Below are 54,897 nucleotides of genomic sequence, written 5' to 3' on the forward strand. Positions count from 1 at the left end.
TCCAGCAGCGCGAGGTTCCCGGTGAACACCGGGACCTCACCCGGGTTGACCGGCTTGTTGTCCGTCACTTGTTGCCCCCCGGCTGCCCGCGCAGGGCCTCCAGGTTGACGGCCCGCGCCGCGTCCTGGGCCTGCTTGGCCGCGGTCAGGTCACCCTCGATGTACTCGTTGGTGGCGGTCACCGCACCGCGGATGCACGCCTCGATCCGCTCCGACATCGACTTGAGCTCGGCCTTCCGGCCCTCCAGGTACTGGCTCAGCGCCGCCGCCACCGGACCCATCGCCTTCTGCGACAGCGGCGGTGCGCCGACCGGAACCGGCCCCTGGAGGCGCGTCTCGGCCTGCGAACCGGGCACGGCGGTGCCCGCGTTCTGGGCGGCCTGGGACAGGTTCGTCATCAGGGTGTTCAGAGCCTTCTCCAGATCACCCGCGTGCCCGCCGACAGTCTTCAACTGACCCTGCACACCCTGCGGCTTGATGTCCCAAGACGCCATCAACGACCCCCGTTGGTTCTACCGAAAGACCTTCCCCGGCTCCTGCCGGGGCCTTGCTCAGCCGATGTTGGCGACGGCCGCCTTCGCGCGCGCCAGCGTCTGCTGCGCGGTGCCGTCGTTCTGCTCCAGCGTGGTCTTGAGCAGCTGGATGATGTTGCGCACCTCCTGGGAGGCGTTCTTCCAGCGGAGTTCCTTGGCGTGGTAGTCGTCGGCCACGCCGTCGGCGGTGAAGTCCGCCATCGCGGCCTTGACCTGCGCGTCACGCGCCGCGATCACCTGCTCCAGCTGGCCGATGACCAGCTGGATGTTGCGCTGCGCCTCGGTCGAGGCGCCCGAGTCGTACGAACGGCGGTCCGTGCCACCGGCCATCACACATCACTCCCCGTTGTGGATCCGAAGGTTCCGAGGCCTCCGGAGGGTTCCGAAGGTCCGGAGGGTTCCGAGGGCTTCCGAGGGCTTTCGAAGGCTCTCGACGAAGGCCCTGCGCCCGACCGTCAGCGGCTGCCGGAGAACCGGGCCGCGTCGAAGTTCGCCGACGCCATCTGCTTCTTCGCGTTCTGGCCCTGCTCCTGGTCGCCGGAGCCGAAGGCCTGCTCCATGCCCGACTGGCCGCCCAGGATGGCCGACAGCGAGGCGTTCAGCGCCTGCGTGATCTCGTCCGACCGCGACTTGAACGAGTCGAAGGCGACCTTGCCCTGGCCGTTGAACTTGCCCTCCAGCGGCTGGGCGGCCTGCACCAGCTGCTTGATCAGGGTGCCCAGGTCACCGCTCGACGTCCGGGACCCGGACATCAGCTTCGTCAGCGCCTGCGTCCCCATGTCGAACTTCATACCGCTCCCCCGTCCGCTCGACCGCATGAATGTCTATCCAACTTGCTACCAACGTTCTATCAAGTCATACCGACAGCGCAAGCCGGTAGAGGGTTACCGTGACGAACGTATGACAAGGTGAATGATTCTTCACGCGCCCTTCAAATGCCTCATCAGCCGCTCGAAGTCGGTCCAGCCCGAGAGGTCCGACGGGTCCCCGGGCAGCGGGTAGTAGTAGGCGGAGCGGGTCTTCGGGCCGAGCGGCACCGGCTGCTGCGCCAGCGGCGTGCGGCGGGCGCGGTCGTCCGGCATCGCCCGGACCTCCTCCGCGCCGAGCACGAAGGCCAGCGGGACCCCCGGCCCCTCGAAGCGCGGCGGAACGGCCAGGTCCCGCCGGGCCCTGCGCAGTTGGAGGAGCATCGACTGGAGCCGGTGCCGGGTCACCAGGGCCTCGGCGAGCCCCGGCAGCGCGTCCAGCGGCGGCTCCTCGTCGGCGCCGTAGCCGAACGCCAGGGTCACGTCCTCCTCGACGCCCGCCTTGGTCCGGGTGACCTTCAGGGTGGCGATGCCCGGCCGCTCCGGGCTGCCGACGACCACGAACCAGGTCGGCTCGGGCGCCCGGGCGTGCGCGAGGTCGGTCAACCGCCCGAGCGACCACGGCAGGTTGGCGGGTTCGGCGGTGCCCCAGCCGGCCGGGGGCTCCCCGGTGAGCTCCCGCCAGACCGTCTCCAGGGCGCCGCCGAGGACCAGCCGGTCGTCCGCGGGGTGGACCGTCCGGAAGGTGACCGCCAGCTGCCGTTCGGCGGAGGCCGTGACCTCCTGGTACGCGGCCGCCACCGGGGTGCGCGGGTCGTCGGCCGTCGCGCCCGCCGGGACCACGGTCGCGAACATGCCCTCCTGCCAGCGCAGTACGGCTCCTGAGAGCCCGTCGTAGTAGCCGTCCCGCTCGTCCTGGACGACCCAGCGGGACGGCCAGCCGGGCAGGCTCGCGAGCACCGCGGGGGAGAGCGTCGTCCCGGCCGGGGTGACGATCTGCAGCCCCCGGCTGCTGGCGGCGGCGGCCCGGAAGGCGTCGGAGAGCCAGGCGGTCATCGCGACCACCGGGCGGTCCATGATGACGACGGCGACCTTGTCGGTCAGCACGTCGACGGCGGGCTGGGCCGCGGCGGGCGCCGGGGCCGCGCTCAGGCCCGCGGTCTCCACCACGGCCGTCGACCGGGCGTCCTGCGGCGGCCAGGCGCTGCCCCCGGACAGCGAGGCGAGCCGGGCCGCGAAGGTGCCGGCGAGCCGCTCCGCGTCCGGGACGCCGGTGGTGGCACGGGCCTCGGTCCACCAGAACGGGACCCGCGGCGGGTCCGCGCCGAGCAGCCGCTCGGCCTCGCCCCGGACCTGCACCAGCAGCGGCGCCTCGACGGAGAGCAGCGGCCGGCCCTGCTCGTCGCAGAGCTGGATGACCGCGTCCTCGCCCGTCGTGTCCACCAGTTTGTCGGGGCCGCCGGAGAGCAGGCCGGCGAGCACGCTCCACGGGTCGGGCATCCGCGGGGTGAGGGTGATGACGTCCTTGGTCATGGGGTCGTGAGGTCCTTCGGGGTGGACGGCGGCGGTGCGGGGACGGGATCGGGGACCGGGCGGCGGTGGCGCTAGTCGGGGGTGCGGACGGTCTGGATCAGGCGGTTCTCCTGGCCCCGCCGGACCAGCACCCCGCGGCCCGCGGGCTGCTGGGAGGCGTACACCCCGGGGAACAGCTGGCCCTCGCCGCGGTCGCCCGCCATCACCACGGCCGTCGCCCCCGACTCGCGCAGGGCCTGCACCAGCGGCTCGTACATGCCGCGCGAGGCGCCGGCGACCCGGCGGGTCAGCACGAAGTGCAGCCCGATGTCGGCGGCCGAGGGCAGGTAGGGCAGGAACGGTTCGAGCGGGCTCTGGCCGGCCGTGGTGAGCACGTCGTAGTCGTCGACGAGCACCACGATCCGCGGGCCGCCGCCCCAGCCGCCGGACTCCAGGGCGTCCAGCGGCGCGTTCTCGTCGGGCAGCCGCCGCTCCAGCTCGGTGGAGACGCCGGCGGCCAGGCCCGCGCACATCCGGGCGTTGTAGGCGTAGCCGCCGCTGTACTCCTCCGGGATCACGCCGCGCAGGCTGCGCCGCGGGTCCATGACGGCGAAGACCAGCTCGTCCTCGCCGTACCGCTCGATCAGGCCGCGGGCGAGGGTCTTCAGCAGGTTGCTCTTCCCGCACTCGCTGTCGCCCATCACCAGCAGGTGCTGGTCGTGCCGGAAGAGGTCGAGCACGACGGGCTCCAGCGCCGCCTGGTCGAGGCCGATCGGCACCCGCTTCGGCTCGGCGACCGGCCCGGGGAGCAGGTGCGGTTCGAGGACGTGCGGCAGCACCCGTACCGGCTGGGCCACTTCGCCGCTCCAGGTGGCGCGGACGGTGCGGGCCGTCTGCTCCAGCACGGTGCCCAGCTCCGCGGTGTCGGCGATCCCGTCGGTCCGGGGCAGGGCGGCCTGGGCGAAGAGCCGGCCGTCGGTCAGGACGCGGCCGGGCTCGTCGGCGGAGAGGGTCGCGGCGAGCTTGCGGTCGATGCTGGTCTCGGTGGGGTCGTTGAGCCGCAGTTCCACGCGGGTGCCGAAGTTCGACTGGGTGGCGATGCGCACGTCGTTCCAGCGGAGCATGCCGGCCACGACGTGGATGCCGTAGCCGCCGCCGCGCTTGAGGACGTCGACGACGGCGTCGTCCAGGTCCTCGAAGTCGTCGCGCAGCGCGCCGAAGCCGTCGATGACGAGGACGATCTCGGCGGAGGCCAGCTGGGGCAGCCGGCCGGCCGCGTGCAGGGTGCGCAGCTGCTCGACGGAGTCGATGGTGTGGTCCCGGAAGACGTTCTCCCGGGTGGTGAGCATGGTCCGCACCTCCTCGACGGTGCGGGCCGCCCGTTCGCGGTCGGCGCGGCCGGCGATGCCGCCGACGTGCGGCAGCCCGGAGAGGGCCTGGAGGCCGCCGCCGACCAGGTCGAGGCCGTAGACGCCGACCTCCTGCGGGGTGTGGGTCAGGGCGAGGGACAGGACCAGGGTGCGCAGCAGCGTGGTCTTGCCGGACTGCGGGCCGCCGATGACGGCGGCGTGGCCGCCCGCCACGGTGAGGTCGAGGAACCACTCGCCCTGCCACTGCTTCGCCGGGTCGTCGAGCAGGCCGAGCGGCACCTGGAGCCGGCCGCGCCGCCGGGTGAGCTGCATGCCGCGCGGGCCGACGTCCAGCGGGCCGGCGACGGCGTCGAGCGGGACGGCGGGGGGCAGCGGCGGCAGCCAGATCTGCCGGGCCTGGGCGGCGGCGTGCTCCAGCTGTCCGACGATGACGCCGAGTTCGGTCGGGCCGGTCTCGCGGCGGCGGCCGGTCGGCTCCTGCGGGCCGTGCTCGGCGGCCTTGGAGAGGCTGTTGAAGGCCGGGTACTCCAGGGCGAGCGGTCCGCTCCCCTCCTCCTCGGCGCGCTTCACCGGGCCCCGGTAGCCGCCGGAGACGTAGCTGGCCTTGAAGCGCTCGTAGTGGCTGGTGTCGACCTTGAGGTAGCCGAAGCCGGGCAGCGGCGGGAGGTGGAAGGCGTCCGTGGTGTCCAGGACGGTGCGGGACTCGTCGGCGGAGAAGGTCCGCAGGCCCAGCCGGTAGGACAGGTAGGTGTCCAGGCCCTTCAGGTTGCCGCCCTCGATGCGCTGGCTGGACAGCAGCAGGTGCACGCCGATGGAGCGGCCGATCCGGCCGATCGACAGGAAGAGGTCGATGAAGTCGGGCTTGGCGGTGAGGAGTTCGCCGAACTCGTCGATGACGATGAACAGGTGCGGCAGCGGGTCGAGGTCGGGCCGACGCTCGGCGCGCAGCGCGGCGTAGGCGCCGATGTCGGCGACGTTCCCCGCGTCCTTGAGGACCTGCTGGCGGCGCTTGACCTCGCCCGCGAGCGAGGCGTGGACGCGCTCGACCAGGCCGGCCTGGTTCTCCAGGTTGGTGATGACGCCGGCGACGTGCGGCAGCTGCGCGAACGGGGCGAAGGTCGCACCGCCCTTGTAGTCGACCAGGACCAGGGCGAGGTCCTCCGGCGGGTGCGTGGCGACCAGGGCGAGCACCAGGGTGCGGAGCAGCTCGGACTTGCCGGAGCCGGTGGCGCCGACGCAGAGGCCGTGCGGGCCCATGCCGAGCTCGGAGGACTCCTTCAGGTCGAGCAGGACGGGTTCGCGGGAGTCGCTGATGCCGATGGGGACGCGGAGGAAGGCGCGTTCGCCGCGCGGCGCCCACAGCCGGTCGAGGTCGAGGCGGGCGACGTCGTCGATGCCGAGCAGGTCGGCGAAGTCGACGGGGCCGGACAGCGGGGCGTCGACGAGCGACTCCGCGGAGAGCCGCAGCGGGGCGAGCATCCGGGCGAGGCCCTCGGCGAAGGGGACGCCGACCTCGTCCACGGTGCCGTGGGCGCTGATCGGCTGCTCCTCGCGCAGGTCCTCGATGTACACCCGGTCGCCGTCGACGGTGATCCGCAGGCCGATCTGCCCGGGTTCCTGGATCCGCTGTTCGAGCAGGTGCAGGACGGTGACGCCCATCTCGCGCAGTCCGACCGCCTCGTCGGGGAGCGGCAGGTCGACGGCGTCCTCGCCGTGCCCGTCGGCGACGACGAGCAGCCGGGAGGTCATGGCCAGCGCGTCCCGGCCGGACAGGCCGCGGCGCACCTCGGCCGCGTAGGAGGCGCGGCGGCGCAGTTCGGGGCCGAGCTGGTGGGCGAGCTGGGCCACGGAGGGGGCGATGCGGCGGGCGGCGACGGGGCCGTCGAGCTGTTCGGTGTCGAGCAGGTGGGGCATCCACTTGGCCCACTCCCAGTCGGCGAGCCGGTCGCCGGGCACGGCGAGCGCGACGGTCACGTCGTCGGGCGCGTGCAGGGCGGCGGTCTGGACGAGCAGGGCGCGGGCGACCCGCAGGCAGTCCTCGCGGGGGCCGACGACGCTGATGTCGCCGACGCGGTCGAGCGGGACGGTGAGCGGGAGTTCGGTGCCGGTGCGGAAGCGGGTGGTGAGCGCGGAGGCCTCGTTGAGCATGAAGCGGTCCGGCGGGGTGAGGACGGACGAGCTCTGCTGGCCGATCCGCAGGTCGCGGACGGGCATCTCGCCGGTGCCGACGCGGACCCGCAGGAAGTCGCCGTCGACGCGGCGGCGCTCCCACAGCCGGGCCGGGTCGCGGACGATGTCGTACAGGGCGGGCGGCGGCGGGTTGAGGACGCCGGCGTGCTCGCCGAGGGTGCGCTCCTCGGCGGAGAGCTCCTCGCGGAGGTCCTCCAGGTAGGAGAGGTAGGCCTCGCGCTGGGTGCGGCGGGTGCGCTGGGCCTTGCCGCGCTGGGAGAAGACCAGGCCGAGGGAGCCGATCACGGTGACGACGAGGACCAGGGCGCCGAGGGCGGCGAACTGGCTGTTGCGGACCATCGTCATCATCACGACCGAGGACATCACGCCGGCCACCGGCAGCAGTGACATCGCGATGTTGCCGGCCTTCCCCTCGGGGAGGTTGGGCGGTGCCTCGATGGTGCGGGCCTCGGGGGCGGCCGGCGGCCGGACCGTCCTGGCCGGGCGGTGGATCAGTCGGGTACTCATCGTCAGTGGCGCTTCTGGGAGAGCTGGAAGACGTCGGCGGCGAGCCGGGTGGCGGTCGTCCTGGTCGCCCGGGTGAGCAGGTCGGTGCGGATGGCGCCGCCGGCCGCGAGGTGGCGGTCGTACGGCAGGACGTGGACGGGTGTCCCGGTGGAGCGGAGGGTGCGCACCGCGGCGTCGAGGTCCAGGCCCGGGTGCGGGGTCTGCTCGGTGAGCACGACGACGGTGCCGGCGATGACGTGCGGCGGCAGGCCGCGCATCCACTGGAGGACCTCGTGAGTGCTGGCGACGCCGTCGAGGGTCGCGGGGGTGGTCAGCACGCGGGCCTGGGAGGCGGAGAGCGCGACCCGGGCGACCTCGGCGGGCAGCGTCTGGCAGTCGACGACGGTGATGCCGAAGTAGCGGCGCAGGGCGACCATCACCCGCTGGTAGCCGCGGGCGTCCAGCATCGCGCCGATCTGGCCCTGGCTGCCGGGCAGCAGCCAGGAGTTGTTGCGGAGCTGGACGAGGTAGCCGGTGACGTCGAGCAGCGACATCTGCGGCTTGACGATGTCGGCGACGTCGCTGGTGGTCCACCGGACGGTCTCGGCGCCGAGCTTGACGGGCAGCGAGCCGAGCGCCGGGTCGGCCTCGACGAAGAGGACCGGGTCCTTGCGGTAGTGGGCGTACGTGGTGCCGAGCAGGGCCGCGACGGTGGACTTGCCGGCGCCGCCGCGGATGGAGGTGACGGCGATCTGCCGGCCGGTGGTGACCGGCTGCTGGAGGATCTCGGCGGTGCGGGTGGCCTCGGCGACCTCGCGGGCGGCGGACTTGGAGACGTTCTTCCAGACGGCGCGGACGGCGCGGGTCGCGAAGGGCTCCCCGCTGCGGGGCTTGCGGGCGAGGGCGGCCAGGTTCCGGTCGACGGTGGGGCGGGCGTCGGGGGAGCGGGGTGCCACGGCCGGCGGTGGCGGGCCGTGGTCGGCGGGCTGCCCGGCGGCCTGCGGCGGGACCTGCCCGTGGGCCTGCCCGGCCCCGTCCGCCGGGGCGGTGAGCGACTGGGCGAAGGCCTGCGCGGCGGCGGCCTGGGCCTGGTCCAGGGCCTGCGCCTGGGTCGGGTCGGGCGTCGGGGCCCTCAGATCGCGCAGGACGTCGCCCTGCCAGTTGTCGCCGTTCGGCATGTCTGCCCCTGCCCCTTCCACTCCACGTACCGCCCCGCCCGGAGCTCCTGTGCGTTGACTCGGAAACCGACCCGGAGGCCGGTTCAGAACTTGTCGAGCAGCTGCCCGTACACCCCGAACACCCCGACGGCCAGCGGGAAGAGCCCGACCATGCCGACGGACTCGACGAGGTCGGCCAGGCGCCGCAGCCGGACCTGGGTGTGCTCGGGCGGCTGGACCGCGAGGACCAGCAGCGGCAGCAGCGCGGCGGCGCACAGCACCGCCAGCGCCCCGGCGCCCCCGTCGTGCCGCATCCACAGCAGCACCAGGCGCACCACGAGGACCCCGGCGGCGGTGAGCAGCGCCACCACCTCGGCGACCAGCGGGAAGGCCCGGGCCCGGGACAGCAGCACCACGGCGACCAGCGCCGGCAGCGCCACGGTCCACCCGTCGGGGTCGTCGGCCAGGGTGAGGAGCCAGCCCGCGCCGGCGGCCGAGACCGCGGTCGCGATGGTCGCGAGCGCGAGCCCGCGGTGGGTGGCGGCGAGTGCGTTGCCCACCTCGTGGCGGCTGACGGACGCTCCGCCGGAGCGGCGGTCGTCGAGGGCGGTGAGGCCCGAGCCCATCAGCGCGAGGCGCGGTAGGAGTCCGAGCAGCACCACGGAGAACACCGCCATCACGGCGCCGATCCGGGCCGGGTCGGTCTGGACGGCGGCGACGGCCTCCCACACGGCGGTGACGACGGCGACGGCGACGGCGCCGATCAGGCCGCCGCGGCCGAGCGGGGAGAGGACGCCGAGCAGGGCGACCGTCACGGTCAGCGCGCCCGCGACGGCGGCCAGCCGTGCGCTCGGGGGCCAGCCGAAGGCGTCGGCGGCCGCCCATGCGCCGAGGACGCCGAGTCCGCCCGAGGCGAGCAGGAGCGCGGTGGCCAGGACCCGGTTGCCCTTCCCGACCCGGGAGACGAGGGCTCCGACGGCGGCCAGGGCGGCCGCGAGGCCCAGCAGCACCCCGGCGAGCGCGTCGAGGGCGAACTCGCGCCGGGCGAGCAGGGCGGCGGTGACGGCGAAGGCGACGGTCGCGACGCCCGCGCTGCCCCTCCGGGCGGCCGGGCGCCAGCGCCAGGCCTGGAGGTTGAGGTCGTCGGCGACCAGGTCGATCACGTCGTGGACGACCGGGGCGGGCGGCGCGGAGTGGGTCCGCACCAGGCGGAGGACGGCGCCGTCGGCCACGCCCGCCGACTCCAGGGTGCTGTCGTGCGGCAGCGCGGAGCCGTCCGGCGTCATCAGCTGACGCGCCATGGGCCGGGACGCGGTCCGGTCGTCGAGCAGCTGCAGGATGTCCGGGAGCAGCATCCCGATCGGGGTGTCGGCGGGCAGGACCACGTCGGCCTGGCGCCGCTCCCCGATCAGGGTCACCCTGCTCTGCCGTGCCGGGGAAGTCGTTGCTGTGCTCACCACTTGTCGGAACCTATCATCGCGCCGTTCTCGACCTCTCGGTCCAGTCTCTCGGTCCAGTGCTGCTGCGTCCGGGGCGCCCGGGGGCGCCCGGGGCTCCTACGGTCCGCTCGGTCGGGGTGACTGCGCGGGGTCCGCCGGCGGAGCCGGGAGCGGTGATCCGGACGGCCCCGTGTAGGGCTGCACCTGGCGCTGCTGCTGCTTCTCCTGCTCCGCCTTCTGCTTCGCCAGCGTCGTCTGGAGGAAGGACCAGCCGACGCATCCCGCGCACAGGACGGCCGCGATGGCGATCCCGGCGAACACCTTCCCGAGCCGTTCGTCCGCCGCGCGGCGCACCCGATCCGCGCCGAACAGCAGTGAGTCCCGCATCCTGCGGCGTCGTACCGCCACGGACTCCAGGAGCTGACTGTCGTAGTCCCGTGCCATTTGCCGCCTGCCGTCTCCCCCGTGTGCTGCCTGTGCAACATAAAGCATGCACCCGTCACTGGACACCCCCGGCGGCGTGCGGACACCGTGCGTACTCCGGCGCCGGGCGACCGTGCGCGGCGGGGCGGAAGCACGAACCGCAGACCCCCCGCACACACGACCTCCACCGGGGTTCGGGGTCCGTCACATCCGGAGTCCGCGGTCACGGTGGCGGCGCGTCCGGGGAGGCGCGGCTCCGTCGGGGCGGCCCCCTCGTTCCAGCGGTGCCGCCGCCGCGTTCCCGAGCGTGGTGTCGATCGATTCCCGCACCCGGGTGAGCTCCTGCCCGGAATATCCCTCGTATTCTCCTCGGGGCTGATCGGGCACTTCCCGACGGGCGGCGGTCGGGACTTCCGCCTCCACTTCGACTCGGACGGCACCGGCCCCAACCAGTACATCAAGCGCCTGACCGGAGCCGATTTCGACGACCGATTGAAGAACGACAACGCGTCGCAGTGTTTCGACTTCCTCCAGTACCGCCCCTCCTGGGGATTCCGGAGCACCGGCGCCGCGGAGGCGGACGGGCCGACCGCGGGCCGGGGCGGGCGAGCCGGGCGCGCGGAGCCCGAACAACGGCTCCGCGCGCCCGGATTTCCCGTGCGGCCGCACAACTCGGCGGCGGCATCGGTGACTCCTCGCGCGGGTTCCCGAATGCGGCACCCCTGAAGGAGAGTTGCAGGGGGAATCACTCCGATTGTGTGATCCATGCCACGGAAACGTGCTTCCGGTGCAACCTCGTCGCCACTCCGGTCGTCTCCGAAGTGGGCGTGTCGTGCGAGACCTGCGGCAGCTGCTCCCCAGGCCGGGCCTGGGCAGGCTGTTCGGCAAGTGAGGAGTGCACGGGTGGAAGGTCGGCAGGGAGAGGGCGGGCTCCACGCGGCTCAGCCGCGTCCGGGGAGCGGGACGGGCGGGGAGCCGACCGGCGGCCGACCGGGCGCCGGCGGCGCCGCGGTGCCCCCGCCCCGCGAGGGCGGCAGGTCCGAGGCACGTCGCGCGGCGCAGTCGCGGGGCGGCCGGGGCACACGCGCCAAGCCCTCCGGCCGACGCGCCGCAGGCCGCGGGCGGAAGCCCGAACGCAACGTCAAGAAGATCGCGGCCTGGTCGGCGGCCGGCGCGCTGGTGCTGATGGCCGGCACCGGCGGCGCGATCTACTGGAAGCTCAACGGCAACATCAAGTCCTTCGGCAAGGACGGTGTCGCCGCCGAGCGCCCGGCCGAGGCGCCGGCGGACGCCAACGGGAACAAGCCGGTCAACATCCTGCTGATCGGCTCCGACAGCCGCGGCAAGAACAACTCCGACCTGGGCGGCGGCAAGGACGGCGGTGCCCGCTCCGACACCACGATCCTGCTGCACGTCTACGCCGATCACAAGCACGCGGTGGGCATCTCCATACCGCGCAACGCCGTCGTCGCGCTGCCCAAGTGCAAGCTGCCGAACGGCCAGTGGTCCAAGGAGCGGACCACACTCTTCAACGAGGCCTTCTCGACCGGTGGAACGGACGACGGCAACCCGGCCTGCACCCAGAACGCCGTCGAGAAGCTCACCGGCATCTTCATCAACCACACCATCATGGTGGACTTCCAGGGGTTCGCCGCGATGACCAAGGCGGTCGACGGCGTCGATGTCTGCCTGCCGGAGGACGTCTACGAGAAGGACCTCGACCAGGACCTGCCCAAGAAGGGCGAGGTGATCCTGAAGAAGGGGTCGCAGAAGGTCCAGGGCCAGCAGGCACTCGACTACGTGCGGCTTCGCCACGGCCTGGGCGACGGCTCCGACATCGGCCGGATGAAGCGCCAGCAGGCCTTCCTCAGCTCGCTCTCCTCGAAGATCAAGAAGCAGGGTCTCAACCCCACCAACCTGCTGCCGCTCGCCGACGCCGCCACCAAGTCGCTGACCGTCGACGAGGGGCTCGACTCGGTCGACAAGCTGATGTCCTTCGGTCTCTCGCTCAAGAACATCGACATGCACGACCTCAAGTTCGTCACCGTGCCCTGGCGCTTCCGCAAGCAGGACGTGGACCTCGACATCGTGAAGGAGGACGCCGACAAGCTCTGGGCGACGCTCAAGGCCGACCGCACCCTCGACGGCCAGAACGCCGTCGGCGAGCAGCCCCCGGAGGCCGCCGCCGCGCCGACCACCCCCGCCGCGCCGACCACCCCCGCCGCGCCCGCGACCACCGCCTCCGACACCGCCAACCAGAGCATCAAGGTGGGCGTCTACAACGGCACCACCTCCCGCGGTCTGGACGGCAAGGCGGCCGAGCAGCTGAAGGCGGCCAAGTTCGCCGCCACCAAGATGGGCACGGCGGCCACCACCAAGTACGCGACCACGATGATCGAGTACGGCGCCGGGCAGAAGGCGAACGCGGAGAAGGTCGCCGCACTCTTCCCGGGCGCGACCGTCGAGGCCGGGAAGACCGCGGGGATCACGGTGATCCTGGGCAAGGACTTCGCCGCGGCCGACGGCGGCGCGACGGGCACCACTCCGCCCGGCGCGGGCGCGGGTGCCTCGGCCGTGCCGTCCGCCCCCGCCGTGCCGGACCCGCTGCCCACCAGCGTCACCAACGAGACCCGGTCGGCGGACGACGACATCTGCGACAAGACCATCTACGGTTCCGGCGGCTGACCGGAGGGCCGGGTGACGGGTGCCGGGTGGCAGGAGCCGGGCGACGGGGGCCGGGTGACCGCCCCGGCACGCCCGGTGTGCGGTCGCCCGCCGGGGCGGCGTCCGGTGGCGGGATCGCGGGGGCACGGCGATCGTGGGCCTGTACGGCCCTTCGGCCGCGCGGCCGGACCACGGCCGCGGCGTCCCGGGCGGCCGCGGCGGAGGACCATCGCTTGGGAGGCCCAGGAATGCCCGTAGTCACCGCACCGTACAAGCCCGGCACCCCGTGTTGGGTGGACCTGATGGCGAGCGACCAGCAGGCCGCGCTCGACTTCTACCGCGACCTGTTCGGCTGGCAGGGCGAGGTCGGTCCGCCCGAGTTCGGCGGCTACTCCGTGTGCTCGCTGAACGGCAGGCCGGTCGCCGGGATCATGGCCCGGTCGGCCCCCGAGGGCCAGCCGCTGCCGCCGGTGGGCTGGACCACCTACCTGGCCTCGGACGACGCGGACGCGACCGGCCGGGCGATCACCGGGGCGGGCGGCACGATCCTGTACCCGGTGATGGAGGTCGGCGACACCGGACGGATGCTGGTCGCCGCCGATCCGACCGGCGCGGTCTTCGGGGTCTGGCAGAAGCTGGAGTTCATCGGCGCGGGCGTCGTCAACGAGCCCGGCGCGCTGGTCTGGAACGAGCTCAACACGACCGACACCGAGACGGCCGGCCGCTTCTACCAGCAGGCGCTGGGGCTGCGCCCGGGGACCATCCAGGGCATGGAGGGGTTCTACTCGCTGAACGTCGGCGACCACACGGTGGGCGGCATGCAGCCGGTCGCCGGGTACCTGGCGCCCGGCACGCCCCCGCACTGGATGGCGTACTTCTCGGTGGACGACACCGACTCGACGGTGGACGCCCTGGTCAAGGCCGGCGGGTCGGTGATCCAGCCGCCGTTCGACATGCAGGCCGGGCGGATGGCGGTGGTCCAGGACCCGCAGGGCGCCGTCTTCGCGCTGACCGCCACGCCCGACTCGCCCTGACCGACCCGCCCCGACCGACCCGCACGGGACGGAAGCCGCCCGTTCCCGCGACGCGCCGCCGGAATGGGCGGTGCGGCGCGCGTCGGCGGGTAAGACTGCACCCATGCTGGGGCTACCGGACGACATCCGCGCTTTCCTCTTCGACCTCGACGGGGTGCTCACCCAGACCGCCACGGTGCACGCCGCGGCCTGGAAGGACACCTTCGACACCTTCCTGCGCGCCGAATCGGCCCGCACCGGAGGGCCGTTCGTCCCCTTCGACGCCGTCGCCGACTACGACGCCCACGTGGACGGCCGCCCGAGACTCGACGGCACCCGGGCCTTCCTGCACAGCCGCGGCGTCGACCTGCCCGAGGGCACCGACGCCGACCCGCCGGGCGGCCGCACCGTGCACGGCGTCGCCCGCGCCAAGAACGACACCGTGCTGCGGATGATCCGCGAGCAGGGCGTGCGCCCGTACGAGGGCTCGGTCGCGTACGTGCGCCGGCTGCGCGCGCTCGGGCTGCCCACGGCGGTCGTCTCGTCGAGCGCCAACTGCCGGGACGTGCTGCGCGCCGCCGGCATCGAGGCGTTCTTCGACGTCGTCGTGGACGGCGTCGTCGCCGGACGCGAGGGCCTGCCGGGCAAGCCCGCGCCGGACACCTACCTGGCCGCCGCCCGGGCGCTGGGCGTGGAGCCCGCGCACGCCGCGGTCTTCGAGGACGCGCTGGCCGGGGTGGCCTCCGGCCGGGCCGGCGGCTTCGGCGCGGTGGTCGGGGTGGACCGCACCGGCCAGGCCGAGGAACTGCGCCGCGACGGGGCCACCGTGGTGGTCCGGGACCTCGCCGAACTGATCCCGGGGGAGACGGCATGACCGGCCAGGAACCGTCCTTCGTCGTCGACCCGTGGCAGATCGCCGAACAGGGCCTCGACCTGACCTCGATGGCCCGCGCCGAGTCCGTCTTCGCGCTCTCCAACGGCCACATCGGCCTGCGCGCCAACCTGGACGAGGGCGAGCCGCACGGCCTGCCCGGCACCTACCTGAACGGTGTCTTCGAACTCCGTCCGCTGCCCTACGGGGAGGGCGGGTACGGCTACCCGGAGTCCAGCCAGAGCGTCATCAACGTGACCAACGGAAAGATCATCCGCCTGCTGGTGGACGACGAGCCGTTCGACCTCCGGTACGGCGAACTCCTCAGCCACCGGCGCTGGCTGGACTTCCGGGAGGGGCTGCTGCGGCGCTCCGCCGAGTGGACCTCCCCGGCCGGGCGGACGATCAGGGTCGGCTCCACCCGGCTGGTCTCGCTCACCCAGCGGGCGATCGCCGCCGTCGAGTACACCGTCGAGGCGGTGGACGGCCCGGTGCGGATCGTCCTGCAGTCCGAGCTGGTCGCCAACGAGCAGCTGCCCGGCGGCCCCGAGGGGGACCCGCGGGCCGCCGCCGTGCTGGAGGCGCCGCTGCTCGCCGAGGTGAGCCACGCGGGCGGCACCAAGGCCGTCCTGGTGCACCGCACCCGGTACAGCGGCATCCGGGTCGCGGCCGGGATGGACCACGTCATCGAGGGCCCGGACCGGCTGGACACCGTGGCCGAGTCCGAGGCCGACCACTGCCGGATCAGCGTCACCACCGTGCTGCGGCCCGGGGAGCGGCTGCGGCTGGTGAAGTTCATGTCCTACGGCTGGTCGGCGACCCGCTCGCTGCCCGCCGTCCGCGACCAGGTGGAGGCCGCCCTGACCGCCGCCCGGTACACCGGCTGGGACGGTCTGGTGGCCGAACAGGCCGAGTTCCTGAAGGAGTTCTGGGATACCAGCGACATCGAGATCGAGGGCGACGTCGAACTCCAGCAGGCCGTCCGGTTCGCCGTCTTCCACGTCCTCCAGGCCGGTGCCCGGAGCGAGGAGCGCGCCATCCCCGCCAAGGGGCTGACCGGCCCGGGCTACGACGGGCACAGCTTCTGGGACACCGAGACCTTCGTCCTGCCGGTGCTCACCTACTGCCTGCCGTCCGCCGTCAACCAGGCGCTGCGCTGGCGGCACACCACGCTGCCGATGGCCCGCGAGCGGGCGGTCCAACTCGGCCTGGCCGGAGCGGTGTTCCCGTGGCGGACGATCCGCGGCGAGGAGTGCTCGGGCTACTGGCCGGCCGGCACCGCCGCGTTCCACATCGGCGCGGACATCGCGGCCGCCGTCGCCCGCTACGTCCGGGCCACCAGGGACGTCGGGTTCGAGCGCGAGTACGGGCTGGAACTGCTGGTCGAGACGGCCCGGATGTGGCGCTCGCTGGGCCACCACGACGCGGTCGGCAAGTTCCGCATCGAGGGCGTCACCGGGCCGGACGAGTACAGCGCCGTCGCCGACAACAACGTGTTCACCAACCTGATGGCGCAGACCAACCTGCGCGCCGCCGCCGAGGCCGCCGCCCGGCACCCGCGCGAGGCCGCGGAGCTCGGCGTCGACACCGAGGAGACCGCCGCCTGGCGGGACGCCGCCGCCGCGATGTTCGTCCCCTACGACGAGACCCTCGGCGTCCACCCGCAGGCCGACGGCTTCACCGACCACCAGCTCTGGGACTTCGAGAACACCCCGCAGCAGAACTACCCGCTGCTGCTGCACTACCCGTACTTCGACCTCTACCGGAAGCAGGTCGTCAAACAGGCCGACCTGGTGCTCGCCATGCAGGTCCGCGGCGACGCCTTCACCGACGAGCAGAAGGCCCGCAACTTCGCCTACTACGAGCGGCTGACCGTCCGCGACTCCTCGCTCTCCGCCTGCACCCAGGCGGTGATCGCCGCCGAGGTCGGCCAGCTCGACCTCGCGTACGACTACACCGCCGAAGCCGCCCTGATGGACCTGCACGACCTCGGCGGCAACACCCGGGACGGACTGCACATGGCCTCGCTGGCCGGGGCCTGCGTCGCCCTGGTGGCCGGCTTCGGCGGCCTGCGCGACCACGCCGAGACGCTGTCGTTCCGCCCCCGGCTGCCCACCGGGCTGATGCGGCTCAGCTTCTCGCTGCTGGTCCGCGGCCGGCTGCTGGGCGTCCGGATCGGCCACGACGAGACCACGTACACGCTGCGCCGCGGCGAGGTGATCCACCTGCGGCACGACGGCGTGCCGGTGCAGGTGAAGGCCGACGAGCCGGTCTCGCTGCCGACCACCACCCCGCCCGCCCAGGAGCGGTGCAGCCAGCCGCCCGGCCGCGAACCGGCCCGGCGCCAGCCGCAGGCGGGCGTGGCGGGCGGGCGGGTCGGCCCGGGGCCGGAGCACCTGGCGGCGGAGTAGCGGGGCGGCGGGGGCGGTTCACCCGTCCGGGCCCGCTCCGGCTGCGGAGCGGGCCCGGAAGCCGGAGGGTGCTGGTGTCGTGTGGCAGCCGCCGGCCGGTGAAGGAGAACCCCGTGGTGAGTGTGGCCGAGCAGATGGTGGAGGTGCTCCGGCAGGCCGGGGTGGAGCGGGTCTACGGGGTGGTCGGGGACAGCCTCAACCCGGTGGTGGACGCCATCCGCCGGGCCGAGGGCATCGGCTGGGTGCACGTCCGCAACGAGGAGGCCGGCGCCTTCGCGGCCGCCGCGGAGGCCGAGCTGAGCGGCCGCCTCGCGGTCTGCGCGGGCTCCTGCGGCCCCGGCAACACCCACCTCATCCAGGGCCTCTACGACGCCCAGCGCAGCGGGCTGCCGGTGCTCGCGCTGGCCTCGCACATCCCGTCCGGCCAGATCGGCACCGGCTTCTTCCAGGAGACCCACCCCGAGCGGGTGTTCACCGACTGCAGCAGCTGGTGCGAGACCGTCTCCACCCCCGCCCAGCTGCCCCGGCTGCTGCGGATCGCGGTCCAGCACGCGCTCGGCGCGCGCGGCGTCTCGGTGCTGGCCTTCCCCGGCGACGTGGCCGCGCTCCCCGCCGCCGGACCGACCGGCACCAGCAGCTTCCTGACCGAGCAGGCCGTCGCCGCCCCGCCCTGGTCCCAGGTGCAGGCGCTCGCCCAGGCGCTCAACGCCGCCCGCCGGGTCGCCCTGTTCTGCGGCGCGGGCGTACGCGGGGCGCACGCCGAGGTGATGGCGGTCGCGGACGCCCTGCACGCGCCGGTCGGCCACTCCCTGCGCGGCAAGGAGTGGATCCAGTACGACAACCCGTACGACGTCGGTATGAGCGGACTGCTCGGCTACGGTGCCTGTCACGAGGCGCTGCACTCCGCCGACCTCGTCGTCCTGCTCGGCACCGACTTCCCCTACGACTCCTTCCTGCCGCAGGCCAGGACCGTCCAGGTGGACCACGACGCCACCCGGCTCGGCCGCCGCACCCCGCTGGAGCTCGCCGTGCACGGCGACGTCCCGGCCACGCTGCGCGCCGTGCTGCCGCTGCTGGAGCAGAAGACCGACCGGGCCTTCCTGGACGACATGCTGGACAAGCACTGCCGCGCCCTGGAGGACGTGGTCGGCGCCTACACCCGGGACATCGGCAGGCACCTGCCGATCCACCCCGAGTACGTGGCCTCCGTCCTGGACGAGGTGGCCGCCGACGACGCGGTGTTCACCGTCGACACCGGCATGAACAACGTCTGGGCCGCCCGCTACCTGCAGCCCAACGGGCGCCGCCGGGTGATCGGCTCCTTCCTGCACGGCTCGATGGCCAACGCGCTGCCGCACGCGATCGGCGCCCAACTGGCCTGTCCGGGGCGGCAGGTGGTGGCGATGGCCGGCGACGGCGGGATCGGGATGCTGCTGGGCGAACTGCTCACGGTGGCCAAGCACCGGCTGCCGGTGAAGACGGTGGTGTTCAACAACGGCGCACTCGGCATGATCAAGCTGGAGATGCTGGTCTCCGGCTACCCCGAGGCGGAGATCGACAACGGCGACGTCGACTACGCCGGCATCGCCCGGGCGATGGGCATCCCGGCCAAGCGGGTCACCGAACCGGCCCGGGTCCGCGAGGTGCTGGCGGAGGCGCTGGAACGGCCCGGCCCGGCGCTGGTGGACGTGGTCACCGACCCGAACGCGCTCTCCATCCCGCCGCACATCACCGCCGCCCAGCTGAAGGGCTTCGCGCTGGCGGCCGGGCGGACGGTGCTCGCCGGCGGGGTGGGGCGGATGATCGACCTGGCGCGGTCCAACCTGCGGAACATCCCCCGGCCGTAGGGGCTGCGGGGGCCGGGTGGGGGCCCGGGCGGGGGCCGGTGGCCGGGTCGCCCGGGGCACGTCGGGGCACGCCGGAGGGATTTGCCTCTGGGGCAAAATTCTTGCCTGTGCGGCACGTGAGGTGTCCACTGGACACATGAGCACCAGCCCAGCCGGTCCGCCCGCCACCCCCGGCGACCAGCCCGAAGGCCAGTCCGACGACCACGAGGTCCTGGAGGTGGCCGGCCTCGCCGTGAGGCTGCGCGAGCACCGGCTCGGCAGCCGCCTCACGCTGGAGGTCGCCGCCGCCCGGGTCGGGCTCTCCCCAGCCTACTTGTCCCGACTGGAGACCGGGAGACGGCAGCCCTCGCTGCCCGTCCTGCTCGGCCTCGCCCGCGCCTACGGGACCTCCGTCTCCGGCCTGCTCGGCGAGAGCCTGGTCGAACCCGACCCGGTGGTGCGCGGCGGCGCCATCGAACCCGGCCGGGCCGGCGGCTGGGGCTACCGGCGGGCCGGCGCCCCCGGGCGCGCGATGCAGGCCCTGCGCGTGCACGTCCCCCCGGGCGTGCAGGACGCGGTGGTCCGCGTCCACCCCGGGGAGGAGTGGCTGTACGTCCTCCAGGGCCGGCTCAGGCTGACCCTCGGCGACCGCGTCCACCTGCTCGCCGAGGGCGACTCCGCCCACTTCGACTCGCTCACCCCGCACTGCATCGCCGCCGACTCGGCGGACGGGGTCGAGCTGCTCTTCATGCACACCCTGCTGCAGAGCCCCGGCGGCGAACTCTGCCTCGGCGGCGGCCCCGCCCCGCACCACTGACCCGACGTCGGAACACTCGGAGGAGATCTCCCATGGCTGATCCCGCCACCACCGCCCCCGCGACCGCCGCGACCGCCGTCCCCGCAGAACCCGCCGCCCCCGCGGCGGCCCCGAAGACCATCGACGCCGGCAAGTGGGCCAACCGCCGGGTCGGCATCCGACTGGTGATCTACACCGTCGCCACCCACGCCTTCGCGGGCTTCATCCTGCTGCTCTTCGAGCTCGGCAACCGGAACAAGTGACGCCCGGGTCCGCGCCCGTACCGCGCCGGGCAGGCCCCGCGAACCCGCCACCGCCGCGCCCGGGACGCCCCCGCGCCCCGGGCGCGGCGGTGGCTTGCGGCGGCGGACCGGGCTCGGCGGCGGCTGCGCCTTGGCACCGCCCCGAGCCGGGCGCGCCAGCCCCGGCCGCGCGCCTCCCGGGTCGCCCTCACCCCACTCGTGCCCCGGCTCCGGATAGGGCCTGACGGCCACCCCCGGGGGCCACGCCCGCTGCTGCGGTGCCGTCCCGGGCCTGCTCGGGCCCCCGGCTTATGCCCCCGCCTCGCAGAGCAGGGCGCAGAGCGCGTCCAGGGCGGCGAGGAAGGCGTGTTCGGGTGGGGTGCCCCCAGTCCGCTCGCGCCCTGGTGCCGGGGTCGGCGGTGGTCTCTGCCCGGGCATGCCGGCTGCTGCGGTGCCGTCCCGGGCCCGCTCGGGCCCCCGGCTTATGCCCCCGCTTCGCGGAGCAGGGCGCAGAGCGCGTCCAGGGCGGCGGGGAAGGCGTGCTCGGGCGGGGTGCCGTAGCCGACCACCAGGGCGGGCGGCGCGTCCGGGGAGAGCGAGGGGTCGGCCAGGTGCGGGGCGAGGCCGGAGACGACCAGACCCGCGGCCCGGGCCCGGGCGACGAGCTCCGCCTCCGGTCCGGCGCCGGGCGGCAGCTGCAGGACGGCGTGCAGCCCGGCGGCGATCCCGGTGACCCGGACGTGCGGGGCCCGTTCGGCGAGCGCCGCGACCAGCAGGTCCCGGCGCCGCCGGTAGTGCAGCCGGGAGCGTCGGACGTGCCGGTCGTACCGGCCGGAGGTGATCAGCTCGGCGAGGGTCAGCTGGTCGATCACCGGCGACATGGTGTCCGCCACCCGCTTGAGCCGGGCCACCGGTTCGACCAGCGCGTCGGGCAGCGCCAGCCAGGCCAGCCGCAGGCCCGGCGCCAGGCTCTTGGCGGCCGTCCCCCCGTACACCACCCGGTCCGGGTCGAGCGCCTGCATCGCGCCGAGCGGTTGCCGGTCGTACCGGAACTCGCCGTCGTAGTCGTCCTCGATCACGTAGCCGTCGTGCTCGCGGGCCCAGCGGACGGCCGCCGCCCGGCGGTCGGCGGCCAGCGCCGCCCCGGTCGGGAACTGGTGCGCGGGGGTCAGCAGCACGGCGCCGGCCGCCGCCGCGTCGGGCCCGGCCAGCAGGTCGGTGCGCGCGCCGCCCCCGTCCAGCGGCAGCGGTACCAGGGCGAGCCCGGCCGCCCGCAGGACCTCGCGCTGCGGCGGCAGCCCGTACGCCTCCACGGCCACGGCGACGGCGCGGGCGCGCCCGGTGCCGTGGCCGCGCGCGGCGCCGCGCTCGTGCAGGGCGGCGGCGAGCAGGCCGAGGCCCTGGCTGAACCCGGCGCAGATCAGCAGTCGTTCCGGGTCGGTGCGCACCCCGCGGACCCGGGCCAGGTAGTCGGTGAGGGCCCGCCGCAACTCGATCCGGCCCAGCGGGGACCCGTAGTCGAACACGTCGTGCGGAGCCGTGGCCAGCGCCCGCCGGGCGGCGGCCAGCCAGGCCGTGCGCGGGAAGAGCGAGAGGTCCGGACGCCCGGGCAGCAGGTCGTGCCGTCCGGTGGGCCGGATCCCCGGCGGCAGGGCGGCGGGCCGTCCGGCGGGGCGCGGCGTGGCCCGTTCGGCCACCGTGGTGCCTGACCCCTGCCGGGAGCCGAGCCACCCTTCGGCGGTGAGCTGGCCGTACGCCTCCACGACGGTGTTCCGGGCGATCCCGAGGTCCTCGCCGAGGGCGCGGGAGGACGGCAGCCGGGTCCCGGGTGCCAGCCGTCCGTCCTGCACCGCCTCGCGGAGCGCGTCCTCCAGGGCGGCCCGCAGTCCGGCTCCGGCGGCCCGCCGCCCGGTGAGGTCGAGGTGCAGGTCGCCGCCGAAGGCGGTCCAGGATCCGGTCCGCGCGCCGGTCCGGGCGGCGCTCCGACCGCTCCGGGAGTCGGGGCGGGTGTCGGGACCGGAGTCGGCTCGGGGCTCGGTCCCGGTCCCGGGCTCGGTCCCGGGCGAGGTCCGGGCGGTGGGTCGGCGGGCGGTCATGTCGGAATTATCGCCGTCAGCCCCCGCGCCGTCCGATCTCGGATACATTGCGCCGGACCGGGAGGACCACGGTGGGGGTGGCGAACATGGCGCGTCGGTACGGCGGTTCGGGAGGCGGCCCGAGAGGCGGCCCGAGAGGCGGCCCGAGAGGCGGCGGCGGACGGCGGCCCGGCGGCGGAGGGGGCTGTCTGAGCGCCCTCCTCCTGCTGGTCTTCTTCACGGTGCCGGGCTACCTGCTCGCCCTGCCCGTCCTGATCCCCGCCGTCATGAAGAGCCAGACACCGCCGCTGCACACCACCCCCGCCCAGGTGGCGCTCCTGGTCGGCGCCGCCTACCTGGTCGCCCTGCTGCTCGACTGGCAGGCCGGCCGGGGCCGTCGCGCCGCGCCCTGGGTGGTGCCCGCCCGGGCGGCCGCCCTGACCGGGCTCTCCGCGCTGGTGGCCTTCCTGGTCGGCGAGTTCCTCGCACCCCGGGTCCTCGGCGAACAGACCGGAGCCGGGGCCGACGCGTCCGCCCTCCAGTGCGTCGTGGTCGGCGCGGTCGCCTGGGTCTGGCGGCTGCGCGTCCGCTCCTGGGCGGACGCCGCACCGGACCGGTACCGGACCCCGCCGCGCCGCACCGGTACCCGGCCCGGGGCCCGTACCCGCACCGTCGCCCGACCGGGCGCCGGGGAGGTGTGGGTGGCGATGGTGCCGTTCCGCGACCGGGCGGAGGCGGCGCGGCACTACTGCGTGATCCTCCAGGCCCGGGAGGGGTACGCGGAGGTCCTGCAGATCACCAGCAAGGACAAGGACCACCGCGACGACTACATCCGGATGGAGAACGAGGGCTGGAACCGCACCGGCAAGCAGTCCTGGATCGAGGTCGGGATGGTGCCGCGCCGGGTGCCGTACGAGAGCTTCCTCTCGGACCACCCGCAGGGCCCGTGCCCGCCGCGGATCTGGCGGGAGATCCAGCGCCGTCAGGCCGCCCTCGGGCCCGGCGGCCCGCCCCGGCAGCGGCCGCCGGGCGGTGCCTCCGGCGGCCCGTCGGGCGGTCCGTCCGGCGGCTCCTCGGGGCCCGGCCGGCGCCGTCCGCCGAACTCGGGGCGCGGGCGCCAGTCCTGAGCCCCGCACCGGGCCGGTGCCCGCTCAGTTCCAGGTCGCACCGGCCGGCTCCTGGATGGTCGCGTTGATCCGGTTGAAGAAGTTGGTCAGCCCGACCATCAGGATGATCGCGGAGAGCTGCTCCTCGGTGAAGTGGTCCGCCGCCGCGTCCCAGACCGCGTCCGGCACGGCCTGGCCGGAGCGGTCGGCGATCCGGGTCGCGGCCTCGGTCAGCGCCAGGGCCGCGCGCTCCTCGTCGGTGAAGTACGGGGCCTCCCTCCAGGCGGCGACGGCGTGCAGCCGCTCGTCCGTCTCGCCGGCCTTCTTGGCGCCGGTGACGCCCGCGACGACGCAGGCGCTGCACCCGTTGATCTGGCTGGCCCGCAGGTGGACGAGCTCCAGGAGGGTGTGCGGGACCCCGCCCTGGTACATCGCCTTGTAGATGTTCTGGATGCCCTTCATGGCGTCCGGCAGGACCATGGCGGGGTTCTTCATCCGGGCGGTGTGGGTGGTCATCTGATGGTCCTCCAGGTCGGGGGGCCCGCGTGTCCGTCACGCGGACCGGTTAACGTCCGTCAATGCACTGACGGATCCCGACGCGAGGATGTGACAGGTGAACGGGGACGATTTTCTGGCCGCGCGCTTCGAGGAGCACCGGCCCCATCTGAGGGCCGTGGCCTACCGGATGCTCGGCTCGCTCAGCGAGGCCGAGGACGCCGTGCAGGAGGCCTGGTTCAAGCTGGAGCGGGCCGACACGAGCGGGGTCGCCAACCTGGGCGGCTGGCTGACCACCGTGGTCGGCCGGGTCTGCCTGGACCTGCTGCGCGCACGGGTGGCCCGGCGCGAGGACCCGATGCAGGACCGGGACGGCCGGGAGGTCCGGCTGCCCGACCCGGTCATCGGCGGGGCGCAGGCGATCGACCCGGAGCACGAGATCCTGATGGCCGACTCGGTCGGCATCGCGCTGATGATCGTGCTGGAGACGCTGTCCCCGGCGGAGCGGCTCGCGTTCGTGCTGCACGACCTGTTCTCGGTGCCGTTCGACGAGATCGCGCCCGTCCTCGGCCGCACCTCCGCCTCCACCCGCCAGCTCGCCAGCCGTGCCCGCCGCCGCGTCCAGGGAGCGGCGCCCGCGCCCGACGCCGACCTGGCCCTGCGGCGGGAGGTCGTGGAGGCCTTCCTGAGCGCCGCGCGCGGTGGGGACTTCGACGCGCTGCTCGCGATCCTCGACCCGGAGGTGGTGGCCCGCTCCGACGGCGGCGCGCTGCGGCCCGGCCTGGTCCGGCACGGGGCCACCGAGGTGGCTTCCGGGGCGAGCGCGTTCGGGGCCCGGTTCGCCGGGGAGTCCCGCCTGGTACTGGTCAACGGCGAGCCCGCCGTCGCCGTGTTCGCCGAGGGCCGCCCGGTCTCGCTCGCGGCGTTCACCGTCCGCGGCGGCCGGGTGGTCGCGATGGACATCTACACCGACCCGGAGCGCCTGGAGGCACTCGGCCTGACCGCCTGACGGCCGCGCCGCGACCGGGACGTCCCCGAGGGGGCGTCCCGGTCGGGACGGGCACGGGGAGGTCAGATGCCGCCGAACTCTCCGGCCCGGACGCTGTTCACGAAGGCCTGCCAGGCGGTGGGGGTGAAGGTGAGGTCGGGCCCGTCGGGGTCCTTGGAGTCCCGCACCCGTCCCGGGCTGGCGTCATCCACCTCGACGCAGGAGCCACCTTCGCCGTTGCTGTAGCTGCTCTTGCGCCAACGCGACGTGCCCACAGGTGAACTCCTCAGCCCTCAGGGTTGGATGCTGCCGAACTCTCCGGCCCGGACGCTGTCGATGAAGGCCTGCCAGGCGGTGGGGGTGAAGGTGAGGTCGGGCCCGTCGGGGTCCTTGGAGTCCCGCACCCGCCCCGGGCTGGCGTCATCCACCTCGACGCAGGAGGCGCCGCTGCCACCGCTGTAGCTGCTCTTACGCCAACGGGTTTCTCTGGGCATTCTCATGCTCCTCCGCCGCCGACAGGATCAGAGCCAGGGACGCCTCCGGCGACAGTGCGACGGCCCGCAAGAGATCGTAGGCTCGCTCGCACTTGCCCACCAACTCAGTATCGTCGAGGAGTTGACCTGCATGCGGGCCTTCGCTATAGGCGATCGGCGGCGCGTCCCGGAACGTCATCAGGCACAAGAGGCCTTCCAGTAGCGCGTGGGCGCCCGCCTCAAAGGTCACCACTTGGACGACCATCCGCCGCCTGTTGATCAGGTCTGCGATGTGGCGGAGCTGCTCTGCCATGATCGCCCGACTTCCGACGACACGACGGAGGACGGCTTCGTCCAGGATGTACCACAACTTCGTGCCTGTTAGGGCAGTGACGGCTTGAGCCCGTTCCATCCGTGCCGAGACGAGTTCGTCCAATTCCCCTTCGGTGCGGAGCGGCTCGGCGCCGAGGAAGACAGCCCTGGCGTACTCGGGAGTCTGGAGCACACCGGGCACGATGAGCGCGGCGAACTCGCTGATGGTCACAGCGTTCTGCTCGTGTGCCGCGGCGTGTTTGAAGTAGTCGGGGAATCGCGAGAACTCCAGCAGGTCATGCAGCCTCTCCAACACGCCACCTGTTGAGAGTGCCTCATCGATTCTGATCGACAGGTCCAGCTTGGGGACTCGGGCAGCCGTTTCCAATAGTCCGATATACCCACCGGTGACGAAGGTCATCAACCCCAACTTCTCCTGGGAGATCCGCGGGGTGGCGGATTCTCTCACCCTCTTCAGCTCGGAGGCGTAGAACTCCCGCGGTGACTTCCCCGGAGGCAGGATCTTCTCCCTGTCCTTGGCCATCGAGGACCTCCTTCTAACAAATAACAGGTAGTCACTTTCCCGCTTCTCAGCGTAGTCGTGATCCTGCTTTCCTGGAGGGGCAATCGTGGAATTCACCGAAAGGCGCAACTCCCATGTCCTCCAGGCTCAGAAACATCACCGCCGACGACCGCCGTGAGGCGGCCGAGGCCCTCGGCGACCTCAAGGCGACCCTCGCCGCCGCCGGAACGGCTCTCCCCTCCACGGGGATCGACTGGAACTGCGCCTCCGTCACCGGGGTCGTCCTGATCGACCTGGGTGCCGCGCCGACCTCCGTCGTCCTCAAGCTCGTCGATGTGATCCGCGACGGTGTCCGCGCCCGCCGGGAGCAGAGCGAGCGGAAGTCCTGGCGGCCCTCCTCCGGTCTTCCCGTCACCCTCAACACGGCCGGCGGCGTCCCGCTGGCGGCCGAAGTCGTCGCCGTCACCGGCCGGTTGGTGACCGTCCGCCTCGCCGCCAAGTGATCCCGGAAGCGAATCGCACCACATGACCATCGAACCGATCCCCACCCTGGCCACCCCCGTGCGCGGTCAGCTCGTCCACGACCGCCGGACCCGCCGTACCGGCGTCTACATGGACACCGTCGGGGGCCGCCTCTACCTCCGCCCGGTCGGCGGCGGCATCGAGTGGACCACCCGCCCCGAGTACGTCGGCCCCCCGTCGCCCGGCATCCCGCCGGACCCGGGGCGCCGGGCCGGATGAGCCGCCCGCCCCGTGTGCTCCTGATCGCCGCTTCGGCCGCCTCCGTGGCGGCCGGCACGGCGCTCGCCGCGCTCGCCGGCCATTCGGTCCGCCGCCATGGTCCCGGTGCGGCCAACCTGCTCTTCCTCCTGGTGCTCTGCGCGGGCACCCTGGTGGCCAACTCCGCTCTGAGCTGCGTGATCCAGCGCTACTGGGCGGCCCGCCGACGCTGACGCCTCCGCACGAGAAGTCGGCCCGTCCGACTTCTCGTGCAGCCGCCGGGCGCGAAAAGGCGTGGCGGCCCCGGCGACCGGCCGCCACGATGACGGGCGTGACCAGGATCCGCACCGCCACCACGGACGACGCCGCCCTGCTCGCGGGCCTGAACGAAGCGGTTCACGACCTGCACGTCCGGCACCGGCCGGACCTCTTCCTCGCCGCCCCGGAGGCGGAGGCCGCCTTCGCGGAGCGCCTCGCGGACCCGTCCGTCACCGTCCTCATCGCGGCCGGGGACGACGGCGAGGCCGTCGGATACGCGCTCGCCCGGGTCGTCCAGTGGCCGGGCGGTCCGTTCACGGGTCCGGACGAGGTCGCCGTCCTCGACCAGCTGGCGGTCTCGCCCGCCGCGGCGCGCACCGGGGTCGGTTCGGCGCTGCTGGAGGCCGTCCGCGCGGCGGGGCGCGACGCCGGGTGCCGCCGCCTGGTCACCAACGTCTGGGACTTCAACGAGGACGCGCGTGCCTTCTACCGGGCCTCCGGCCTCCGCCCGATGAACCGCATGCTGGACCAGCTCCTCTGAACGCGCACGCCGCCCCCGCCTCCGCGCGAGAAGTCGGCCCGTCCGACTTCTCGCGCAAGGGGACGTATCCGGGCCCGACCCGCTGAGGCGGTGAGACCACGGTCGGCGGGCGGGCCTCCGGTCACCGGACGTGTGCGGCGATGGTCCTCGCGCACTCCATCGACTCGGCGTGCGCGGTGTCCACCTCCAGGTCGTAGCGCACGCCCCGGTGGACCGCGTCCGCCTGGGAGGCGGCCATCCCGATGGTCCGGTCGCCCCTTGCCACCTCGCGGCCCGCGGCCACCGCGCCGTCGCACCGGACGCCGACCCACAGCACGCGCAGCCCGCCCAGGGCCTTCCGCCACCGCTGCTGCGAGTCCGGTCCGCCGAGGAAGACCTCGTCGACGATGACCCGGGCGCCCGCGCGGGCCATCGCGGCGATCCCCTCGATCCACGCCGCTTCCAGCGTGCGGAACTCCGGCCCGACGGTCACCTCACCGTCCGGGGCGAACCCGATGCCGCCGTCCGCCGTCTGCATGGAGGCGGGCATCGCCTCGACCAGCGTGTCCGTCCCGAGGGCCAGCCACGGGTCCGGGAGGACCGCCTGGAGGCAGCGTGCGATCCCGGACTTCCCCGAGCTGGAACCACCGTTGAGAACGATCACCTGTGTCATCACGGCGCCACCGTAGAGGCGCCGGGTCCGTACCCGAAACGGATTTCCGCGCCCCCGGTGCCACCCGCCGCCACCCGCGACCGCCCGGTGGTCTTTCCCGTCACGGCACCGGCGCCGCTCGCGACCTCGCCCTCCTGCGCAGGAAGTCGGACCATTTGACTTCCTGCGCAGGCACTTCGCAGGGCCTCCAGCCGAGGCGATGCGTGGGTGCGTCGGGTGTGCCAGGACTCGGCGGGCTCAGATGCTCCGGATGATTTGCTCGCGTTGGGCATGGAACTCAGCGTCGCTGATGAGGCCTTGGTCTAGCAGTGCCTGGAGCTCGCGGAGCCTGGCCGCCCGGTCGACAGGTTGGTGCGGCGGTGGCGCCGTCGGCATGCCCTGCTGGTACGGGGGAGGCCCGGTGGGCGGACCGGGGTGAGGCGGCGGAGCCGGGTACTGGTGCGGAGCCGGGTACTGGGGTGCCTGACCGTAGTGTGGCCCGGGATGCTGAGGAGGTCCGGGGTAGGGCGGAGGCCCGGGATAGGGCTGGACGTTGACCTGGACGTTCTGCTGAACGTCTGCGGCGTTCTCGTGGAGCATCATCAGGTGGCCGCACGCTCGGCACTTCCGGGCAACCAGTTCGGAGATACCGAACGTCATGGAGGCTGCTCCGGCCCGGCCGGCCGCCCGTCCCATGTTCCCGGCTACCGAGCCGGTGCACTTCGAGCAGTTCTGGCAGCCGGTCTGGACCCTCTTCGCCATGGCGATTCCCGTCCCCTTGAGAGTGTGGAAATTCTAGCCGTCCCGGCCGGACCACGCGGCGGAATGCCTTGGGCGTGGTGGGGCGATGTGTGATCGGTCCGGTCAGGGGAGCGAATCCGTCGGACTGTACGACTGGCGAGCTTCGTTCGCGACCGGGTGGAGGGGTGGTGGCGCAGGCGGTCGGATCGGCCGCGTTCCTGTTCAACAGCCCTTTAGGGGTAGGCGGATGAGACTCCCGACCGGCAAAGGTTCGCATGGCAGACTGTTCGACTGACGGTCCGTTCGGTCGGATCGGACGGAGGGGCGAGGCATGAGTGGTCGGGGGGCCGTGCTCGGGGGGCGCTACACGCTGACGGCGCGGATCGGCGGCGGCGGGATGGGCGCGGTCTGGCGGGCCGACGACGCGGTGCTCGGGCGGCAGGTCGCGGTGAAGATCCTCCATGCGGCGCTGCTGGAGGACGGCACCTTCGCCCAGCGCTTCCGCCGCGAGGCCCAACTGCTCGCCGCCCTCAGCCATCCCGGCATCGTGGACGTGCACGACTACGGCGAGGAGGGACCCGACGGGGACGGCGGGCGGGCCGCCTACATCGTCATGGAGCTGATCGACGGCCGTCCGCTGGACAAGGTGCTCGCCGAGGACGGGCCGCTGGCGCCGGAGCGGGCGCTCGGCCTGCTCGCCGAGGCCCTGGACGCCCTGCACGCGGCGCACCTGCGGGACATCGTGCACCGCGACGTCAAGCCGTCCAACCTGATGCTCCGGGCCGACGACCGGGTGACGGTCACCGACTTCGGCATCGCCCGGGCGATGGCCGGCACCAGGCTCACCGCCTCGCACGCGGTGATCGGCACCGCCCTCTACATGGCACCCGAGCAGGCCGAGGGCAAGGCGATCACGCCCTCCGCCGACCTCTACTCGATCGGCGTGGTCTGCTGGGAACTGCTCACCGGCACGCCGCCGTTCACGGGCGAGAGCATGCTGGAGGTGGCGCTCAAGCACCTCCGGGAGCCGGTGCCGGAGCTGCCGGAGCCGTTCCCGGCGGCGGTCCGGGCGTTCGTCGCGACGGCGCTCGCCAAGCAGCCCGGGGAGCGCTTCGCCGACGCCGCCGCGATGGCGGCCGCCGCCCGTGCGGCGGTGGCCCCGGGCAGGGCGACGGTCCCCGCGGCACCGGCCCCGCCCGCGGGACCCGTCCCGCCGCCCGAGTCGCCGCCCGTCCCGCTCCCCGAGTCGCCTCCCGAGGTCGGCGAGGTCGGCGAGGTCGCGCCCCGGGCGGCCACGGAACCCGGCCGCCGCACCCGTCGGCGCGGCTTCCTGGTACCCGTCGTGCTCCCGCTGGTGATCTCGGTGGGCACGGCCACCGTGCTGCTCATCGACAAGGCGCCGTTCACCTCGGGGGTGCAGGAGCCGGGTTCGGCTCCGTCCACGGTGGTGACCGTCACCGCGACCGTCCCGGCCGCGCCGCTCCCGGGCGCCGGGTCGCCCACGGCCGCGTCGCCCGGCAGTGCGCTGCCCGCCACCCCGCCGGGGACCGGGGCGGCGACCACTCCGCCGCCCACCGCCGCGCCGACGAAGGCGGCCACCGGAGCGGCCCAGACGACCGCACCGCAGAAGCCGTCGGCCACCATCGCACCGCAGCCCGGCGCCCCGGCGCCCGGGGATCCGCCCACGCTCCCCGCCCCCTCGGCCCCGCCGACGATTCCGCGGCCGTCGGCCCCCGCCGCCGGCCAGTCGTCCCAGGCCGCCCCGCCCCCGGCCGCCGCCCCCGCCGCCGGCTGCGGCGGCACCGACTGGGGCTACATCACCAATGTCGGTGACGGTCTGCGCGTCGGTCTCTCCCAGGACGGCCTGGCGGGCGGCCAGGCCGTGGTGATGGGCGGTGCGACCGCCTACGGCTGGGTGCACACCGTCCCGAGCAGCTGGCACCAGTTCAACCCGTGCAAGCTGAGCGCCCCGCCGCTGGTGCAGGAGATGGACGGCAAGGTCATCCTCTCCAACGGCTTCAGCTTCCTGACCAACTGGACGGTCACCGCCGCGACCACCCCGGGCGCCTTCTACCTGAAGGACTACATGGGCCAGAACTGCCTCACCGACAACGGCGCGGGCGCCCAGCTCACCATGACGGTCTGCACCCCGGGCAACAAGGCGCAGGAGTACCGGATCCCGTAGCCGGATGCTCACCGGGATCTCCGCCGGCCCGGCTCCAGGACCATCGGCAGGCCCTTTCGGTCAGGGCCCGGGGCATGCCGTGGTGCGGCGGTCGTGGAGTGTGCTCCGGTGGCTCTTCGAGAGAGGTTCCCGGCGCGCGGCCGGACCCACCGGACCACCGCGACGGGGGTGTTGCCGGCCCCGCACTCCGTTGTGACAGAACCAGGACACCTGGTATGGCACTCTGACGATGCGGGCACAAACCGCCCAGGCAGCGGTTCGTAGGACCGCCTGTTCACGCACGTCACGGGGGAGCTGGAAACAAGTGGGCAAGACACGTATAGCGATGGTCGCGGCAACCGCAGCCGGCATGCTGGCTCTCGCCGCGTGCGGGGGACAGTCCTCGCCGGAGAACAACACCGCGGCCGCCGCCTCCGGCGCTCCCAGCGCAACCGTCAGTGCACCGGCCACCCCGGGGACGACCGCGCCGACCACCCCGGCCGAGCAGCCGTCGGCCACCCCCGAGGCACCCGCGCCGACCACCCCGGCCGCCGGGCCGTCGAGCGCCCCCGCTCCGCAGACGCCGAGCGCCCCGTCGGCCAAGCCCACTGCCAAGCCCACCGCCAAGCCCACGGCCAAGCCCGTCGTGCCGGCTGCCGACTCCTCGGCGAGCGCCAAGCCCTCGGCCGCCGCCTCCGCCAAGCCGTCCGCCGCCGCCAAGCCCACCGCCTCCGCCAAGCCGTCCGCCCCGGCGACCGGTACCCCGAGCCCGGCGGCGCCCACGACCGGCGCCGCGAAGCCGCCGGTCGCGGACGGCAAGTACGACCCGCGCTGCATGACGGGCCGCGCGATGTGCATCGACAAGACCACCAGCACCTTGACCTGGATCATCGACGGTGTCCCGCAGTACTCCTTCGAGGTCCGCTTCGGCTCGGCGGAACTGCCCACCCGCGAGGGTGCGTTCAGCGTGAACTCCAAGTCGAGGAACCACGTCTCCACGCTGTACGGCACCTCGATGCCGTACGCGATGTTCTTCAGCGGTGGTCAGGCCGTGCACTACTCCCCGGACTTCGCCGCCCGTGGCTACAGCGGCGCCTCGCACGGCTGTGTCAACGTCCGGAACAAGGCGCTCATCGGGAAGCTGTTCGACGAGTCCCGGGTCGGCGACAAGGTCATCGTGCACCGTTCCTGACCGAAGTCCCGACCGAGCAGCCGGTCCGCGTACCGGACACGGCAGTGGCCGCCCAGGGTTTCCCGGGCGGCCACGCGGTTTTCACGGTCCTCCGGCCGGACGTGTGGATCACCGATCCACACGGTGCTCGCCGTGTGGCCCGCCGACCTCCTGCGGACTGCTCGACTCGGTCGACTACGGGGTCGCGCTCCCCACCGTGCTGCCTGCGGTGTCAGTCCCCACCTGCCGCCAGCCGCCGTCGCCCTCGACCGGCGCCGGGCCGAAGTCGTAGCGGACGCCCGCCGGCCCGAAGGCGAGCAGGGATATCGACGACGAGCCCCAGATCCGGCCGTCGCCGAACTCGCGCCGCTGCACCAGCGCCGCCGGGTCGTCCAGGGGCAGCCCGTCGCCCGCGACGATCGGCAGCCACCCGCCCCACGCCTCGCCGGTCGGCGCGGCGCCGGGAAGCGGCTCCGGGCGGGCGGTCGCCCCGAAGCGGGCGCGGAAGCGGGCGGCCCGGGCGGCCATCAGCGAGCGGATCCGCTCGGAGGCGGTCCGGTTCTCCGCCATCCCCTCCGGGCCGTCGTTGAGGACGACGCTCAGCCCGGTGGGCAGGTCCAGCTCCGCGAGCCGGCCGCCGGGGCCGCCCCAGCTCAGGACGCGTGCGCCGCCGACCCGCGCGACCACCAGGTGGAACGGGTCGTACCGGTCGAGGTCCAGCCGGTCGATCCGGCCGCCGCGGACGGCGAGCAGCGGCAGTTCGCCGCGGGACTGCCGGGCCCGCGCGGGGGCCGGGGTGCCGAAACCGTTCAGCAGGCAGGCCGCCACCGGCCCCCCACCGGGCTCACCCGGTCCGCCCGTCCCGTCCGTCCCGCCCGTCCTGCCCGTCCCGTCCGGTCCACCGGGCCCGACCGCCAGCCAGGTGCCGCCCGCGAGCAGGTCGAGCCCGCCCACCGCCGTGGGCTGCGCGGGCCAGTGCCGGCCGGGCGGCGCCCACCGCCGTCCGGCGTACTCGTCCCGCACCGCCAGCAGCAGCACCGGTACCGCCGACGACGGCTCGATGCTCACGAACGCCGTACACACGTCCTGTCCCCCTGACCTCGTCCGTCCCGGACGGCGCCGGGAACGCACCGGTACCGCCCTCACCGCGATCCTCGCACGGTCGTTCGTATTCGGGGAGGTGGCCGGAGACGGCCGGAGGGGCCCGGCGGCGGCCGGGGGTGCGCCGGTGCCGACGCCCGTCGTCCATCCGGGCGCCCCGCGAAGTGGCCCACGATTCTCCACCTCGAACGCACCAGGAATGCGGGCCACCACGCCCCTAGGCTGACAGGCATGACGACGACGAACGAGACCCCGGCCGACTCCCCCGTCCCCGCCGCCGCGCAGCGGATCTCCCTCCCCGACCTGGCACCCGACTTCTACAAGGCGATGTTCGCGGTGGAGCGCGCCGCCCGGCAGGGCGTGGACCCGGTCCTCGCCGAACTGGTCAAGGTGCACGCCTCGATGATCAACGGGTGCGCGTTCTGCATCGACATGCACTCCACCGACGCGCTGAAGAACGGCGAGCGGGACCACCGGCTGCTCTCCCTCCCGGCCTGGCGCGAGACCCCCTGGTTCACCGCGCGGGAGCGGGCCGCGCTCGCGCTGACCGAGTCGGTCACGCTGCTCACCGAGGGCCACGTGCCGGACGCCGTCTACCAGGAGGCCGCCGCGCAGTTCGAGCCGGCCGAGCTGGCACAGCTGATCGCCCTGATCATCACCATCAACTCCTGGAACCGGATCGGTGTGACCTCCCGGCTCAGCCCGGCCGCGAAGTAGGGTCCGGGAGCATGACAGCACAGCAGCAAGCCAGGGCCCGCCTGCTCCGCGAACTCCACCGCCCGGGGGAGCCGTTGGTGCTCGCCAACGTCTGGGACGCGGCGAGCGCCCGGCTGGTCGCCGCCGCCGGCGCCCGGGCGGTGGCGACGGCCAGCGCGAGCGTCAGCTGGACGCTCGGCAGCCCGGACGGGGACGCCGCCGACCGGGAGGAGGTGCTGGCCCAGACCGCGCTGATCGTCCGCGCGGTCGGCCTGCCGGTCACCGCCGACCTGGAGAGCGGCTTCGCGGAGACGGCCGCCGGGGTGGGCGAGACCGTCGGCGCCCTGCTCGCCACCGGCGCGGTCGGGGTGAACCTGGAGGACGGCCGGCGGCCCGCCGCCGAGGCGGCCGACCGGATCGCGGCGGCCCGCGCGGCGGCGGACGCGGCCGGGGTGGACCTCTTCGTCAACGGCCGGACGGACGTCTTCCTGCTCGGCCTCGGCGACCCGGAGGGCCGGCTGGACGAGGCGGTCACCCGGCTGCGCGCCTACGTCGAGGCCGGTGCGGACGGCGTGTTCGTGCCCGGTGTGGCCGACCCGGAGGTGATCGCCGCGCTGGTGCGGGCCGTCCCGGCGCCGCTCAACGTGCTGGCCGGGCCGGGCTCGCCGTCCGTGCCGGAGCTGGCGCGGCTGGGCGTGGCCCGGGTCAGCCTGGGACCGGGTCTGGCCCGGGCGGCGTACGCGGCGGTGCGCCGCGCCGCCGCCGAGGTGTACGCGGACGGCACGTACACCGCGCTCGACGGTGGGCTGGGGTACCAGGAGCTGCAGGAACTGAGCGCCCCCGCAGGCGGGTGAGCCGGGCCGGGTGAGCCGGGCCGGGAGCGCCCGGTGCGGACGAGGGCGCCCGGAGCGGACGGGGGCGCACCGGCGTGCAGGTGGGAGCGCCGACGGGAGCACCCGCCGGCGCGTCCCCCGGAGTTCCCGCCGGTGGCGCCGCGGGCCCGGCCCGCGGCGCCACCGGCGGCCGGGTCTCAGAGGCCGTGGCCGATCTGGCCGCTGAGGCCGGGGTGGCTCATCTGGTTGGTGCCGATGGCCTCGATCTCCCCGGCGGCGTGGCCGACCAGCGGCAGGTCCTTCGCCTCGTGGAGGACGAGGTCGGCGGGGGAGAGGGTGAGCCCCTCGGAGAGTCCGCCGAGCGCGTCCGGCGAGGCCGCGGTGGAGGTGGCGGCCGAGGCGACCGGGACGGCGGCGGCGAGACCGGCCAGGGTGAGGGCGGCCAGGGTGGCGAGTTTCTTCATGGAACCCCCAACGACCCGGCCGCCCCGCGGTCACTTCCGGACGGTCAGACGGTCACCCGCAGCGTCCGCACGCTGTTGCTGACGAACGACCCGATCGGCTCCGGCGCCGGGCCCGGTGCGAGGGCCAGCGCGGGGTACCGCTCGAACAGGAACCGCAGCGCCGTCTCCGCCTCCATCCGGGCGAGCCCGGAGCCGAGGCAGAAGTGCGGGCCGTGGCCGAACGACAGGTGCCGGTTCGGCTGCCGGGTGAGGTCGAAGCGGTCCGCGTCCCCGTAGTGCCCGGAGTCCCGCCCGGCGGCCGCGTACGAGGCGAGCAGCGCGTCGCCGCGCCGGATCACGGCGTCCCCGACCGGGATGTCCTCGACCGCGTACCGGAGCGGGAACTGGCCGACCGGCGAGTCGTGGCGCAGCGTCTCCTCCACCACGGCGGACCAGGACGCCGTGCCGCTGCGCACCAGCTCCAGCTGCTCGGGGTGGGCGAGCAGGGCCCGGACGGCGTTGGTGATCAGGTTGAGCGTGGTCTCGTGGCCGGCCACCAGCATCAGCAGCAGGGTGCCGACCAGTTCCTGCTCGCTGAGCCGGTCGTCCTCCTCGCGCGCGGCGATCAGGTCGGTGGTGAGGTCGTCGCCCGGTTCGGCCCGCTTGGCGGCGACCACCGAGGCGAGCAGGGCGAACAGCGACTGCTGGGCGGCGACCGCGGCCTCGGGGGTGGCCGAGCTGGAGACCAGGGTGTCGGAGAGCTCGTGCAGTTCGTCCTGCTGCTTGGGCGGCAGGCCGAGCAGTTCGCCGATCACCTGCATGGGCAGCGGGTAGGCGAAGTGCTCGCGCAGGTCGAACTCGCCCTCCAGACCGGCTATTCGGTCGAGCAGCGCGACGGTGCGGGCCTCGATGGCGGGCTGCAGCTCGGCGACCCGGCGCGGCGTGAACGCCTGGGTGACCAGCCCGCGCAGCCGCCGGTGGTCGTCGCCGTCGGCGGTGATCATGCCGGGGACGGTGACGAAGTTGGTCAGCGGCCAGCCGGCCGGCAGGCGGCCCTCCCGGAACACCGTCCACAGCTGCGGGTTCTTGCCGACGCGGGGGTCGGCGAGCAGCTGCTGGAGGGTGTCGTGGTGGGTCACTGCCCAGACCACCACCCCGCCAGGGAGCTCCACCAGGACCGCCGGGCCGGCTTCCCGGAGCCGGGCGTTCTCCCCGTGCTGGTCCCGTCCGAAGGGGTCGAGCCGGACGGGGCCGTCTGCTCCGGTGCCGGACCCTCCTCGGAGGGGGACGGCTCCGTGGCCGGGGCGGTCGTGCTCGGCGGCAGCGGCGGTGTCCATGCGGTGGGCCTCTCGGGGGCTGGCGGGCGGGGCGGGGTGAAGGCGCTGTAGAGCACCGGCAGGCTGACCAGGGCGCGTGACCACGGCGACGGGCGCCAGGCCAGCTCGCCCGCCGGTACGGCCAGTTGGAGGTCCGGCAGGCGGTGCAGCAGGGTCTCGACGGCGGTCTCGACGATGATCCGGGCCGGCTGCTGGGCCGGGCAGACGTGCTTGCCCGCGCCCCACGCGAGGTGGGCCCGGTTGCCGCCGAGCGCGCCGTGCCCGAGGGCGCCGGTGCCCTGGGCGGCCGGGTCGGCGTTGGCCGCGGCCAGGCCGAGGACGAGCATGTCGCCCCGGCTGATGTACTGGCCGCCGAGGACGGTGTCGCCGGTGGCCCACCGGCCGGGGAAGTTCTGCGTCGGCGGGTCGCGCCAGAGCACCTCCTCCAGCGCGTCCGAGACGGTCAGCCGTCCGCCGGTGAGGGTGGCCCGGAACCGGCGGTCGGTCAGCAGCAGCCGCAGCGTGTTGCCGGTCCAGCAGATGGTGGTCTCGTTGCCGGCGACCATCATCACCACCAGGTGGTGCACCGCCTCCTCGTCGGTCAGCGCGGCCGGGTGGGCCAGCAGCCAGGAGGTCAGGTCGGCGCCGGGGGTGGTCCGGCGGTGCCGGACCAGGTCGACCAGGATCGCCTGGAACTCGGTGTTGGCGCGCACCGACTCGGCGCCGCTGTCGGCGATGTGGCTGATCAGCTGGATCAGGTGCTGGCCGGTCTCGGCGGGCAGGCCGAGCAGCTGGGTGAAGACCAGCAGCGGCAGCCGGCGCGCGTACTGGGCGACCAGGTCGGCGGTGCCGTCCGGGCCCCAGCTGTCGATCAGCGCGTCGGCGGCGGTCTCGGTGGTCTCGCGCAGCTGCCGGTGGTCGATCTGGGCGAGCGTGTCGGCGACGGCGGCGCGCAGCCGCTGGTGCTCGGCGCCGTCCAGGTTGAGCAGGGTGGGGCGCCAGGCGGTCATCGGCTGGAGCCGCGAGTCGGCGGCGAGGCGGCCCTCGGCGGGGACCCGCCAGCGGCGCGAGTCCTTGGAGAACAGCGCCTCGTTGCGGGTGAGTTCGAGCAGTTCGGGGTAGCCGACGACCAGCCAGGCCTCGACCCCGGGCTCCAGCTCGATCGGTGCCACCGGTCCGTACTGGTCGCGCAGCCGGGCGTACAGGCCGTGCGGGTCGTCGGCGACGGCGGTGCCGTACAGCGGGGTGAGCGGCACGCCGACCGGCAGCCCGCCGGGCAGCGCGGCGCCGGGGGGTGCACCGCCCGCGTGCGCCGGGCAGCCGGGCGGCGGGAGCGCGGTGCCGGGCTCGGGGTGCGTCATCGCTGGAGCTCCAGTACGGCCGTGGAGTGCAGGTGGTCGACGAAGTCGATCAGCAGGTCGTACGCGGCCCGCCGGTCCCGTGCGTCGCAGTAGAGGATCGGCGCCTCGGGCAGCAGGTCCAGCGCCGACCGCAGCTCCTCCTCCGGGTAGCTCGGGGTGTCCGGGAAGGTGTTGACGGCCACCGCGAACGGGATCCGCTGCTCCTCCAGCCGGCCGAGCACGTCGAAGGCCTCGTCCGGGCGGCGCAGGTCGACCATGGCGATGGCGCCGAGCGCGCCGCGCGACAGGTCGTCCCAGAGCGGCCAGAACCGCTGCTGGCCCGGAGTGCCGAAGAGGTAGAGGGCGAGCCGGGGGTTGAGCGTGATCCGGCCGAAGTCCAGCGCGACGGTGGTGGTGGTCTTCTCGCCGCGCCCGGTGAGGTCGTCGACGCCGCTGCTGGCGGCGGTCATGGTCTCCTCGGTGCGCAGCGGGGCGATCTCGCTGAGCGAGCCGACCAGCGTGGTCTTGCCGACCCCGAACGGGCCGGTGACGAGGATCTTGACCGCGCCCTGGACGGACGGCGGCAGGTACCGGGGCTCGGCGGGGCGGTCGACGGGCGCACCGGCGGGCGCGCCCGCGAGGGCGTCAGCGGAGTTGGCGGAGGCCAACGAGTACCTCTTCCAGGAGGGTTGTGGGCAGGCGTTCGGCCTGCGGGACGGGCGGGAGCACCTGGACGGCGCCGAGGTCCCAGAGGTCGCCGACCAGCACCTTGACGACGCCTAGCGGCAGCCCCAGGTAGGCGGCCACCTCGGCGACCGACAACAGGCTGCGGCAGAGGTCCAGGATCCGCTGGTGCTCGCGGTTGAGCAGTGCGTCCTCGGGCAGTTCGGGCCGGTCGGGTAAGGCGGTGACCAGACTCTCCACGGCCAGGGCGGTCCGGGTGGGGCGGCTGCGGCCGCCGGTGATGACGTAGGGCCGGACCGGCCCGTTCACCGCTGGTCCCCCGCCGCGAGGTCGGCGCGCGGCGGGCTGGTGAGGTGGGAGCCGATCCGTTCGACCAGGACCTGCATCTGGTAGGCGACCAGCCCGGCGTCCACGGCCTCGGCGGTCACCACGGCCAGGTGGGCGCCGGCGCCGGCGGCGACGATGAAGAGGTAGCCGCCGCCGTACTCGATGATGATCTGGCGGGTCGCGCTGCCGTGGCCGCCGAAGCCCTGGGCGACGCCGCGGGCCAGCGACTGGAGGCCCGAGCAGGCGGCGGCGAGCCGCTCGGCGTCCTCGCGGAGGATGCCCGCGCTGCGTCCGATCTCCAGGCCGTCGTTGGACACCACGACGGCGTGCCGGACCTCCGGGACGGAGACGATGTCGGCGAGCAGCCAGCCGAGGTCAGGGGTGGTGGTCATGGAATTCTCCGGAGCGCTGGGGAAGCTGGGGGGAAGCGGGAAGGGAAGGGTCGTGCGGGGTCGCCTGCGGCCGGCCGGGGTGCCGGTCGCCGTGGCGGGGGGAGCGGGCCTGGTCGGGTCCCTCGGAGCGGCCCGGGGAGGGGGCCTGGGGCCGACCGTGGGACCGGCCCTGCTCCTGGCCCGGGGAGAGGGCTGGGGAGGGGGCTGGGGAGGGGGCCTGGGCCCGGGCGGCCGAGCGGCCGCTGGCCGTGCCGGCCTGGAACATCGCCATGAACGCCTGTGCCTGCTGCGCCGAGCGGTACGGCGGAGCGGGCGCGGGGCTCGGCGCGGCGGCCGGGGCGTGCCGGGTGGCGCGGTCGCGCCGGTGGCTCCGGCGGGGCAGCGGCGGCGGGGTGGTGCCGGCCGCGGCCGCCCGGTCGGTGGACGGGTCGCCGGTGGACGGGGCGCCGGCCGGGTCGGTGCCGGGCGCTCCCGGGGTGCCGGACAGCGGCGGGTAGCCGGCGGCCGGCGGGTACAGCGGCGGGTACCCGGACGGCGCCGGGTAGCCGTACGGGTCCTGCGCGGACTGCGGGCCGGGCTGGTGCTGCCGCCCGTACCCGCCGCCGCCCGGCTGCCCGTGACCGCCCGGCTGTCCGTGACTGCCCGGCTGCCCGTACGCCTCGCGGGGCCCGTACGCGTCCTGGCCGTACGTGCCGTGGCCGTAGGCGTCCTGGCCGTACGCGTTCCCGGTGTGCGCGTCCTCGGGGCGGGGGCCCCGGGCGGGAGCGCCCGGGGACCTGTGCGCGCCCCGGGAGCCGGTCCCGCCCTGCGCGCCGTACGGGCCCGGAGCGCCGTGCCCCGCCTGCCGGCCGGGTTCGGGGGCGCCGGGCGGCGGGGGAGCGGGGGCCCGGTGCGGCCCGGGGCCGAACACCGCGTCGTCCGTGCCGTAGCCCGGGACGGTCGGCGGCAGCGGCTCGGTGAGCAGGGCGTTCGGCAGCAGCACCACGATCCGCACCCCGCCGTACGGCGAGGGCGCGGAGCTGAGGGTGACCCGGAACCCGTACTGCTCGGCGAGCCGGCCGACCGCGGCCAGGCCGAGCTGCGGGACCTCGCCGAGGCGGGAGACCTCCATCGCGGTCCCGCCGGCCAGTGCGGCGGCCGCCTTGGCGACGGCCTGCTCGGGCATGCCGACGCCGCCGTCGTCGATCTCGATGACGGCGCCGTTGTGCACCGGCATCAGGGTGACGAACACCTGGGTGCTGGGCGGGGAGTAGCGGGTGGCGTTGTCCAGCAGTTCGGCGACGGCGTGGATGAGCGCCTCGGCGGCGGCGCCGACCACGGCGGTCTCGATCCGGCTGCGGACCACCACGCGCTGGAACGGCAGGATGCGGGACTGGGCGCCGCGCACCACGTCCTCCAGCGAGACCGGCTCGGGCCAGTGCCGGCCGGCCCGGGCGCCGCAGAGGACGGCCAGGGTCTGGGCGAGCCGGGCCTGCTGGGCGGCGGCGTGGTCCGCCTTGAGCAGGCCCTCCAGCAGGGCCGGGTCGTCGTGGGTGCGTTCCATCTCGTCCAGCAGGGCCTGCTGGTCGTGGGCCATCACGAGGATCCGGCGGGCCACGCTGAGGAACGCCCGCTGGGTGGAGGCGTTGAGCTCCTGCTCCTGCTGGACGGCGGCCAGTTCGGCGCCGCGCCGGGCGAGTTCGGCGGCGAGCTGTTCCTTGAGCCGGTCGTTCTCGCGCTGCTGCTGGACGACCCGGCGGCGCTGGGTGGCGGAGACCGCGCGGTAGCGGGCGGCGGCCACGAAGGCGAGGGCGGCGAGAACGCCGGTTGCCGTTGCGCACCACTGAGTCATCGTCACGCCGCGAATTCTAGGGTGATGATCCTACGAAGGTGTGAACGGATCTCGCCAAGTGACCGGAACTCGTCGATATCCCGTCAATAGCACGCCGGACGACCGTTCTTCGGGCCCGATCCGACGGTCGGCGAACACTTCGGCCGCCCCCCGGCAAGGGCCTTATTGCCCTGATGACAACCGGTGCAACAACAGCAGGGCGACGTCGTCCGGGCGGGAGCGCCGCTCGGTGACGTTCAGGGTGAGCAGGTCGGCCAGCCGCTCCAGGGCCGGCCCCGGAGCCGACCGGACCGGGCCGGTGCCGCCGGCCCACAGCTCCAGCCCGCCGAGCATCCGGTGCACCGACTCGTCGTAGTCCTCCTCCCGGTCCTCCACCAGGCCGTCCGTGTACGCGAGCAGCGTCTCGCCGGGCGCCAGGTGCTCCACCACCAGCGGGTACGACGCGTCCGGGTCGACGCCCAGCGGCGGGCCGCCGGGCAGCTCCAGCTCCACCGCCCGGGCGTCCGCGGTGACCCGGACCGGGGCCGGATGACCCGCGCGGGCCGCCCGCAGCGTCCCGTCGGCGGGATCGAGGGTGAGGTACAGGCAGGTGGCGAACAGCTCGGTGTCCAGCTCGGCGAGCAGCCGGCTCGTCCGGGTCAGCGTGGCGGCCGGGTCGTGCCCGTCGGTGGCGTAGGCGCGCAGGCCGCTGCGCAGCTGCCCCATCACGGCCGTCGCCTCGGCGTTGTGGCCCTGGACGTCGCCGATCACCAGGCCGATCAGGCCGTGCGGCAGTCGCAGCAGGTCGTACCAGTCGCCGCCGATCTGCATGCCCTCGGTGCTCGGCAGGTAGCGGGCGGCGCTGGCGATCCCGGGCAGCCGGGGCAGCGAGCGCGGCAGCATCGCGCGCTGCAGCTCGGTGGCCCGGTGGTGGTGGGTGTCGTACAGCCGGGCGCGCTCCAGGGACTGGGCGAGGATCCCGGCGAAGGCCGAGTAGAGGGTGCGGTCCTCGCGGCCGAAGACGCGTTCGGTGGCGAAGGTGATCAGGCAGGAGCCGACCTGCCGGCCGGAGGCCACCAGCGGCAGCACCGCCCAGGCCGCCGGCGCGAGCGCCCCGCCGGCAGCGGGCCCGTCCGTCGGCTGCCCGTCCGGCGCCTGCCCGTCTGTTGTGCCCTGCCCGTCCGGCGCCTGCCCGTCCGGGCCGCGCGCGCTCCGGCTCGGCTCGCTGAACAGCGGCGCGGAACGGGCCAGCGCGCTCTGCATCACGCCCTCGGAGAGGTCGGCCAGTCGGGTGAGCTCGGAGCGCCGCGCGCCCCCGTAGACGGTGTGCGAGACGGGCAGCAGCCGGCCCTCGTCCACCAGGTCGAGCACGATGCCCGCGGCCCCGAAGGCCGGCCGGGCGACATCGGTGACGGCCGTCGTCACGTCGCGGACGGTGACCGCCCGGGAGAGCGCCCGGGTGAGGGCCAGCAGCAGCGCCGAACGGGCCCCGACCGCGGGGTCGCCGCCCTCCGGGGCGGCCGGGCGCTCCTCGGGGTCGCGGCCGTGGTCCCGGTCGGCGAGCAGCCCGGCGATCCGGACCGGCCGCCGGTGCACGTCCAGCATCACCTCCCCGGTCTCCTCGATCCGGATCACCCCGCCGCCCCGGCGCGGTACCCGGTAGCGGATCCGGTACGGGCCGCCGGTGTCGAGCGCCTCGGCGAGCGCGGCCTGGACGTCCGGCAGGTCCTCGGGGTGGACGAGCAGGTCGAGGTCCGGGGCGGGCGCCGGGCCGCCGCCGTCCGGCAGCGGCCGTCCGACCAGGCGGTGGGCGTGGTCGTCCCAGTAGGTCTCGCCGGTGACCAGGTCGCGTTCGAAGGCACCGTGCCCGGCGGCCCGGACGGCGAGCGAGAGCATCGGCTGGCCCGGTCCGGTGGCCGGGGCCGGGCCTGCCCCGTCGGGACCGGGGCCGGGGCGCACTCCGGCGGGCGCGCGCTGTCCGGTCCGCCCGGCGTGCCCGGCGTGCGCGCCCTGGTCGGACTGCGCCCGGCGCTCGGCCTGCGCGTGGTCGATCAGGTGGGCGAGCCGGTGCGCGCAGGCGTCGCCGAGGGTCTCCAGGACGTCGAGGTCGCGCCGGGGGACGGTCCCCCGGTGGGCGAGGGCGAGGGCCAGCACGCCGAGCGGCTGTTCGTCGACCACCATCGGCAGCGCGATGACGGCGACCATGCCGGTGCCCATTCCGGCGTTCCGGTTGGGGTAGTCGACGCTGGTGCGCTCGGGGCTGAGCAGGTAGGGGCGGCGCAGCCGGAGCGCCGTCGCGGCGGGGAGGTCACCGGTCGGGTCGACGACGCCGTAGCGCTCGTGGGCCCAGTCGGGCAGGCCGTGGGAGGCGGTGAGCCGGAGCATTCCGGCGGAGTCCAGCAGATAGAGCGCGGATCCCTCGCCGGTGATCCAGTTCGGCCCCTCGGAGAGGACGGTGCCGAGCAGTTCGGCGGCGCTGGTGCAGCCGAGCAATAAGCGGACACAGCGCATGGCACTGCGCGCGGTGGGGCTGCTGCGCGGGTCCACGGGATTTCCGGCCTCTCCGGGTCCTTATGGGGCAGTTAATTCTTAATACCTTATTTCCAATGCGGATGAGCGGCGGGCCGGACGGCCGACCGGCGGCGTCGGGCCCCCGGTGGCACCGCTCCGTGGCCGTCGGAAGGTCCCCGGCGGTGACCGCCCGACGGCCGGGCCGATCCGACCCGAGGTGTCCGATTGGTCCCGATCATCCGTTCCGGGCCGCCGGCAGGGAAGCCGGTGGCACGTCGACCCCCTCGCGATCCGGTACCCTTCTCCGTGCAGCACGGGGCTATAGCTCAGACGGTTAGAGCGCTTCCCTGATAAGGAAGAGGCCACAGGTTCAAGTCCTGTTAGCCCCACCGAACCCCGAAGGGCCCGGAGCATCCCCCGCTCCGGGCCCTTCGTCGTGCCCGCGTGCCGTGCCCGCGCCCGGGTTCCAGCCCGGGTCCCCGGCGCCGTCCGCGCCCGGAGCCCGCGGGCGGCCCCGTGCCCGCGGCCTCAGGGCCTGGGCCAGCCGTGCAGCCCCGCCGTCAGTACGGTGATCATCCGCTCCTGGGTGTCCCCCAGGTCCTCGGCGAGCTGGAAGGCGCCGCCGATCGAGAGCGCCGCGAAGCCGTGGGCCAGCGAGCGGAAGGTCCGGGCGGCGTGGATCGCCTCGGAGCCCTCCAGTCCGTACGCGCGGAGCACCGCGACGATCACCCCGACCAGCCGGGCCGCCGCCGCGGTCAGGTCGCCGTCCGGCTGCGGCGCCTGCGGCAGGGCGCCGTACCGGTGCGGGTGCTCGGTGGCGTACGCGTGGTAGGCGCGCAGGACGGCGGCGACGGCGTCGTCCCCGCCGCGGCCGAGGGCGGCCTCGGCGAGCCGGTCCGCCAGCTCCCCGGTCACCCGCACCGCGACCAGTCGGCGCAGTTCGGTGAGGCCGCCGCTGACGTGCTTGTACAGCGAGGGGGTGGCGACGCCGGCGCGGCCGGCGACGGCGGCCAGGGTGAGGGCCTCGGGGCCCTGCTCGTCGATGAGGGCGAGGGCGTGGTCGACGACCTGCTCGGGGGTCAGTCCGACTCGGGGCACGGCGGTTCTCCTGGGCTCGGTGCGGTGCGGGTGCGGCGGCGTTCAGGCCAGGTCGGCGAGGAAGGCCAGCAGGGCGTCGGCGGTGGCCTGCGGGTGGTCGGCCATCGGGTAGTGCCCGGCGCCCTCGATCATCACCTTCCGGGCGCCGAGCGCGGCGGCCTGCCGGTCGGCGACGAGTTCCGGCTTCGAGAAGTCGGGGTCCTTGGATCCCATCACGACCAGCGCCGGGCACCGCACGGCGGCGGTCCAGCCGGTGGGCGCGGAGTCCCCCCGGACGTAGCCGCGGGTGGCGGCCTTCCGGCCGGGGGTGCGCATCGCGGCGACCAGCCCGTCCACGTAGGCGTCGTGGTCGGCGGGCTTGACCGTCGGGTAGGCGAACCTCCGCTGGTACAGGCCCCAGAAGGCCGGCGAGTGGACCAGCAGGGCGCCCATCGCGCCGACCACCGCGCGCTGGAGGGCGTTCGGCGGCGGGTTCTCCACGAAGGCGTCCAGCAGGACGATGCCGGCGACCCTCCCGGGGGCGTCCCCGGCGACCTTCACCACCGAGGCGCCGGTGTACGAGCTGCCGGCCAGGACGGCCCGGTCGATGCCGAGGTGGTCGAGCAGGGCGATCGCGTCGCGGGCGATCGCGGCGGGCGAGTAGTCGTCCCAGGCGATCGAGGACTCGCCGAAGCCGCGCAGGTCCATGGTGACCACCCGGCGGCCGGCGGCGGTCAGCAGCGGCCGCAGGTGCCGGTACGCGGCCCGGCTGTCGAGCATCCCGGGGAGCAGGAGGACGGGGGCGCCCTCGCCGTGGCCGGAGTCGTCGAACGCGATCCGGCCGCCGGGAAGGTCGAGGTGGCGGGTGGCGGGGGCGGTGCCGGTCATGGTGGGCCTCCTCGGTCCGCCGCGGGCGGGGTGCCGCGCGGGTTCGGGTCGTCGGCGTGTGCCGATAGCCATAAAGCTAAGGCTAATAGCCTTAGCCGTCAAGCTATCGACAGCTGTCGACGGCGGTCCGAGGCGGCCGGCCCGATGGGATCCCCCGGGCGGTCCCGGCGGCGGACCCGCCTCAGACTCCCTCCACCTTGAACGGGTCGTGCTCGGCCAGCAGCTTGTCCAGTCGGGCCTGGTCGACCCGGGTGACCAGGTCGGTGGACTCCTGGCGGTCCCGGATCACCTTGGCCAGCGTGAACGCGGAGGTGACGGTGTAGAGCAGGCCGAGGCCGAGGAAGGCCCGGGTCCAGGCCCCGACCGGGAGGTAGGCGATCCCGACGGCGAGGGCGACGGCGGAGACGGCGAAGGACAGCACGGCCTGGACGTAGTACGCGGCCGTGGTGCGGGACTGCATCGGTGCGCTCATGGCGCCAGGATGGCCGCGCCGGCGCCGGCCGCACATGAGTAGGAGTACTCAGATGGGGGGCCGTTCGTTGACGTCCTATCACGTTCGGTAGTGTCAGTTGTCGTCAATCGTCCTAAAACGCCCATCGGGCCGCGTGGTGCCCGGCCGTATCCTGTCGTCCTCAACGGATGGCTTGGAATCGGGGGCCTCTCGGATTAACGTTTGATAACGCAGCGCGGTCCCCAACGCCGTACCCAGACGGCACCGTGCGCCGTCGCTTAATCCCGCCGGTCGGCCCACGGGCAGGCCAGGGAGCCGGGGAACCACGTTCCTTGGGGTGAATCGGCCGGGCCCAGGCCCAGCCGTAGGAGACCTTCCTGCTCCGAACCCGTCAGCTAACCCGGTAGGCGCGAAGGAAGGAAAGGAGCGCGCCTCCGTGGCGTCGACGCACACCCCGGCACACCCGTCCGGCCCCTCTGCCGGCACCCAGCTGCTCGACCACCCCCGCCCCGCGGCCCACCAGGGCCCGTACGGCGGCCCGGCCGACGAGACCGCCCCGGTCGCCGAGACCAACCGGCACCGGATGCCCCGTCAGACCCGCGGAACCGCTCCGCTGCTCGGCGTCACCGCCGTCGCCGCCACCCTGGGCGCCACCGGCTTCGCCTCCGCGACCCCGGCCGCCGCGCCCGCCGTCGAGACGCCGGACGAGGCCCCGGTCGCCCTCTCCGCCGACCCCGGCCTCGCCCTCGCCGCCCGGATCCAGCAGCAGGCCGACAGCCAGCGCACCGCCGCCGAGGAGACCGCCCGGGTGCAGGCCGCCCAGGAGGCCGAGGCCAAGCGCGCCGCCCAGGTCGCCCAGCAGGCGCAGGCCAAGCGCGTCGCCGAGGAGGCCGAGAAGGCCAAGCTCGCCGCCATCAACCTCCCGGTGCGCGACTACCGGCTCTCCGCCCACTACGGCCAGAGCGCCCGCTACTGGGCCCACCTGCACACCGGCCTGGACTTCGCCGCCGACACCGGCACCGCCGTCTACGCCGTCGGCCAGGGCACCATCACCTCGGCCGGCTGGGCCGGCTCCTACGGCTACCGGATCGTCGAGACCCTGCCCGACGGCACCGAGATCTGGTACTGCCACCTCTCCTCGATCATCAAGGGCTCCGGCAAGGTCGTCCCCGGCCAGCAGATCGGCAAGGTCGGCGCCACCGGCAACGTCACCGGCCCGCACCTGCACGTCGAGGTCCGTCCCGGCGGCGGCGCCCCGGTGGACCCGGAGAGCTGGTTCGAGCAGCGCGGCGTCACCCCCTGACCACCCCTCCGGTCACCCGCTGACCGCCCTCCGGTCCCCGCCGCCGCCCCCGGCGGCGGGCGCCGGGCAGTGCACGACGCCGAGGAGCCCCGGCCCGGTCCACCGAGGACCGGACCGGGGCTCCCGCGCACCCGTCACGCCCCGGGCCGCCCCGCCGCCGGCTCCTGCGGCGAAACCCCCGCCGCGTCCGCCGGCGCGTCCTCCGCCGCGTCCTCCGGCGCCGGATCGCCCCACTGCCGCTCGTCGTCCCACTGCCGCTCGTCCCACGCTTCGTCCGAGGACCCGTCCCACGCTTCGTCCGACGGCTCCTCCGGCAGCCCCGCCAGGTACGCGTCGATCTCCGCCTGCCCCGGCTCCGGCGCCAGCTCCGGGAACTCCTCCACCAGCAGCCGCGGCAGCCCCGGCACCGTCCACTCCCCGGCCAGCTCCAGCGCCGCCACGACCGCGGCCTCCTCGAACGCCCCGTAGTCCCCGGACAGCTCCGCCGGCATCGGCCGGCCCAGCGCGTTCAGCGCCGCCAGGTTCCGGTAGCTGCGCTCCATCAGCCCCTGCTCCAGCAGCCGCCGCGCACCGTCCGTGGCCATCCCGACCGCCAGCTCCCTGGTCCCGCCGCCCCAGCCCCCGTCCTCCACCGGGTCCAGCGTGCCGTCCTCCTCCAGCGCCGCGAACGCCGCCAGCCGCTCCTCCTCCGCCAGCCCGCCGAACGCCTCCAGCCAGGACCGCACCGCCGCCTCGTCGGCGGTGTCCACCCCGGCCGCACGCAGCAGCAGCGCGTACAGCCGCGGCCAGGTCACCAGGTCGGCCCGGCGCAGCAGCCCGGCCGCCAGCTCGCCCTGCCATTCGGCCTCCGCGTGCAGCCGCTCCTGCCGCTTGGCGTTCAGCCGCTTCGCGGCCCGCTGGTGGTCGATCAGCAGCCGCACCGCGGCTCCGTACGCCAGCGGGTCCTGCCCCGGCACGGGCTGGACGTACAGGTGCAGCCGCTCGTACAGCAGGTGCTCGACCGCACCCGAGGTCAGTTCGGGCCAGCCGTCGTGCATCCTGCCCCCGCCCAGCTCCAGCAGCGCCAGCACCGCCCGCAGCGGGGCTCCCGGCACCGGCGCACGGCCCTCCGACTCCGCCCAGGAGAGCAGTTCGGCGGCCTTGGTGCGCGGGGCGAGCCGCAGGTCTTCGTCTTCCATAACTCCGAACCGTAACCGCTGGTCGCGAGTAGGGTCGGCAGGCATGGTGCCCATCCGACTCACCGGCCCCCGGCTGGCCATCCGCGAGTTCCACCACACCCCCGAGGACGTCGACGCCCTGTACGCGGTCTTCGGGGACCCGGAGGCCACCCGCTACCTCCCGTTCGAGGTGCGCGACCGCGAGGCCTGCGCCGACCAGATCGAGCAGTACCTGGAGGAGGCGGAGCGCGAGGAGCGGACGGTCTACCGGCTCGCCGTCACCGAACGCGCCGCCGCCGCAGACCCGGCCGACGCCGTCCCGGTCGGCAACGCCGCGCTCGGCCTCGGCGACCACCGCTCCGCCACGCTCGGTTACGCGCTGCGCCGCGACACCTGGGGCCGCGGCTACGCGGGCGAGATCACCGCACTGCTCTGCGGCCTCGCCTTCGGCCCGCTCGGGGTGCACCGGCTGGAGGCCCGGGTGGACGTCCGCAACGCGGCCTCCGTCCGGGTGCTGAGCAGGGCCGGGTTCCAGCTGGAGGGCCGGATCCGGCACGACCTCTGGCTGCACGGCCGCTGGCACGACTCGTACCTGTACGCGCTGCTCTCCGACGAGTGGCCCGGGGCCGGGGCCGCCACTGCAACCGGGGCCGGGGCCGGGGCCGGGTCGCCCCGACCGGAGGGGGGATAACCCCACCCCCGGTTCGCCGGGGAGCCGGATGTCCGCCCGGACGGCGTTTTGGCAGGCTGGAGCAGTCAGCAGGACACGCCGCAGGACGACCGACCCGAGGGACCGAGACCCCGCCATGAGCAGCTACAGCACGCAGCCCAGCGAGTTCGAGGCGTACGAGGCGCACGACGCGTACAAGGCGTACGACCGCCGCGACGCCGCCGCCCGCCGCACCGAGGAGCCGCCGTACGCCTGGCGCGCGCCGTTCACCGCCTACTTCTACCGCGAGCTCGGCTACACCCTGACCGGCCTGCCGGTGGCCGTCGCGGGCTTCACCCTCGCCGTCACCCTGTTCTGCCTGGGCCTCGGCACCTTCGTCACCGTCCTCGGCCTGCCGGTGCTGGCCGCGCTGACCGCCGCCGGCCGCGGCTTCGGCCGGCTGGAGCGGTCCCGGGTCCGCACCATGCTGGCCCTGGACGTGCCCGCCCCGGAGCCGGTCCGGGTCAAGCGGCCGGGCGCCTGGGGCGGCATCACCGCCCGACTCGGGGACGCGGCCGGCTGGAAGGCCGTGCTCCACCAGGTGGTGATGTTCCCGTGGGCGATCCTCAGCCTGGTGGTGTCGACGGTCTTCATGACCGTCGGCTGGTCGCTCGCCCTCTACCCCGTCTACCACTGGGTCTTCCCGACCTTCACGGACTGGCCGGGCTACAAGCTGTTCGACTTCACCGACAGCGACGGCGACCAGCACGTCTTCTTCGTCGAGTCGATGCCGCAGATCGCGGGCGTCTGCCTGGTCGGGCTGCTCTTCGTCTTCGTCACCCCGCAGCTGGTGCGCGGCCTGACCAACGTCAACCGGCTCGCCGCCCGGGGCCTGCTCGGCCGCTGACCGGTCCGCCTGCGCCCTCCCGGTCCGCCTGTGACCTCCCCGCCCTCCTGCGACCTCTCCGCCCTCCTGACCCGACGGCCTCCCGGACCCACCGGCCCCGCCCGCCCCGGACCGCTCCGGGTGCGGGCGGGGCCGGCCCGTGTTCCGATGGCCGGGATGGCCGACCGAACCGCCACCCGCCCCGCCGCCGCCCGCTCCACCGGCGGCCCGTCCGCCGCCGCCTCCGGCCCGTCCGCCCCCGGTGCGTCCGGAGCCCTGGTCACCTCCCGGCCGCTGGACGAGTACTGCGGCCTCTTCGGCCTCACCCGGGCCCGGCTCGCCGCCCTCCCCGGGCCGCTGCTGGACTGCCCCGGCGGCGCGGCCGGCCTGGTGGCCGAGGCCCGCACGCTCGGCTGCCGGGTCATCGCCACCGACCCGGTGTACGCCCGGCCGACCGCCGAGATCACCGCCCGGGCCCTGGCTGCCCGGTCCGCCACCGCCGCCGCGATGGCCGCCCGCCCCCGGCTCTACCCGGAGCCCCGCCACTGCCCGCCCGACCGCTACCTGCGCAGCTGGGACCGGGCCCGCCGGCTGTTCGCCGCCGACCGTGCCGCCCACCCCGAGCAGTACGTCGCCGCCGCGCTGCCCCGCCTGCCGTTCGCGGACGGCACCTTCGCCCTCACCCTCAGCGGCTACCTGGTCTTCGCCTACCCGGAACTGTTCGGGCCGGAGTGGCAGCTCGCCGCGCTGGCCGAACTGGTCCGCGTCACCGCACCCGGCGGCGAGGTCCACGTCCACCCGCTGCACGACGGCGAGGGCCGTCGCAGCACCCGCCTCGACGCCGTCCGGTACGCGCTGGGCGAGCTCCGGATCGCCAGCGAGGTCCGGATCGTCCCGCCCTTCGCCGGTGGCCGCCACCGACGCGTACTGGTCCTCCGACGGGTCGGCAGCCCGCCCCGGAGCCACCACCGGTAGTGGTCACCCGTGGGAGGCGGCCTCATCCCCGTCGTCCGTCGGCGGGACGCCGACCGACGCGGCCGCGGCCTCGGACACCGACCGGTTCACCGCACCGGTCCGGGACCGGCCCGCCCACCGGGGCGGGCGCGCGCCGATGACCGCCGATGTCGCGCGACGTCCGAGCCGCCGGGCCCGGTACGAGGTGCGGCCAGCTGTCCGTCAGCTGTCCTGGCCGTCGACGGCCACCGGCTCGGTTCCCCGGGCCGGTCACCGGCCCGGCCGAGTCGGTCCGGATGTCGGCAGCGGTCGGCGGCTCGTCGCCCGCCTCCTCGACCGGACCCGTGCCGTGGGCGTCATCGGTGGCATCCGGGCGGTCGCCCACCCGCGGGCCGGGGACTCCGCCGAGGACGGGCGCCCGGCGCGTCGGCGCCCGCCCCGATCGGGCCGACGACCGGCCGGTCCCGGCCGGAGTCCCGCTTCGCCGTCCGGCGGAGGAGGGCCTACGGTGCCTCGGACTCCGCCCCCGACGGCTGCGCTGCGGCCGGCCGGCTCCCCGTCGGCTGGGCCTCGCCCGCCGACGGGCCGGCCTGCTGCGGGAGGAAGACCGGCGCGTCCAGGCGGGACAGTATCTTCTCCGCCAGCCAGCTCCGGTCCGACCCGTACGGGATGCCGTCCGGTGCCATCAGCCGGCCCGCCACCGCATCGCGCAGCAGCCGGACCTCCTCGGCCGGCAGCCGGGAGAGCAGCCCGCGGGCCGCCAGCAGCGCGTGGTACTGCTCGAAGCCGGAGCGCGGGCGCTCGATCGCCTCCAGCACGCTCGCCAGGTCGGCCAGCGCCGGATCGCCCTGCATCAGCGCCAGTGCCTGGATCCGCCGGCCCTCCGAGCCGTCCGCGAACAGCTCCCGCACCCGGTCCGCCGTCAGCGCCGAACGCCGCGCCGTCGACCGGACCTCGGCGACCACGTTCTCCGGCCCGGCCGCCGGACCCGCCGGCAGCACCGACCCGGGCAGGTCGCCCGGCCGCTCCGTGCTGGTGCCGACCAGGCCCAGCTGCTGCATCGCCCGCATCCGCAGGTCGTCCGCACCGACCCGGTCGCCCTTGCGGTCCCGGTCCTGTCCGGCCAGGAAGAGGTCGATCGCCTGGTCCGCGCCGGAGAGCACCCGGGGCAGCGCCAGCCGGGTCAGCAGCCACCCGGCCAGGAAGCCCAGCAGCAGGAAGTAGAGGACCAGTGCCGCCGAGAACGGCACCGCGTCGGCGCCGCCGCCCAGTGCGGGTGCGAGCGCCGTCCCCAACTGGTGCAGCCGCTCGCCGAGCGAGCCGAGCTGGGTCAGTCCGACACCGAGCAGCACCTTGGTCAGCCAGTCGGAGACCTGCTCCAGGTTGGTGTTCGGTGCGTACGAGCCGTGTGGTTCGGCGCCGCCGGCGCCGGTGCGCACCCGGGGCACCCCGAAGAGGAAGCCCAGCGCGCCGCCGACCACGGTCGCCGCGCAGGCCACCACCAGTCCGCCGCCCAGCGCCTGCCAGGGCCGTTCGCGCCCCAGTGAGAACAGCACCAGCCCGAGCACCCCCGTGCCCAGCAGTGCCCCGGCAGCCGTCCGCTGCGCCGTCCGCATGGCCGCCGCACCGCCGGTCCGTCGCGTCGTCCCCGCCATCGCCCACCCCCCGTGCCCGTGCCGCTCCGCTCCGGAGTGCGCGCCGACTCTAGCGGGGGATGCCCCGGGAGCAGCCCGGGAAACGCCCCGGAAGCCGCGTCCGACGCCCGGTCAGGCTTCCGGGGGGAGGTGACTGAGCACTGCGTTCCGGGTCACGGCGGATCGTACGGTCGTGACGTGGCCCCAGAAGCTTCCATCAGCCGAGGTGCGGCGTGGTCCTGCCGTCTAGAAAGTGTCGGAGTCGAAGGCGCTGTGTGTGGTGCATCGGTAGATCACCGATGCCTTCAGGCGCGACGAACCGAAGGTCTGTGGACTCGTCGGAGATGCGCAGTTCGCCGCCCGTGATTCGGGCCGTGAAGCAGACGTTGAACTGTTGCCGAACCTCGCCATCCGAATAGGCGATGACATGCCGAGGGTCTGTGTAGGTACCGACCAGTCCCGTGATCTCCACATCGAACCCGGTCTCCTCTCGAACCTCTCGCACCGCAGTGTCCGGAAGTGACTCGCCAAGATCCATCGCTCCGCCAGGCAGGGCATACAGCCCGTTGTCGGTACGTCGCTGGAGCAGGATGCGCCCGGCCTCGTCCGTGACAACGGCGGAAGCCGCGACCACCAGCCGGTTCGGCTTGGGCGCGTTGGGGTCGTCGTAGTACTCGGTCCGCGCCATGTCTCAGCTCTCCTCCACTGGTTGTGATGTGCTCCACACCGCATCGAAGCTCGAAGCGTAGGTGTCGAACATCGTGCCCGCACCCGTCCGGCGGAGATGCCAGACCGGAGCACCGAAGGCGTTCACACCCCAGACGTGGGCATTCACGAGAAGCTCATCGTCTGCCCGGTACAGGCTGTTGTAGAGCGTGGTCCCATGGGTGCGGATCTCGATGCCGGGAGTGCCGATGAGCGGGCGGTAGTGCATCTGGCCGCGAGAAGCACCACCGCCCTGGCCCCTCCGGACACAGGCGGGTGGTTCGAGCTGTTCGTCATCGGGGCGGCCGTGCCCGGGACGTTCTGGCGGGCGGAGCGCTACGACAACGGCGCGTACACGCTGTGGCTCTACAGCCGGGACACCCGGTCGTGGGCCTCCGCCGACTACGAGCGGGACCGCACGGAGTACGAGGTGTACCAGTCCGGCCCCCGGAACCTGTGGGACGAGGTGGAGGCCGCCTGGCGCTGGTGGGACGACCACGGCCGCCCCGGCTTCGACCGGTTCGGGCTCACCGTGACCCCGGACGGCCACACGGTGTGGCTGGACAGCCCGATGAACCCGGTTCCCGTCCGAGCCTGACCCCGAGACCGGTCCGGCCGTCACCACGTTTCCCGCGGGGCGGCCGGGCCCAGACATGCCGAACCCCCGGGGCCTCGACTTGAGGGGCTCCCGGGGGGCCGACAACTTCTGCGCGTTCCCGTCCGTCGGGCTACGGCTAGGCCGTAACCTCGACGGAGGCGCGCCCGAGCGAGTCGAACGCGCTCACGTGCGCAGTTGCGTAGTTACTCAACTCAGGATCACCTCCTTTCAGTGTGCCGCCACGATAGGCAGCCCGACCGGAGGAGGGCAACGGATTATTTCTCAGGCGGACTTGAGCTGGTCCTGCAGCTTGGCGAAGTCGATCACGTTGTCGGCCGGCGGGGCCTGGATGGTGAGCGGCTTGTCGTAGTCGGTGAAGTCCACCTGGCCGCCCTCGGTGCCGCTCTTCTTCTCGACCCGCAGCGGGTAGGACTTGCCCGTGGTGGCGACGTGGATCGTCGACTCCTCGCCCTTGCGGTCCTTCACCTTGAGGCTGAAGGCCTTCTGGCCGTTGATGGTGGCGGCCTCGCCCTTGGTGACGTCGCTCTTGCCGGAGTCGTCCGCGACGATCTTGGAGCTGAACTCCTTGAGGTTGCAGACCTCGGTGAGGTCCTTCATGTCGGAGTCCTGGAGGCCCGACAGGTAGCGGCCCTTGAACAGCTCGGCGGCCTTCTCGCCCTCCTTGCCGCCGATGGCGGTCCAGAACTGCTTGTCCGGCTTGATGTAGGACTGCTTGCCGTCGCTGATGATCTCGAACTTGCCCATCCCGGGCATGCTCATGGAGCCGGTGCACTGGCTCTTGGTGTCGAGGGCCAGGTCGATGGTCATCTTGCCCTCGTCCATGGCGATGTCGCCGGTGATCTTCACGGAGGTGGCGGACGCCAGGGCGTCCTTGGCCGCCTTCTCGATCTCCTGGGCGCTGAGCTTCTCGGTGTCCAGCTTCGGGGTCGCCCCGGCCTTGTCCACGGTGTCTCCGCAGGCGGTGGCGCCGCCCGCCAGGAGCAGACAGACCGCGGCGGTACCGGCAAGGCGCTTCGACAGCATGAGTGCGTTCCTAACTCGGCGCGATGGTCCGCGTCCGAACGAGTGACTTTGCACCTCAGTATGCTTTACGGCCTTTTTAGGAGATCTTGGCTATGGGGGCTGTTACAGCTTCGTGGCAGGACCGTGCCGTCGTCGAGGCCGGGGCGGAAACGGCGAAGGCCC

The 54,897-nt window shown here is 74.2% G+C and carries 54 protein-coding genes, 1 tRNA gene, 1 pseudogene and 1 riboswitch (1 of these 57 cut by a window edge); of the genes and pseudogenes, 23 read left to right on the forward strand and 33 right to left on the reverse strand.

Features of this window, described 5'->3' with window-relative positions; translation table 11 throughout:
* The 9 genes from OG550_RS20355 to OG550_RS20395 form a co-directional block, all read right to left on the reverse strand.
* Positions 1-68 carry the beginning of a hypothetical protein gene (locus OG550_RS20355; protein WP_327679571.1) on the reverse strand. It extends 2,839 nt beyond the left edge of the window, so only the first 68 of its 2,907 coding nucleotides appear in the window; the start codon lies at positions 66-68; its stop codon lies beyond the left edge, outside the window.
* Positions 65-493 (reverse strand): DUF6507 family protein, encoded by a 429-nt coding sequence (locus OG550_RS20360; protein ID WP_327679573.1) that lies wholly within the window; start codon positions 491-493, stop codon positions 65-67. Before OG550_RS20360 ends, OG550_RS20355 begins: the two co-directional genes overlap by 4 nt.
* Positions 494-550: 57 nt before the next feature.
* The gene (locus tag OG550_RS20365; RefSeq protein WP_327679575.1) at positions 551-862 is read right to left on the reverse strand and encodes a pore-forming ESAT-6 family protein; all 312 of its coding nucleotides are present in this window, start codon (positions 860-862) and stop codon (positions 551-553) included.
* A 125-nt stretch (positions 863-987) separates the two neighbouring features.
* Positions 988-1,323 carry a hypothetical protein gene (locus OG550_RS20370; RefSeq protein WP_327679577.1) on the reverse strand — a complete coding sequence of 112 codons (336 nt, stop codon included), beginning with the start codon at positions 1,321-1,323 and terminating at the stop codon, positions 988-990.
* 129 nt (positions 1,324-1,452) lie between these two features.
* Complete coding sequence (locus OG550_RS20375) at positions 1,453-2,871, reverse strand: DUF6177 family protein (protein ID WP_327679579.1); 1,419 nt, start codon at positions 2,869-2,871, stop codon at positions 1,453-1,455.
* Positions 2,872-2,942: 71 nt separating this feature from the next.
* Positions 2,943-6,917 carry a type VII secretion protein EccCa gene (gene eccCa, locus OG550_RS20380; RefSeq protein WP_327679581.1) on the reverse strand — a complete coding sequence of 1,325 codons (3,975 nt, stop codon included), beginning with the start codon at positions 6,915-6,917 and terminating at the stop codon, positions 2,943-2,945.
* A 2-nt stretch (positions 6,918-6,919) separates the two neighbouring features.
* Positions 6,920-8,074 carry a MinD/ParA family protein gene (locus OG550_RS20385; RefSeq protein WP_327679582.1) on the reverse strand — a complete coding sequence of 385 codons (1,155 nt, stop codon included), beginning with the start codon at positions 8,072-8,074 and terminating at the stop codon, positions 6,920-6,922.
* Between the two features lie 83 nt (positions 8,075-8,157).
* Positions 8,158-9,513 (reverse strand): type VII secretion integral membrane protein EccD, encoded by a 1,356-nt coding sequence (gene eccD / locus OG550_RS20390; protein ID WP_327679584.1) that lies wholly within the window; start codon positions 9,511-9,513, stop codon positions 8,158-8,160.
* Positions 9,514-9,609: 96 nt separating this feature from the next.
* Complete coding sequence (locus OG550_RS20395) at positions 9,610-9,879, reverse strand: hypothetical protein (RefSeq protein ID WP_442906033.1); 270 nt, start codon at positions 9,877-9,879, stop codon at positions 9,610-9,612.
* A 939-nt stretch (positions 9,880-10,818) separates the two neighbouring features.
* Here OG550_RS20395 and OG550_RS20400 point away from each other — a divergent pair.
* The 7 genes from OG550_RS20400 (at position 10,819) to OG550_RS20430 (ending at position 19,759) form a co-directional block, all read left to right on the forward strand.
* Positions 10,819-12,600, forward strand: coding sequence for an LCP family protein (locus tag OG550_RS20400; RefSeq protein WP_327679588.1), 1,782 nt, complete (start codon positions 10,819-10,821; stop codon positions 12,598-12,600).
* Positions 12,601-12,827: 227 nt separating this feature from the next.
* On the forward strand, positions 12,828-13,613 hold the full coding sequence (locus tag OG550_RS20405) for a VOC family protein (protein ID WP_327679589.1): 786 nt from the start codon (positions 12,828-12,830) through the stop codon (positions 13,611-13,613).
* Between the two features lie 103 nt (positions 13,614-13,716).
* Positions 13,717-14,466: an HAD family hydrolase gene (locus OG550_RS20410; RefSeq protein WP_327679591.1), complete on the forward strand. Its 750-nt coding sequence runs from the start codon at positions 13,717-13,719 to the stop codon at positions 14,464-14,466.
* Entirely contained in the window at positions 14,463-16,874 is a 2,412-nt protein-coding gene (locus tag OG550_RS20415) for a glycoside hydrolase family 65 protein (RefSeq protein WP_327679594.1), read from the forward strand. Before OG550_RS20410 ends, OG550_RS20415 begins: the two co-directional genes overlap by 4 nt.
* Before the next feature lie 134 nt (positions 16,875-17,008).
* Positions 17,009-18,721: a pyruvate dehydrogenase gene (locus OG550_RS20420; protein ID WP_442906161.1), complete on the forward strand. Its 1,713-nt coding sequence runs from the start codon at positions 17,009-17,011 to the stop codon at positions 18,719-18,721.
* A gap of 136 nt (positions 18,722-18,857) precedes the next feature.
* On the forward strand, positions 18,858-19,517 hold the full coding sequence (locus tag OG550_RS20425; RefSeq protein WP_327679598.1) for a helix-turn-helix domain-containing protein: 660 nt from the start codon (positions 18,858-18,860) through the stop codon (positions 19,515-19,517).
* A 32-nt stretch (positions 19,518-19,549) separates the two neighbouring features.
* Positions 19,550-19,759, forward strand: a complete 210-nt coding sequence (locus OG550_RS20430) for a DUF6126 family protein (RefSeq protein ID WP_327679600.1) — start codon at positions 19,550-19,552, stop codon at positions 19,757-19,759.
* 461 nt (positions 19,760-20,220) lie between these two features.
* Here the strand turns inward: OG550_RS20430 and pdxR are convergent, their stop codons facing one another.
* A complete protein-coding gene (pdxR, locus tag OG550_RS20435; RefSeq protein WP_327679602.1) occupies positions 20,221-21,834 on the reverse strand; it encodes a MocR-like pyridoxine biosynthesis transcription factor PdxR in 1,614 nt (537 codons plus the stop codon).
* 86 nt (positions 21,835-21,920) lie between these two features.
* Here pdxR and OG550_RS20440 point away from each other — a divergent pair, with 86 nt between their 5' ends.
* On the forward strand, positions 21,921-22,940 hold the full coding sequence (locus OG550_RS20440) for a DUF3488 domain-containing protein (protein WP_327679604.1): 1,020 nt from the start codon (positions 21,921-21,923) through the stop codon (positions 22,938-22,940).
* Positions 22,941-22,964: 24 nt separating this feature from the next.
* Here OG550_RS20440 and OG550_RS20445 read toward each other — a convergent pair whose 3' ends face one another.
* The gene (locus tag OG550_RS20445) at positions 22,965-23,435 is read right to left on the reverse strand and encodes a carboxymuconolactone decarboxylase family protein (RefSeq protein ID WP_327679606.1); all 471 of its coding nucleotides are present in this window, start codon (positions 23,433-23,435) and stop codon (positions 22,965-22,967) included.
* A gap of 97 nt (positions 23,436-23,532) precedes the next feature.
* Between OG550_RS20445 and OG550_RS20450 the strand changes: the two genes are divergently transcribed.
* Positions 23,533-24,423, forward strand: coding sequence for a sigma-70 family RNA polymerase sigma factor (locus OG550_RS20450; protein ID WP_327679608.1), 891 nt, complete (start codon positions 23,533-23,535; stop codon positions 24,421-24,423).
* Positions 24,424-24,485: 62 nt separating this feature from the next.
* Here the strand turns inward: OG550_RS20450 and OG550_RS20455 are convergent, their stop codons facing one another.
* From OG550_RS20455 to OG550_RS20465, 3 genes are read right to left on the reverse strand one after another with little or no spacing between them, the layout of a single operon-like run.
* The gene (locus OG550_RS20455; RefSeq protein ID WP_327679610.1) at positions 24,486-24,677 is read right to left on the reverse strand and encodes a DUF397 domain-containing protein; all 192 of its coding nucleotides are present in this window, start codon (positions 24,675-24,677) and stop codon (positions 24,486-24,488) included.
* Positions 24,678-24,695: 18 nt separating this feature from the next.
* Entirely contained in the window at positions 24,696-24,896 is a 201-nt protein-coding gene (locus tag OG550_RS20460) for a DUF397 domain-containing protein (protein WP_442906034.1), read from the reverse strand.
* On the reverse strand, positions 24,871-25,731 hold the full coding sequence (locus OG550_RS20465; protein WP_327679613.1) for a DUF5753 domain-containing protein: 861 nt from the start codon (positions 25,729-25,731) through the stop codon (positions 24,871-24,873). The genes OG550_RS20460 and OG550_RS20465 overlap by 26 nt, the downstream gene beginning before the upstream one ends.
* Before the next feature lie 113 nt (positions 25,732-25,844).
* Between OG550_RS20465 and OG550_RS20470 the strand changes: the two genes are divergently transcribed.
* From OG550_RS20470 to OG550_RS20485, 4 genes are all read left to right on the forward strand, one after another.
* Positions 25,845-26,213: a hypothetical protein gene (locus OG550_RS20470; RefSeq protein ID WP_327679615.1), complete on the forward strand. Its 369-nt coding sequence runs from the start codon at positions 25,845-25,847 to the stop codon at positions 26,211-26,213.
* Between the two features lie 22 nt (positions 26,214-26,235).
* Positions 26,236-26,451, forward strand: a complete 216-nt coding sequence (locus OG550_RS20475) for a hypothetical protein (protein ID WP_327679616.1) — start codon at positions 26,236-26,238, stop codon at positions 26,449-26,451.
* On the forward strand, positions 26,448-26,663 hold the full coding sequence (locus OG550_RS20480) for a hypothetical protein (protein WP_327679618.1): 216 nt from the start codon (positions 26,448-26,450) through the stop codon (positions 26,661-26,663). The genes OG550_RS20475 and OG550_RS20480 overlap by 4 nt, the downstream gene beginning before the upstream one ends.
* A gap of 98 nt (positions 26,664-26,761) precedes the next feature.
* The gene (locus tag OG550_RS20485) at positions 26,762-27,229 is read left to right on the forward strand and encodes a GNAT family N-acetyltransferase (RefSeq protein ID WP_327679620.1); all 468 of its coding nucleotides are present in this window, start codon (positions 26,762-26,764) and stop codon (positions 27,227-27,229) included.
* Positions 27,230-27,350: 121 nt separating this feature from the next.
* Here OG550_RS20485 and cpt read toward each other — a convergent pair whose 3' ends face one another.
* A complete protein-coding gene (gene cpt / locus OG550_RS20490) occupies positions 27,351-27,881 on the reverse strand; it encodes a chloramphenicol phosphotransferase CPT (RefSeq protein ID WP_442906162.1) in 531 nt (176 codons plus the stop codon).
* 237 nt (positions 27,882-28,118) lie between these two features.
* The gene (locus tag OG550_RS32795) at positions 28,119-28,622 is read right to left on the reverse strand and encodes an SHOCT domain-containing protein (protein ID WP_442906035.1); all 504 of its coding nucleotides are present in this window, start codon (positions 28,620-28,622) and stop codon (positions 28,119-28,121) included.
* Positions 28,623-28,932: 310 nt separating this feature from the next.
* On the opposite strand from OG550_RS32795, the gene OG550_RS20495 reads away from it, so the two are divergent.
* Both OG550_RS20495 and OG550_RS20500 read left to right on the forward strand, forming a co-directional pair.
* On the forward strand, positions 28,933-30,786 hold the full coding sequence (locus tag OG550_RS20495) for a serine/threonine-protein kinase (RefSeq protein WP_327679624.1): 1,854 nt from the start codon (positions 28,933-28,935) through the stop codon (positions 30,784-30,786).
* Between the two features lie 304 nt (positions 30,787-31,090).
* The gene (locus OG550_RS20500) at positions 31,091-31,957 is read left to right on the forward strand and encodes a L,D-transpeptidase (protein WP_327679626.1); all 867 of its coding nucleotides are present in this window, start codon (positions 31,091-31,093) and stop codon (positions 31,955-31,957) included.
* A gap of 174 nt (positions 31,958-32,131) precedes the next feature.
* Here the strand turns inward: OG550_RS20500 and OG550_RS20505 are convergent, their stop codons facing one another.
* Positions 32,132-33,004: an NRDE family protein gene (locus tag OG550_RS20505; protein WP_327679628.1), complete on the reverse strand. Its 873-nt coding sequence runs from the start codon at positions 33,002-33,004 to the stop codon at positions 32,132-32,134.
* 264 nt (positions 33,005-33,268) lie between these two features.
* Between OG550_RS20505 and OG550_RS20510 the strand changes: the two genes are divergently transcribed.
* Positions 33,269-33,754: a carboxymuconolactone decarboxylase family protein gene (locus tag OG550_RS20510; protein ID WP_327679629.1), complete on the forward strand. Its 486-nt coding sequence runs from the start codon at positions 33,269-33,271 to the stop codon at positions 33,752-33,754.
* Between the two features lie 11 nt (positions 33,755-33,765).
* A complete protein-coding gene (locus OG550_RS20515) occupies positions 33,766-34,587 on the forward strand; it encodes an isocitrate lyase/PEP mutase family protein (RefSeq protein ID WP_327679631.1) in 822 nt (273 codons plus the stop codon).
* A gap of 176 nt (positions 34,588-34,763) precedes the next feature.
* On the opposite strand, the gene OG550_RS20520 is transcribed toward OG550_RS20515, so the two are convergent.
* From OG550_RS20520 to OG550_RS20555, 8 genes are all read right to left on the reverse strand, one after another.
* The gene (locus OG550_RS20520; RefSeq protein ID WP_327679633.1) at positions 34,764-35,030 is read right to left on the reverse strand and encodes a hypothetical protein; all 267 of its coding nucleotides are present in this window, start codon (positions 35,028-35,030) and stop codon (positions 34,764-34,766) included.
* Between the two features lie 44 nt (positions 35,031-35,074).
* Positions 35,075-36,148: a cytochrome P450 family protein gene (locus OG550_RS20525; RefSeq protein ID WP_327679635.1), complete on the reverse strand. Its 1,074-nt coding sequence runs from the start codon at positions 36,146-36,148 to the stop codon at positions 35,075-35,077.
* A complete protein-coding gene (locus OG550_RS20530; protein WP_327679637.1) occupies positions 36,145-37,686 on the reverse strand; it encodes a cytochrome P450 in 1,542 nt (513 codons plus the stop codon). The genes OG550_RS20525 and OG550_RS20530 overlap by 4 nt, the downstream gene beginning before the upstream one ends.
* Positions 37,683-38,252, reverse strand: coding sequence for a GTP-binding protein (locus OG550_RS20535; protein ID WP_327684004.1), 570 nt, complete (start codon positions 38,250-38,252; stop codon positions 37,683-37,685). Before OG550_RS20535 ends, OG550_RS20530 begins: the two co-directional genes overlap by 4 nt.
* 58 nt (positions 38,253-38,310) lie before the next feature.
* The gene (locus OG550_RS20540) at positions 38,311-38,658 is read right to left on the reverse strand and encodes a DUF742 domain-containing protein (protein WP_327679639.1); all 348 of its coding nucleotides are present in this window, start codon (positions 38,656-38,658) and stop codon (positions 38,311-38,313) included.
* The gene (locus tag OG550_RS20545) at positions 38,655-39,068 is read right to left on the reverse strand and encodes a roadblock/LC7 domain-containing protein (protein ID WP_327679640.1); all 414 of its coding nucleotides are present in this window, start codon (positions 39,066-39,068) and stop codon (positions 38,655-38,657) included. Before OG550_RS20545 ends, OG550_RS20540 begins: the two co-directional genes overlap by 4 nt.
* Positions 39,052-40,899 (reverse strand): sensor histidine kinase, encoded by a 1,848-nt coding sequence (locus OG550_RS20550; RefSeq protein ID WP_327684005.1) that lies wholly within the window; start codon positions 40,897-40,899, stop codon positions 39,052-39,054. Before OG550_RS20550 ends, OG550_RS20545 begins: the two co-directional genes overlap by 17 nt.
* A gap of 162 nt (positions 40,900-41,061) precedes the next feature.
* Complete coding sequence (locus tag OG550_RS20555; RefSeq protein WP_327679642.1) at positions 41,062-43,425, reverse strand: SpoIIE family protein phosphatase; 2,364 nt, start codon at positions 43,423-43,425, stop codon at positions 41,062-41,064.
* 279 nt (positions 43,426-43,704) lie between these two features.
* Between OG550_RS20555 and OG550_RS20560 the strand changes: the two genes are divergently transcribed.
* Positions 43,705-43,778: transfer RNA gene (locus OG550_RS20560), tRNA-Ile, on the forward strand.
* 139 nt (positions 43,779-43,917) lie between these two features.
* Here the strand turns inward: OG550_RS20560 and OG550_RS20565 are convergent.
* The 3 genes from OG550_RS20565 to OG550_RS20575 all read right to left on the reverse strand — a co-directional run bounded on the left by OG550_RS20565 (position 43,918) and on the right by OG550_RS20575 (position 45,826).
* On the reverse strand, positions 43,918-44,487 hold the full coding sequence (locus OG550_RS20565) for a TetR/AcrR family transcriptional regulator (RefSeq protein WP_327679644.1): 570 nt from the start codon (positions 44,485-44,487) through the stop codon (positions 43,918-43,920).
* A 42-nt stretch (positions 44,488-44,529) separates the two neighbouring features.
* A complete protein-coding gene (locus tag OG550_RS20570) occupies positions 44,530-45,354 on the reverse strand; it encodes an alpha/beta fold hydrolase (RefSeq protein WP_327679646.1) in 825 nt (274 codons plus the stop codon).
* A gap of 181 nt (positions 45,355-45,535) precedes the next feature.
* On the reverse strand, positions 45,536-45,826 hold the full coding sequence (locus tag OG550_RS20575) for a YiaA/YiaB family inner membrane protein (protein WP_327679647.1): 291 nt from the start codon (positions 45,824-45,826) through the stop codon (positions 45,536-45,538).
* 244 nt (positions 45,827-46,070) lie between these two features.
* A riboswitch (cyclic di-AMP (ydaO/yuaA leader) is annotated at positions 46,071-46,229 on the forward strand.
* Positions 46,230-46,241: 12 nt separating this feature from the next.
* Between OG550_RS20575 and OG550_RS20580 the strand changes: the two genes are divergently transcribed.
* Entirely contained in the window at positions 46,242-47,108 is an 867-nt protein-coding gene (locus OG550_RS20580) for a M23 family metallopeptidase (RefSeq protein ID WP_327679649.1), read from the forward strand.
* 134 nt (positions 47,109-47,242) lie between these two features.
* Here OG550_RS20580 and OG550_RS20585 read toward each other — a convergent pair whose 3' ends face one another.
* The gene (locus OG550_RS20585; RefSeq protein WP_327679651.1) at positions 47,243-48,286 is read right to left on the reverse strand and encodes a hypothetical protein; all 1,044 of its coding nucleotides are present in this window, start codon (positions 48,284-48,286) and stop codon (positions 47,243-47,245) included.
* A gap of 43 nt (positions 48,287-48,329) precedes the next feature.
* Here OG550_RS20585 and OG550_RS20590 point away from each other — a divergent pair, with 43 nt between their 5' ends.
* The 3 genes from OG550_RS20590 to OG550_RS20600 all read left to right on the forward strand — a co-directional run bounded on the left by OG550_RS20590 (position 48,330) and on the right by OG550_RS20600 (position 50,775).
* Positions 48,330-48,956 carry a GNAT family N-acetyltransferase gene (locus OG550_RS20590; protein ID WP_327679653.1) on the forward strand — a complete coding sequence of 209 codons (627 nt, stop codon included), beginning with the start codon at positions 48,330-48,332 and terminating at the stop codon, positions 48,954-48,956.
* A gap of 115 nt (positions 48,957-49,071) precedes the next feature.
* Positions 49,072-49,821 carry a sensor domain-containing protein gene (locus OG550_RS20595; protein ID WP_327679655.1) on the forward strand — a complete coding sequence of 250 codons (750 nt, stop codon included), beginning with the start codon at positions 49,072-49,074 and terminating at the stop codon, positions 49,819-49,821.
* A gap of 156 nt (positions 49,822-49,977) precedes the next feature.
* Positions 49,978-50,775 carry a class I SAM-dependent methyltransferase gene (locus tag OG550_RS20600; protein ID WP_327679657.1) on the forward strand — a complete coding sequence of 266 codons (798 nt, stop codon included), beginning with the start codon at positions 49,978-49,980 and terminating at the stop codon, positions 50,773-50,775.
* Between the two features lie 482 nt (positions 50,776-51,257).
* On the opposite strand, the gene OG550_RS20605 is transcribed toward OG550_RS20600, so the two are convergent.
* From OG550_RS20605 to OG550_RS20615, 3 genes and pseudogenes are all read right to left on the reverse strand, one after another.
* Complete coding sequence (locus tag OG550_RS20605; protein ID WP_327679659.1) at positions 51,258-52,409, reverse strand: hypothetical protein; 1,152 nt, start codon at positions 52,407-52,409, stop codon at positions 51,258-51,260.
* Positions 52,410-52,605: 196 nt separating this feature from the next.
* A complete protein-coding gene (locus OG550_RS20610; protein ID WP_327679661.1) occupies positions 52,606-53,076 on the reverse strand; it encodes an NUDIX domain-containing protein in 471 nt (156 codons plus the stop codon).
* Between the two features lie 3 nt (positions 53,077-53,079).
* Positions 53,080-53,322 (reverse strand): annotated as a pseudogene (locus tag OG550_RS20615) (XRE family transcriptional regulator); the annotation flags it as partial.
* Here OG550_RS20615 and OG550_RS20620 point away from each other — a divergent pair.
* On the forward strand, positions 53,317-53,691 hold the full coding sequence (locus OG550_RS20620) for a hypothetical protein (RefSeq protein ID WP_327679663.1): 375 nt from the start codon (positions 53,317-53,319) through the stop codon (positions 53,689-53,691). The pseudogene OG550_RS20615 and the gene OG550_RS20620 overlap by 6 nt on opposite strands.
* Positions 53,692-53,973: 282 nt before the next feature.
* On the opposite strand, the gene OG550_RS20625 is transcribed toward OG550_RS20620, so the two are convergent.
* Positions 53,974-54,735, reverse strand: a complete 762-nt coding sequence (locus OG550_RS20625; protein WP_327679665.1) for a hypothetical protein — start codon at positions 54,733-54,735, stop codon at positions 53,974-53,976.
* Positions 54,736-54,897: the final 162 nt, after the last annotated feature.

Source organism: Kitasatospora sp. NBC_00458 (genome assembly GCF_036013975.1).
Lineage (GTDB): Bacteria > Actinomycetota > Actinomycetes > Streptomycetales > Streptomycetaceae > Kitasatospora.

What these genes read in the sequence shown, in the direction of transcription:
- OG550_RS20360 (WP_327679573.1), bottom strand. Translation starts at nt 493, where the DNA reads ATGGCGTCTTGGGACATCAAGCCGCAGGGTGTGCAGGGTCAGTTGAAG.
- OG550_RS20365 (WP_327679575.1), bottom strand. Translation starts at nt 862, where the DNA reads ATGGCCGGTGGCACGGACCGCCGTTCGTACGACTCGGGCGCCTCGACC.
- OG550_RS20370 (WP_327679577.1), bottom strand. Translation starts at nt 1,323, where the DNA reads ATGAAGTTCGACATGGGGACGCAGGCGCTGACGAAGCTGATGTCCGGG.
- OG550_RS20375 (WP_327679579.1), bottom strand. Translation starts at nt 2,871, where the DNA reads ATGACCAAGGACGTCATCACCCTCACCCCGCGGATGCCCGACCCGTGG.
- eccCa (WP_327679581.1), bottom strand. Translation starts at nt 6,917, where the DNA reads ATGAGTACCCGACTGATCCACCGCCCGGCCAGGACGGTCCGGCCGCCG.
- OG550_RS20385 (WP_327679582.1), bottom strand. Translation starts at nt 8,074, where the DNA reads ATGCCGAACGGCGACAACTGGCAGGGCGACGTCCTGCGCGATCTGAGG.
- OG550_RS20395 (WP_442906033.1), bottom strand. Translation starts at nt 9,879, where the DNA reads ATGCGGGACTCACTGCTGTTCGGCGCGGATCGGGTGCGCCGCGCGGCG.
- OG550_RS20405 (WP_327679589.1), top strand. Translation starts at nt 12,828, where the DNA reads ATGCCCGTAGTCACCGCACCGTACAAGCCCGGCACCCCGTGTTGGGTG.
- OG550_RS20410 (WP_327679591.1), top strand. Translation starts at nt 13,717, where the DNA reads ATGCTGGGGCTACCGGACGACATCCGCGCTTTCCTCTTCGACCTCGAC.
- OG550_RS20415 (WP_327679594.1), top strand. Translation starts at nt 14,463, where the DNA reads ATGACCGGCCAGGAACCGTCCTTCGTCGTCGACCCGTGGCAGATCGCC.
- OG550_RS20420 (WP_442906161.1), top strand. Translation starts at nt 17,009, where the DNA reads ATGGTGGAGGTGCTCCGGCAGGCCGGGGTGGAGCGGGTCTACGGGGTG.
- OG550_RS20425 (WP_327679598.1), top strand. Translation starts at nt 18,858, where the DNA reads ATGAGCACCAGCCCAGCCGGTCCGCCCGCCACCCCCGGCGACCAGCCC.
- OG550_RS20430 (WP_327679600.1), top strand. Translation starts at nt 19,550, where the DNA reads ATGGCTGATCCCGCCACCACCGCCCCCGCGACCGCCGCGACCGCCGTC.
- pdxR (WP_327679602.1), bottom strand. Translation starts at nt 21,834, where the DNA reads ATGACCGCCCGCCGACCCACCGCCCGGACCTCGCCCGGGACCGAGCCC.
- OG550_RS20440 (WP_327679604.1), top strand. Translation starts at nt 21,921, where the DNA reads ATGGCGCGTCGGTACGGCGGTTCGGGAGGCGGCCCGAGAGGCGGCCCG.
- OG550_RS20445 (WP_327679606.1), bottom strand. Translation starts at nt 23,435, where the DNA reads ATGACCACCCACACCGCCCGGATGAAGAACCCCGCCATGGTCCTGCCG.
- OG550_RS20460 (WP_442906034.1), bottom strand. Translation starts at nt 24,896, where the DNA reads ATGCCCAGAGAAACCCGTTGGCGTAAGAGCAGCTACAGCGGTGGCAGC.
- OG550_RS20465 (WP_327679613.1), bottom strand. Translation starts at nt 25,731, where the DNA reads ATGGCCAAGGACAGGGAGAAGATCCTGCCTCCGGGGAAGTCACCGCGG.
- OG550_RS20470 (WP_327679615.1), top strand. Translation starts at nt 25,845, where the DNA reads ATGTCCTCCAGGCTCAGAAACATCACCGCCGACGACCGCCGTGAGGCG.
- OG550_RS20475 (WP_327679616.1), top strand. Translation starts at nt 26,236, where the DNA reads ATGACCATCGAACCGATCCCCACCCTGGCCACCCCCGTGCGCGGTCAG.
- OG550_RS20480 (WP_327679618.1), top strand. Translation starts at nt 26,448, where the DNA reads ATGAGCCGCCCGCCCCGTGTGCTCCTGATCGCCGCTTCGGCCGCCTCC.
- cpt (WP_442906162.1), bottom strand. Translation starts at nt 27,881, where the DNA reads ATGACACAGGTGATCGTTCTCAACGGTGGTTCCAGCTCGGGGAAGTCC.
- OG550_RS32795 (WP_442906035.1), bottom strand. Translation starts at nt 28,622, where the DNA reads ATGGCGAAGAGGGTCCAGACCGGCTGCCAGAACTGCTCGAAGTGCACC.
- OG550_RS20495 (WP_327679624.1), top strand. Translation starts at nt 28,933, where the DNA reads ATGAGTGGTCGGGGGGCCGTGCTCGGGGGGCGCTACACGCTGACGGCG.
- OG550_RS20510 (WP_327679629.1), top strand. Translation starts at nt 33,269, where the DNA reads ATGACGACGACGAACGAGACCCCGGCCGACTCCCCCGTCCCCGCCGCC.
- OG550_RS20515 (WP_327679631.1), top strand. Translation starts at nt 33,766, where the DNA reads ATGACAGCACAGCAGCAAGCCAGGGCCCGCCTGCTCCGCGAACTCCAC.
- OG550_RS20520 (WP_327679633.1), bottom strand. Translation starts at nt 35,030, where the DNA reads ATGAAGAAACTCGCCACCCTGGCCGCCCTCACCCTGGCCGGTCTCGCC.
- OG550_RS20530 (WP_327679637.1), bottom strand. Translation starts at nt 37,686, where the DNA reads ATGACGCACCCCGAGCCCGGCACCGCGCTCCCGCCGCCCGGCTGCCCG.
- OG550_RS20545 (WP_327679640.1), bottom strand. Translation starts at nt 39,068, where the DNA reads ATGACCACCACCCCTGACCTCGGCTGGCTGCTCGCCGACATCGTCTCC.
- OG550_RS20550 (WP_327684005.1), bottom strand. Translation starts at nt 40,899, where the DNA reads ATGACTCAGTGGTGCGCAACGGCAACCGGCGTTCTCGCCGCCCTCGCC.
- OG550_RS20570 (WP_327679646.1), bottom strand. Translation starts at nt 45,354, where the DNA reads ATGACCGGCACCGCCCCCGCCACCCGCCACCTCGACCTTCCCGGCGGC.
- OG550_RS20575 (WP_327679647.1), bottom strand. Translation starts at nt 45,826, where the DNA reads ATGAGCGCACCGATGCAGTCCCGCACCACGGCCGCGTACTACGTCCAG.
- OG550_RS20585 (WP_327679651.1), bottom strand. Translation starts at nt 48,286, where the DNA reads ATGGAAGACGAAGACCTGCGGCTCGCCCCGCGCACCAAGGCCGCCGAA.
- OG550_RS20590 (WP_327679653.1), top strand. Translation starts at nt 48,330, where the DNA reads ATGGTGCCCATCCGACTCACCGGCCCCCGGCTGGCCATCCGCGAGTTC.
- OG550_RS20595 (WP_327679655.1), top strand. Translation starts at nt 49,072, where the DNA reads ATGAGCAGCTACAGCACGCAGCCCAGCGAGTTCGAGGCGTACGAGGCG.
- OG550_RS20600 (WP_327679657.1), top strand. Translation starts at nt 49,978, where the DNA reads ATGGCCGACCGAACCGCCACCCGCCCCGCCGCCGCCCGCTCCACCGGC.
- OG550_RS20605 (WP_327679659.1), bottom strand. Translation starts at nt 52,409, where the DNA reads ATGGCGGGGACGACGCGACGGACCGGCGGTGCGGCGGCCATGCGGACG.
- OG550_RS20610 (WP_327679661.1), bottom strand. Translation starts at nt 53,076, where the DNA reads ATGGCGCGGACCGAGTACTACGACGACCCCAACGCGCCCAAGCCGAAC.
- OG550_RS20625 (WP_327679665.1), bottom strand. Translation starts at nt 54,735, where the DNA reads ATGCTGTCGAAGCGCCTTGCCGGTACCGCCGCGGTCTGTCTGCTCCTG.